Raw genomic sequence first — 54987 nt, 5'->3', positions numbered from 1 at the left:
GCCTCGAGCCCCAAGTTCGTCAGCACGAAGCCCACCACGGGCTGGCGGACCGTGTTGGTGTCGATGCTGCCGTTGGCACCGATCGTCGCGACGGCCACCGTGGCATCGGCACCGGCCGTCCATCCCTTGCTGCTGCGGAACTTGTCGAGCGCGGCCTGCGTGGTGAACAGGTAGATCACGGCCTTCGACTGCGCGCCCGCCTGGAAGCCGATCGAGCCCGAGGTGGTGCTGTAGTAGGACTGCGTGCGGCCGTTCACGCGCAAGGCGCCGCGGCCGTATTCGGCGCCCACGCCCATGCTCGCGCCGACCACGGCCGGGAACACCAGCACGCCGCTCGATTTGGCGACGAGTTCGCGCGAACCGCGCACCGAGTCGTAGAGCTTGGACAGCGAGGCATCGACCTGTGCGTCGATCGATGCGCGCGAGGACGCGCTGCTGGCCTGGTTCTCGGGACGCGTGGTCGTGCAACCGACGAAGGCAATGCTGCTCGCGGCCACTGCACAGGCGACGGCCACCGTACGAAGCGAAGAGATGGGCATGGCGAACTCCTTTGCTGAAACATGACGCAAACCGTGCCCGCGACGATGCGGGCCTGGCCATGCTACGGCGCGCATATCGCTCCATGGCGCGTTGTGGAAGACCGCCTACGCCAACTCAAGCCGATGCAGAAGGCACGTTCGAGCGGGCCAGCGCCACCGCGTCGGCGCCCGCGGGGAAGCGCAGTTGCCCCGTCTCGTCGTTCGCGGCGCGCCACACGGTCTCGGCCACGTCGGATGCCGTGGTCACTTCCGAGATGCCCGCGAAGGACGCGAAGACCTGCTGCGCATAGGCCCCATAGGCCGGCGGGATCAAGCCCTCCATGCGCGACTGGCCGTTGCTCGTGAAGTTCGTGCTCGGCGCATAGCCTGGCTGCACCAGCTTCACGCGCACGCCGAAGGCCGCGAGTTCGTGCGCCAGCGAGCCCGTGAAGCCTTCGATGGCCGTCTTGCTGGCCGTGTAGACCGCGACCAGCGGCATCGGTGCCAGCGTGGCGCTCGAAGTCACGTTCACCACCACGCCGGCGCGGCGCGCGCGGAACTGCGGCAACACCGCCTGCGTCATCGCCATCACGCCGAAGGTGTTGGTCTCGAAGACTTCGCGCATGGTGCTCATCGGCGTCGCCTCGAAGGCACCGAGCAGTCCGATGCCCGCGTTGTTGACGAGCACGTCGATGGGTCCGCTCGCCTCGAGCGCGGCGGCGATGCTGTGCGGATTCGTGACGTCGAGGGCCACGATGCGCAGCCGCTCGTCGCGCGGCAGCAGGTCTTCGCGCGGCGTGCGCATGGTGGCGATCACGCGCCAGCCCTGCGACAGGAAATGGCGCGCGGTCTCGAGGCCGTAGCCGGACGAGCAGCCGGTGATGAGGACGGTTTTCATGGGTGTTTGCTGAGTGGTTGAGATGGAAGCGAACGATATCCAGAGAAAACCGGACCATCTACAATGAAAAGTCCACGATTCTTTTGCGAACGTCCAGCCATGAACGATCCGCTCTCAGAGGTCATCGCGCTGCTCAATCCGCGCGCCGTGTTCTCGAAGGGCATCAGCGGCGCTGGTCGCTGGGCCGTCCGCTATTCCGATTTCGGCCAGCCCAGCTTCTGCGCGGTGATCAGCGGAAGTTGCCGCCTCGCGGTCGAGGGCGAGGAAGCCATCGCCCTCGAAGCGGGCGACTTCGTACTCATGCCGGCGACGCCGGGCTTCACGCTGTCGAGCTTCGAGCCGGCCGCACCCGTTCACATCGATCCGAAGCTCGCGCCCGCACCCGAAGGCGAGATTCGCCACGGCACGCGCGATGGCCCACCGGACGTGCGCCTGCTCGGCGGCTATTTCGTATTCGATTCGCCCGATGCGGCCTTGCTGGTCTCGCTGCTGCCGACGCTGGTGCACGTGCGCGGCGTCGACCGGCTGTCGGTGCTGGTGCGTCTGGTCGGCGAGGAGTCGAGCGAGGAGCGCTCCGGGCGCGAGCTCGTGCTCACGCGCCTCGTCGAGGTGCTGCTGGTGGAAGCGCTGCGTTCGTCTTCCGGCGAGGATGCGCCACCCGGCCTGCTGCGCGGACTGGCCGACGCGAGGCTCGCATTGGCGCTGCGCCAACTGCACGCGGATCCCGCGCGACCATGGACCATGGCGCAACTCGCGCAGCAGGCCGCGCTGTCGCGCTCGGCCTTCTTCGATCGCTTCACGCGCGCCGTCGGACTGCCACCGATGGAATATCTGCTGGCCTGGCGCATGGCGCTCGCGAAAAACCTGCTCGAGCATCACGATCTCTCGATCGCCGAGGTTGCCCAACGCGTGGGCTACGGTTCGGCGAGCACCTTCAGCACGGCCTTCAGCCGGCATGTGGGACTGCCACCTGGGCGCTACGCACGGCGTGCGTAATCTCCTCGCGCGGGGCCGCATGCGCGTGCCTGCTACAATGCGCCTTCGCTCGGACCACCTGAGCGTTGCCTGGCCAGGCAAGCTGAATCTCACACCAGCGCGTCGAAGTCACTACGACGAGAAAAACAACAATGACTTCCGCAAAGGAATCTTTGCCGTAGCGTGGACCGCGTAAGAGTTCACGACCATATTTCCAAAGCCCGCCTCGTGCGGGCTTTGTTCGTTTTGGGCCACCGTTCGCGCACGATGACCGGCCCAACAAGGAATCGAAACCCGAAAAGACAAACGGGCTACGCGATCGCTCGCGTAGCCCGTTGCTTTGTGTGGCGGAGTGGACGGGACTCGAACCCGCGACCCCCGGCGTGACAGGCCGGTATTCTAACCAACTGAACTACCACTCCTGGTAGACAACGTTCACTCCTTGCGGAGCCGAGTGTTGACGACTCGTGCCTGCTTCACTTGCATGAAACTGGCGACCCTACGGGGATTCGAACCCCGGTAGCCACCGTGAAAGGGTGGTGTCCTAGGCCTCTAGACGATAGGGTCAAAACCTTAGGAACCGTGCTGCGATCAGCACTTCTTCTCTTCTCGACACTTTTGATGGTGGAGGTAAACGGGATCGAACCGATGACCTCTTGCATGCCATGCAAGCGCTCTCCCAGCTGAGCTATACCCCCTCTTTGACATTCCGGTGCTTCTTTTCAGAATCACCTTGTGTCGGTGTCGAGCCTCAAATTATAGACCGATTTTTAGGCCACTTTCAAACGCTCGATGATTTTTTCTTTAGAAAAAATCGCGAGGACCGCATCGAGCGATGGCGTCTGTGGCGTCCCCATCACGAGAACACGCACCGGCATCGCCAGAGCAGGCATCTTGAGCGAATGCGCAGCCAAGGTTTCCTTGATGGCCGCGGCGATCGTCGCCTTGTCCCACGTCGGAAGGGTGGAGAGTTTATCCGCAAGTGTGGCCACCGCAGGCTTCACCGCATCGGTGATGTGTTGCGCACGATCCGCTTCGCTCGCGTGGACGTCTGCATAGAAGGCCGCGGCCCAGTCGGCCAGTGCGACGGTGGTCTCGCAGCGGTCCTTGAACAGCGCGCAGATGGCGACGAGCCGATCGTCGGCCTCGATGCCGCGCTTCTTCAGTTGCGCGGCCACCAGCGGCGCGAGCGCGTCGTCGCTCTTGGCCTTGATGTACTGCGCGTTGACCCATGCGAGCTTGGCCGCGTCCCATTGCGCCGGGCTCTTCGACAGGTGCGAGCCGTCGAACCAGCTGACCATCTGCTCGCGCGTGAACAGCTCGTCGTCGCCGTGGCTCCAGCCGAGACGCGCGAGGTAGTTGAGCATCGCCTCGGGCAGGTAGCCGTTGTCTTCGTAAGCGGTCACGCTCACGGCGCCGCGGCGCTTCGAGAGCTTCTGGCCGTCGTCGCCGAGGATCACGGGCACGTGGCCGAACTGCGGCAGCGGTGCGCCGAGCGCGTGGAAGATGTTGATCTGCCACGGCGTGTTGTTGATGTGCTCGTCGCCGCGGAACACGTGCGTGATGTTCATGTCCCAGTCGTCGACCACCACGGCGAAGTTGTAGGTGGGCACACCGTCGGGCCGCAGGATGATGAGGTCGTCGATCTCGCGGTTGTTGATGGTGATCTCGCCCTTGACGAGGTCGTTCCAGGTCACGTCGCCTTCGGGCGGATTGCAGAAGCGCACCACCGGCGGCACGCCTTCGGGAATGGGCGGCAGCACCTTGCCGGGCTCGGGCCGCCAGCGGCGGTCGTACAGGGTCTTCTCGCCGCGCGCCTTCTGCGCCTCGCGCATCTCGTCGAGTTCGGCGGGCGTGGCGTAGCAGTGGTAGGCCGTGCCGGCTTCGAGCATCTGCGCGATCACGGCCTGGTAGCGCTCGAGACGCTGCATCTGGTAGATCGGGCCCTCGTCGTAGTCGAGGCCGAGCCAGTGCATCGACGCGAGGATCTGGTCGGTCGAATCCTGCGTGGAGCGCGCGACGTCGGTGTCCTCGATGCGCAGCACGAACTCGCCGCCATGGTGGCGCGCATAGGCCCACGAATAGAGCGCGGTGCGCGCGGTGCCCAGGTGCAGGAAGCCGGTGGGAGACGGAGCGATGCGGGTGCGGACTTTGCCGGTCATGGAGGCGGGATTCAGAAATTCAGGGTGGAAAGGCCGCGCGACAGGTCGGCCTTGATGTCGTCGACGTGCTCGAGGCCGACCGCGAGGCGGATCAGGCCCTGGCCGATGCCGGCCGCCTGGCGCTGCGCTTCGGACAGGCGACCGTGCGAGGTGGTGGCCGGGTGCGAGATGATGGTCTTCACGTCGCCGAGGTTGGTGGCGATGCTCACGACCTCGGTGCTGTTGATGACGTGGAAGGCGTTGGCGCGCGCGGTCTCGGGATCGCCGCCCTTCACGATGAAGGACACGACCGCCCCGCCCTGCCCCGCCTGCTGGCGCATCGCCAGCTCATGCTGCGGATGCGAGGCGAGCCCCGGGTAGTACACGCGCTCGATGCCCGGCTGGGCCTCGAGCCATTGCGCGACGGCCAGCGCGTTCGCGCAGTGCGCCTGCATGCGCACGTTGAGCGTCTCGAGCCCCTTGAGCACGACCCAGGCATTGAACGGCGACAGCACCATGCCCGCGGTGCGAACCACCGGGCCGAACACGTCGACGATCAGCTTCGAGGGACCGCAGATCGCGCCCGCCATCACGCGGCCCTGGCCATCGAGATGCTTGGTGCCCGAATGGATGATCAGGTCGGCGCCGAGCTCGGCGGGCCGCTGCAGCGCGGGCGAGCAGAAGCAGTTGTCGACCGCGAGCAGCGCGCCCGCCTCGTGCGCCACGTCGGCCAGCGCACGGATGTCGCAGACCTCGGTCAGCGGATTGGTCGGCGTCTCGGCGAACAGCAGCCGGGTGGTGGGACGCACCGCGGCGCGCCACTCGGCCACGTCGGTCTGCGAGACGAAGGTGGTCTCGACGCCGAACTTGCCGAACTCGCGCCCGATCAGGTTGATGGTCGAGCCGAACATCGAGCGCGAGCACACGACGTGGTCGCCGGCCTTGAGCAGGCCCATGCACATCATGAGGATCGCGCCCATGCCGCTGGACGCGGCGATCGCGGCCTCGGTGCCTTCCATCGCGGCGAGCCGGCGCTCGAAGCTGCTGACGGTGGGGTTCGAGGTGCGCGCGTAGGTGAAGCCTTCCTCGGTGCCGGCGAAGCGGCGGGCCGAGGTCTCGGCGTCGGGCTGCACGAAGCCGCTGGTGAGGTAGAGCGCTTCGGAGTGCTCGCCATGCACGCTGCGTTCGAGCGCGGTGCGCAGGGCCAGCGTATCGCGGTGCAGGCCGGGAGGCAGGGGTCGATCGGTCACGGAAACTTTCGGGCGCGAGGCCAACGAGGAATGTCGGAAGAAGATCAGCTCAGGTTGGGCAGCGCGAGGCGCGAGGAATCCTCTTCGGTCTCCTCGATGCGCGGGCGGTTGCCGTTCATGCGCGAGATGGCTTCGGTGTCGATGTCGCCGGTGACGTAGACGCCGTCGAAGCACGAGGCATCGAAGCCGTCGAGCTTGCCGTTGAGCGAGCCGATGGCGCGCTTCATCGCATCGACGTCCTGGTAGATCAGCGCGTCGCAGCCGATCAGCTCGCGGATCTCTTCCACGGTGCGGTCGTGCGCCACCAGCTCGTCCTTGGTCGGCATGTCGATGCCATAGACGTTGGGATAGCGCACCGGCGGCGCGGCGCTCGCGAGGTAGACCTTGCGCGCGCCGGCATCGCGCGCCATCTGCACGATCTCGCGGCTGGTGGTGCCGCGCACGATCGAGTCGTCGACCAGCAGCACGTTGCGGCCCTTGAACTCGCTCGCGATCACGTTGAGCTTCTGGCGCACCGACTTCTTGCGCACGCCCTGCCCCGGCATGATGAAGGTACGGCCCACGTAGCGGTTCTTGACGAAGCCCTCGCGGTACGGAATGCCCAGCAGGTGCGCGAGCTGCGTGGCGCTCGGGCGGCTCGATTCGGGGATCGGGATGATCACGTCGATCTGGTTCGGCGGCACGGTCGAGACCACGCGCTTGGCCAGCGTCTCGCCGAGGTTCAGGCGCGCCTGGTAGACCGAGATGCCGTCGAGCACCGAGTCGGGACGCGCCAGGTACACGAACTCGAAGATGCAGGGATTGAGCGTGGGCGCCTCGGCGCACTGCATCGAATGGAGCTGGCCCTGCATGTCGACGAACACCGCCTCGCCCGGCAGCACGTTGCGCTCGAAGGTGTGGCCCGAGCCCTCGAGCGCCACCGATTCGCTGGCCACCATCACGGTGCCGTCGGCACTGCGGCCGATGCACAGCGGGCGGATGCCGTAGGGATCGCGGAAGGCCAGCAGGCCGTGGCCCGCGATCAGCGACACCACGGCGTACGAGCCGCGCAGGCGCTTGTGCATGCTGCGCACCGCGGCGAACACCTCGGCCGGATTCAGCGGCACGCCGTGCGATGCCTGCTCGAGCTCGTTGGCGAGCACGTTGAGCAGCACCTCGGAATCGCTCTCGGTGTTGGTGTGGCGGTGGTCGGTCGAGAACAGCTCGGCGCGCAGTGCGTGGGCGTTGGTCAGGTTGCCGTTGTGCACCAGCACGATGCCGAAGGGCGCGTTGACGTAGAAGGGCTGCGCCTCTTCCTCGCTGTAGGCGTTGCCCGCGGTCGGATAGCGCACCTGGCCCAGGCCGACGCTGCCGGGCAGCGCGCGCATGTTGCGGGTGCGGAACACGTCGCGCACCATGCCCTTGGCCTTGTGCATGAAGAACTTGCGTTCCTGCAGCGTGACGATGCCGGCCGCATCCTGGCCGCGGTGCTGCAGCAGCAGCAGCGCGTCATAGAGCAGCTGGTTGACGGGTGCGTTGCTGACAACGCCGACGATTCCACACATGAAGCGATCCTCTCAGGGCAGGTAGCTTGCCAATTTTTCGGGCAATGCAGGCTTCAGGCTCTGCAATGCCGCGTCGAGAACAACGGCGCTGCGCGATTCGTGCCACCAGGCACTGTCGCTCAACGCCAGCAAATGAACAACCACTGCCAGCACCAGCAGCGCTACCGCGCCCCGGGCCGCGCCGAAGGCACCGCCCAGGATCCGGTCGACCGGACGCAATCCCACGGCGGCGATCAGCTTGCGCGTCAGCGAGGCCACCAGGCCCACGCCGAACGCGACCGCCACGAACAGCAGCACGAAGGCCAGCGGATAGCGCCAGGACGCCTGCGGATCGCCGGCCGGCAACCAGGCCGCCACATCGGACGCGAACCACTGCGCCACCACGAAAGCCACTACCCAGCCGACCAGCGAAATCACTTCGAACACCAGCCCGCGCACGAGGCCGAACAGCATCGACACCACGATGAGCGCGACGGCGATCCAGTCGAGCAAGGCCACGGCGGCTACGGGCGGTGGCGAATTACAAGGTGAGGATCGCGGCCGACAAAGACAAGGCCTTCACCCGCTCGGCGGCCTTGTCGGCCTCGGCGCGCGAGCCGAAGGGACCGACCCGCACGCGCGTGCGTTCGCCGTCGGCCGTCTTCGCCACGTTCACATAGGTCTTGAGGCCGGCCTTCTCGAGCTTCTGCCGCACCTCGCGGGCCTTGTCGGCATCGGCGAAGGCACCGACCTGCACCACGAAGCGGCCGTTGTCGTCCGACGCGGCGGCGGGCTTGGGCGTGGCGGGCGCGGCGGCGACGGGCCTGCCTTCGAGCAGCGCGCGGGCACGGGCGCCGTCGTCGACCGCGGCGGGCTTGGGCGCGGGCTTCGGTTCCGGCTTGGCCTCGGGCTTGGGTTCGGGCTTCGGCTTGGCCTCGGGTTTGGGTTCGGGCTTGGGCTCCGGTTTCGGCTCGGGCTTGGGTTCGGCCGGCTTGGCGGGCGCGGGGGCGGGCGCCCGCGCGGCAATTACCGGCTTGCCCGAGGCATCGATCTCGGTGCCGTCGGCGGTCTCGGTGATGATGCCGCCGCTCGACGCGGCCGGGGGACGCGACGGCGTCGCGGCGGCCACGCGGGTGTCGCCGTTGTCGCTGCCGCTGGTGGCAGCGGGCGCGGGCGCCTGGGGCACCGGCAGCGGCTTGACCTTGTTGCGGTCGGGAATCTCGATCGGGATGTCGACCGACACCGGGCGCGGCTGGGTGTCGAACAGCAGCGGGAAACCGATCACGCCCAGCAGCACCAGCACCGCGGCGCCCAGCAGGCGGTGGCGGGCGCGACGGCGCATGGATTCGACACTTTCCGCCGGCACCGCAGCCGGTGCGCTGCGTCCTTCGTTGCCTTGTGGGCCGCGCGCGCGGAACTTGAAAAACGCCATGAAGTTCGGTCCCTGAAGGAGTGCTGCGAGTGATGCGGGAAGCTGCGGAATCCGGCGAGATCGACCTGCGAATCGGCCGCCGGGCGACAAGGTTTAGGACAGGTGTTTGGCTTGCAGCCGGGGGGTGCCATGCTCGAGCACGCCGCCCACGGTGAAGAACGATCCGAAGACCACGATTCTATCAGCGGGGTCCGCGCGCTCGATGGCCGCCTGGAGCGCCTGCATGGGGCCGGCGAAGACCTCGCCGGCGGCGTCCTTGCGCGTGTTCTGCGCCTGCCATGCGGCCAGCAGGTCGGCCGCCTTGGCGGCGCGCGCGGTCGGCAGGTCGGTGAAGTACCAGCGATCGATCAGCGGCCCGATGCGCGCGAGGATCGGCGCCAGGTCCTTGTCCGCCATCACGCCGAACACGGCATGGGTGGTCGGGTAGAAGCCCATCGCGTCGAGGTTCTCGGTCAGCGCGGCCACGGCGTGCGCGTTGTGCGCCACGTCGAACACCAGCACCGGCTGGCCCGGCACGATCTGGAAGCGCCCCGGCAGCTCGACCATCGCGAGGCCGCTGCGGATCGCCTGTGCCGTCACCGGCAGCTGCTGGCGCAGTGATTCGAGCGCCGCCAGCACGCCGGCCGCGTTGACCAGCTGGTTGGCGCCGCGCAGCGCCGGATAGGCCAGCCCGCTGTAGCGCCGGCCGCGGCCGCTCCAGCCCCACTGCTGCTTGTCGCCCGAGACGTTGAAGTCGCGCCCGAAGCGCCAGAGGTCGGCGCCGATGGCCTCGGCATGGTCGACCACGCTCTGCGGCGGCATCGGGTCGCTCACGATGGCCGGCTTGCCGGCGCGCAGGATGCCCGCTTTCTCGAAGCCGATGCTCTCGCGGTCGGGGCCGAGGAATTCCATGTGGTCGAGGTCGATGCTGGTGATCACCGAGCAGTCGGCATCGATGATGTTGACGGCGTCGAGCCGCCCGCCCAGGCCCACCTCGAGGATCGCCACGTCGGGCTTCTCCTCGATCATGCAGCGCAGGATGCCGAGCGTCGTGAACTCGAAATAGGTCAGCGGCAGGTCACCCCGGGCCTTTTCCACGGCTTCGAAGTTTGCTACCAATTTGGAAGCATCGACCGATTGGCCCGACAGGCGCAGCCGCTCCTCGAAGTGCACCAGGTGGGGCGAGGTGAAGACCGCCGTGCGATAGCCGGCGTGCATCAGGATCGACTCCAGCATGGCGCAGGTCGAGCCCTTGCCGTTGGTGCCGGCCACCGTGATCACGGGGCAGCCGAAGCGCAGCGCCATGCGCTGGGCCATCTCGCGCGCGCGCTCGAGTCCGAGCTCGATGTTCTTGGGATGCAGGCGCTCGGCGCGCTCGAGCCAGTCGTTCAGGGTTTCCATGGAGGCCGGGATTGTCGCCCACCCGCCGCTCGCGCATCATCGGCGCCATGACAACCCCTTCGACCACTCTGTACGGCATTCCGAACTGCGACACCGTCAAGCGCGCCCGCGCCTGGCTAGCCGACCACGACATCGCCTACGCCTTCCACGATTTCAAGAAACAGGGCGTGCCCGAGGCCGAACTCGACCGCTGGCTGGCCGCGCTGGGCTGGGAGACGCTGGTCAACCGCCGCGGCACCACCTGGCGCAAGCTCGACGACGCCACGCGCGAATCGGTGGTCGACGCCGCCTCGGCGCGCGCCGTGCTGCTCGCCAATCCCAGCCTGATCAAGCGGCCGGTGGTGGACTGGCGCCAAAAAGCGCGCCAGGCCGACATCACGGCGGGTTTCGACGCCGAACAATGGGCCAAGTCGCTGTAAGCGCCTGTGAAAAACCGTGCTGTGAACGCCGTGTAAATGCCGGAACCCGCCTGGCGGGCCGGCGTCGAACCCGGACCGGGCGCGGCCGGGCAACCCTCGCAGCGCACCGCGTCCGATCCGCAGGAGTCTCCAACATGAATACCCAGACCATCCGTACCGTCCTCGGCCTCTCGCTGGCCGGCGTCCTCGCCGCCAGCGCGGGCCTGGTCCACGCCCAGTCGGGCCAGACCGTGCAGGCGCGCGTGCTCTCGGCCACGCCGGTGCGCGACGGCGCCGGCACCAGCTACAACGTCACCTACGAGTACAACGGCCGCCGCTACACCACGCGCACCGACTACCAGCCGGGCGCCACCATCCCCGTCGAGGCCAACGCCTATGGCGTGACCACCGCGCCGGTGACGCCGCAGAACCGGCTCACGCCCTACCCGGTCGAAAGCGACAACCGCGGCTATGCCCAGCAGCAGGGCCAGCAATACAGCACGGGCTCGCCCTGGGACGACGTCGTGCCTGAGCCGGGCGTGGTGGTATCGGGCACGCAGCCGGCCCCGGTCTATGCCCAGCCCGCCTACCCGGCCGCGGTCTATCCGGCGCCGGTCTACGTGCAGCCGGCCTATGCCTATCCGCAGCCCTACGTCTACCCGCCGGTCGGCATCTCGCTGAACCTCGGCTACTCGCGCGGCTGGGGCGGCGGCTACCGGGGCTACGGCGGTTACCGCGGCGGCTACGGCGGCTGGCGCGGTGGCGGCTACCACGGCTGGCACCACTGAGCCGGCCGGCCGGCCAGGCGCCGTCGGCCAAGCCCCTAAAATCGAGGACTTCTCCAACCCCTGAGGGGTGCGCCGCCCGCGCGGTGCCGTCCTCGACCAGCCGAACGCCCCCGGCGCCGGCGCCATTCCATGACGATTACCGACACCCTGAACAGCGCCGCTGTGGCCACCAAGGCCAATGTCTACTTCGACGGCAAGTGCGTGAGCCACAGCCTCACGCTGGCCGACGGCACGAAGAAATCGGTCGGCGTGATCCTGCCGTCCACCCTGACCTTCAACACCGGCGCCCCCGAGATCATGGAAGGCACCGCCGGCAGCTGCGAATACCAGCTCGCGGGCAGCACCGAGTGGATCGCCTCCGGCCCCGGCCAGAAGTTCGACGTTCCGGGCAACTCCAGCTTCCAGATCCGCGTGAGCGGCGAGCCCTACAGCTACATCTGCCACTTCGGCTGAACCGCACGGAGCCACCCAGCATGTCGACCATCCTCCAAAACGTCCCCGCCGGCCAGAAGGTCGGCATCGCCTTCTCGGGCGGCCTCGATACCAGCGCGGCGCTGCACTGGATGCGCAACAAGGGCGCGATCCCCTACGCCTACACCGCCAACCTCGGCCAGCCCGACGAGCCCGACTACGACGAGATCCCGCGCAAGGCGATGCTCTACGGCGCCGAGAACGCACGCCTGATCGACTGCCGCGCGCAGCTCGCCAACGAAGGCCTGGCCGCGCTGCAGGCCGGCGCCTTCCACGTCACGACGGCCGGCGTCACCTACTTCAACACCACGCCGCTGGGCCGCGCGGTCACCGGCACGATGCTGGTGTCGGCCATGAAGGAAGACGACGTCCACATCTGGGGCGACGGCAGCACCTACAAGGGCAACGACATCGAGCGCTTCTACCGCTACGGCCTGCTGACCAACCCGGGCCTGAAGATCTACAAGCCCTGGCTCGACCAGGTCTTCATCGACGAGCTCGGCGGCCGCGCCGAAATGTCGGCCTTCATGCAGCAGGCCGGCTTCGCCTACAAGATGTCGGCCGAGAAGGCCTACTCGACCGACTCCAACATGCTCGGCGCCACGCATGAAGCCAAGGACCTCGAGCACCTCAACAGCGGCATCCAGATCGTGCAGCCGATCATGGGCGTGGCCTTCTGGAAGGACGAGGTCGAAGTCAAGCGCGAAACCGTCTCGGTGCGCTTCGAGGAAGGCGTGCCGGTCGCACTCAACGGCGTGAGCTACCCCAACCTGGTCGAGCTGATCCTCGAAGCCAACCGCATCGGCGGACGCCACGGCCTGGGCATGAGCGACCAGATCGAGAACCGCATCATCGAGGCCAAGAGCCGCGGCATCTACGAGGCCCCCGGCCTCGCGCTGCTGTTCATCGCCTACGAGCGCCTGGTGACCGGCATCCACAACGAGGACACCATCGAGCAGTACCGCGACCACGGCCGCCGCCTGGGCCGCCTGCTCTACCAGGGCCGCTGGTTCGACCCGCAGGCCATCATGCTGCGCGAAACCGCCCAGCGCTGGGTGGCGCGCGCGATCACCGGCGAGGTCACGGTCGAGCTGCGCCGCGGCAACGACTACTCGATCCTCAACACCGAGTCGCCGAACCTCACCTACAAGCCCGAACGCCTGAGCATGGAGAAGGTCGAGGGCGCGTTCACGCCGCTGGACCGCATCGGCCAGCTGACCATGCGCAACCTCGACATCGTCGACACGCGCGAGAAGCTCGGCATCTACACCAAGACCGGCCTGCTGGCCTCGAGCCAGGGCGCGGCGCTGCCGAAGCTCGCGAACGACGACAGCGGCAAGTAAGCCCATCCGCCCATCCGGCTTCGAATGAAAAAAGCAGGCCTCGCGCCTGCTTTTTTTTGGGGTGCGACCGGCGCGAGGCGCTCAGTCCCCACCGCCTCCGCCACCGCAGCCACCACCGCAGCCGCCGCCATCCGCACCGCCGCCGGAAGAATCACCACCGCCGCCATCGCCGCCGCTCGATTCGCTGCCGCCGAAGCCGCCCGCGTCACCGCCGCAGCCGCCGCTCGAGGAACCGCCTTCGCCGAAGCTCGTGCCGCAGTGGGCATCGGAGCCGGCCTGCCGGTCGATGTCGCGGCAGTCGGGCACGTAGTTGAAGCCGCCCTCGATGCCGAACTTGGCGTCGAGCGCGAACAGCAAGGGCAGCCGCGCCGGCTTGCGCGGATCGATGCTCTCCTCCTTGCAGGCCCAGTACCAGCTGCGGCGCAGGCCGTCGTTGCGCTTGGGATCGCGCCCCAGCACCTCGGCCGGCGTGTGGTGCAAGAGGCCGCCGAAGGCCGCCTGGCACCAGTGCTGGTAGCCCTGGGTATGGAGGATGAACTCGTGCCAGGCGGTGTCGGCCACCTTCGAGGGCATGCCGACGAACTTGCGCCCGCTGCGCAGGTGCGCCATGAAGAACTGCCGCAGGCCGCGCAGCACCAGCTCGGCATCGCGCCGGCTCAGCTGCGGATGGGCCGCGATCAGCTTGTGGACCAGGAAGGGCGGCAGCCGCGCCTCGCGAACGAACTGGCGGCGCAGGCTGGTTTCGAACCAGCCCATCACCACCACCAGCAGGCCCGCGCCAATCAGCCCGAGCACCATGCTCCACCAGCGCCCGCTCGAGAACGCCAGCGCGGCAATTGCCGCCAGGATCACCAGCCGCCGCAGCCACACCAGCGCGAAGATGCGCCGGCGGTAGTTCAGGGGCAGGAAGTCGAGGTCCATGTCCCCGGGTGTTCAGACCACCACCGGCTCGGGCTCGAGCCGGATGCCGAAGCGCTCGTACACGCTGGTCTGGATCGCCTTGGCCAGCGTCATCACCTCGCCGCCGGTCACCGGGTTCTCGCTGCCGCCGCGGTTGACCAGCACCAGCGCCTGCTTCTCGTAGACGCCGGCATTGCCCACCGACTTGCCCTTCCAGCCGCAGGCGTCGATCAGCCAGCCGGCCGCGAGCTTGATGCTGCCGTCGTCCATCGGGTAATGCACGATCTTCGGCTCGCGCGCGATGATGTCGGCGCACTGCTCGGGCGTGACGGTCGGGTTCTTGAAGAAGCTGCCCGCGTTGCCCAGCACCCGCCAATCGGGCAGCTTGGCGCGGCGGATGGCGCAGATCCAGTCGAAGATGTCGTTCGCATCGGGCGTGAAGTTGCCGGTCTCCTCCATCCTGCGTTCCAGGTCGAGGTAGCCCGCCACCGCCTTCCAGGGCTTGGGCAGCCGGAAGCGCACGCGCGTGATGAGCGCGCGGCCCGCCAGGCCGAAGTCGTTGGCGCCGCCGGCGCCGCGCACGTGCTTGAACACCGAGTCGCGATAGCCGAAGGCGCACTGGGCCGCGTCGAGCGTGAAGCTGCGGCCGGTTTCCAGGTCGAAGGCATCGAGCGAATCGAAGCGGTCCTGCAGCTCGACGCCGTAGGCGCCGATGTTCTGCACCGGCGAGCCGCCCACCGTGCCCGGGATCATCGCGAGGTTCTCGAGCCCCGGGTAGCCCTGCGCCAGCGTCCACTGCACGGTGTCGTGCCAGACCTCGCCGGCGCCGGCCTCCACGATCCAGGCGCGCGGGGTCTCCTCGACCAGCCGGCGGCCCCGGATCTCCACCTTCAGGACCAGCGGCTTCACGTCGCCGGTCAACACGATATTGCTGCCGCCGCCCAGCACGAAACGCGGCGCGTCGCGCCATTCGGTGTCGGCATGCAGCGCGGCCAGGTCGGCCTCGCTCGCGATGCGCACCAGGTGCTGCGCGCGCGCGACGATGCCGAAGCTGTTGTACGGCTGCAGCGGGACGTTGTGCTCCACGATCATGGGAGAATTGTCGCATCCAGCTACCGTGACACCTGAGGAGAGCCCATGCCGTCTTTCGACACCGTCTGCGAACCCAATCTGCCCGAGGTCAAGAACGCCGTCGAGAACACCGCCAAGGAAATCGCCACCCGTTTCGACTTCAAGGGCACCGCGGCCGCGGTCGAGCTCAAGGACAAGGAAATCACCATGACCGGCGATGCCGAGTTCCAGCTCGTGCAGGTCGAGGACATCCTGCGCAGCAAGCTCACCAAGCGCAGCGTCGACGTGCGTTTCCTCGACAAGGGCGACGTGCAGAAGATCGGCGGCGACAAGGTCAAGCAGGTCATCAAGATCAAGAACGGCATCGAGGGCGACATCGCCAAGAAGATCCAGCGCCTGATCAAGGACAGCAAGCTCAAGGTGCAGGCCGCGATCCAGGGCGACGCGGTGCGCGTCACCGGTGCCAAGCGCGACGACCTGCAGGCCGCCATGGCGCTGATCAAGAAGGACGTGCCCGATACCCCACTGTCCTTCAACAACTTCCGCGACTGAGCCCCGGCCCATGAAGGCATTCGCCGTCGCCGCGTTCGTCCTGGCCGCGGTGGCGGCGCCGTCGGCCCAGGCGGCCGACTCGGTCATGCTGACCGGCACCATCGGCAGCCGCGCGATCCTGATCGTCAACGGCAGCGCGCCCAAGACGGTGGCGGTGGGCGAGAGCTTCCAGGGCGTGAAGCTGGTTTCGCTGCAGTCCGAGCAGGCGGTGGTCGAGTCCGAGGGCAAGCGCGTCACGCTGCGCATGGACACGCCCGTGAGCATCGGCGGTGGCGGCCCCTCGGGCGGCAGCGGCAACCGCATCGTGCTGCCGGCCGACAGCCGCGGCCATTTCATGACCCAGGGCCTGATCAACGATCGCCCGGTCACCTTCATGCTCGACACCGGCGCGACCACGGTCGCCATGTCGGTGGCCGACGCGCAGCGCATCGGCCTCGACTACAGCAAGGGCCGGCCGGTGCAGGTCAACACCGCCAACGGCGTGGCACCCGGCTACCTGCTGCGGCTGCGCTCGGTGCGCGTGGGCGACGTCGAGGTCTACGACCTCGAGGCCATCGTCTCGCCGCAGTCCATGCCCTTCGTGCTGCTGGGCAACAGCTTCATCAACCGCTTCTCGATGCGGCGCGACGCCGACCAGATGGTGCTCGAGAAGCGCTACTGAAGCGAAGCGCGAATCAGGCCTGCGCGGCCGTCACCACGATCTCGATCTTGTAGCCGGTGTTGGCCATCTTGGCCTGCACCGTCGCGCGCGGCGGCGTGTTGCCGGCCGGGATCCAGGCGTCCCAGACCTCGTTCATCGCCGTGATGTCCGCGATGTCGGCCAGGAAGATCTGGGTCATGAGGATGCGCGACTTGTCGCTGCCGGCCTCGGCCAGCAGGCGGTCGACCATGGCCAGCACCTGCTGGGTCTGGCCGCGGATGTCCTGCGTGGTGTCGTCGGGCACCTGGCCCGCGAGGTAGATGGTGCCGTTGTGCACCGCGGTCTCGGAAAGACGCGGTCCGACGTGGAAGCGGGTGATGGTGCCCATGGTGATTCCTTCAGTCCTTTTTCTTTTTGGAGCCCAGTTTGGACTCGGTGCCGGCGGCGAGCCGGCGGATGTTCTCGCGATGCCGCCAGATCAGCAGCAGGCTCATGACGATGATGGCGACCAGCGCCGTGCGGCTCAGCGGCCACGCGATGCCGCCGCCGATCAGGTAGTAGGCCGGCGCGAAGAAGGCGGCGACCAGCGAGGAGAGCGAGGAGTAGCGGAAGAACACCGCGATGATCAGCCAGGTGGCGCCGGTCGCGAGCCCGAGCCAGGGCGCGATGCCCACCAGCACGCCGGCCGCCGTCGCCACGCCCTTGCCGCCCTGGAAGCCGAAGAACACCGGGTACAGGTGGCCGAGGAAGGCGGCCACGCCAGCCACCGCGGCCACGCCGTCGTCCAGGCCCCATTGGGCGCCCCAGTGACGGATCACGAACACCGGCACCCAGCCCTTGACCGCGTCCAGCAGCAGCGTGGCCAGCGCCGCGCCCTTGTTGCCCGAGCGCAGCACGTTGGTCGCGCCGGGGTTCTTGCTGCCGTAGCTGCGCGGGTCGGCCATGCCGAGCGCCCTGCTCACGATGACGGCGAAGGACAGCGAGCCGAGCAGGTACGACGCCACGATGGCGATCAGGGTAGGCAGGTGAAAGGTCAAGGCGGGTCTCCGCGGATCGGTGTTGTTCTTCGGGGGACGCATCGCCGCGCCGATGCGCCCCGGGCGGGACGCGCAGCGCCGACGATCGAATCGCAGGAGCCGGCTATTCTGCCAGCGCGCACTCCACCGGGGTCGCACCCAGCAGCTGCACGCACACCTGCGGGTCGATGCCGATCAAGTAACCGCGCCGCCCGCCGTTGAGCACGATGCGCGGCAGCGCGAGCACCGTCGCCTCCACGTACACCGGCATTTCGCGCCTGGTGCCGAAGGGCGAGGTGCCGCCCACCATGTAGCCGCTGTGGCGCTGCGCCACCTCGGGCTTGCAGGGCTCGACCGACTTGGCGCCGATCTGGCGCGCGAGGTTCTTGGTCGACACCGTGCGGTTGCCGTGCATCAGCACCACCAGCGGCCTGGCGTCCTGGTCCTGCATCACCAGCGTCTTGATCACCATGAACGGGTCGAGCCCCAGCATCTCGGCGCCGCGCTGGGCGCCGCCGTGCTCCATGTATTCGTAGGGGTGCTCGGTGAACGCGACCTTGTGGGCGCGCAAGAGCTGGGTGGCGGGCGTCTCGGAGACGTGGGCGTTCTTCCTGGCCATGGCGGGCGAGGCCGGCTCAGGCGGCCGGGTCGCGGATCTCCCAGCGGATCGCGTCGATCTGCGCCAGCAGTTCGGGCGACAGCGTCGTGCCCCAGGCATCGATGTCCTCGTCGAGCTGCTCGACCGTGCGCACGCCGATGATGGTGCTCGCCACCTGCCACTTGGTGTAGCAGAAGGCCAGCGCGAGCTTCACCGGCGTCAGGCCGTTGTCGCGCGCGAGCTGGTTGTAGCGGCGCGCGGCCTTGAGCGCGTCGGGCCGGCCCCAGCGCAGCTTGCGCACCGATTCGTAGCGCGTGATGCGTGCTTCCTGCGGTGCGTCCGGGCCGGTGATGCCGCTCTGGTCGTACTTGCCGGTCAGCAGGCCGTAGGCCAGCGGCGAATAGGCCAGCAGCGACACGCCGAGCCGGTGCATGGTTTCGTCCAGGCCGTTCTCGGCGCCGCGGCTCGCGAGGTTGTAGACGTTCTGCACCGTCGCCACGCGCGGCAGCCCGTGCTCCTCGGCCAGGCGCACGAACTCGTGCACGCCGTAGGGCGTCTCGTTCGACAGGCCGATGGCGCGGATCTTCCCCGCCTTCACCAGCCCGGCCAGCGCCTCGAGCTGTTCGCGGATCGGGGTCTGCGAGACCTCCTTGGCCGGGTCGTAGTAGATGTTGCCGAAGGCCGGCACGTGGCGCTCGGGCCAGTGGATCTGGTAGAGGTCGATCACGTCGGTCTGCAGGCGCTTGAGGCTCGCGTCGCACGAGGCCACGATGTCCGCGCCCGTCATGCCCACGCCTTCGCGCACCCAGGGCGTGTTGCGCAGCGGGCCCGCGACCTTGCTCGCCAGCGTCAGCTTCCGGCGCGCGCCGGGGTTGGCCGCGAACCAGTTGCCGATGATGGTCTCGGTCGCGCCGTAGGTCTCCTGGCGCGTGGGCACCGAGTACATCTCGGCCGTGTCGATGAAGTCGACGCCGCGCTCGAGCGAGCGCGCCAGGATGGCATGGGCCGTGGGCTCGTCGACCTGCTCGCCGAAGGTCATGGTGCCGAGGCAGATGGGCGTGACGTGAAGGTCGCTCCGACCGAGTCTGATTTTTTGCATGCGCGGAAATGTACCGCCGGGCTTCGCGGCGCGCTGGCGGCGGCGCCAAACCCGAGCGGCGCGGCCGTCACGCCGCTGTCGTCTGGCGGACTGTGCGCATCGACCCGGCTCCTTATCATCGGAGCCATGTACCACGCCCTCCGTCCCTCGCGCAGCGAATTCGTGCCCGTGCGCAACCTCCGCTACCACGTGCGCCTCTGGGGCCAGCCCTCGGCCGAGCGGCCGCCGCTGGTGCTGGTGCACGGCTGGATGGACGTGGCCGCCTCCTGGCAGTTCGTGGTCGACGCGCTGGCCGAGGAACGCTTCATCGTCGCGCCCGACTGGCGCGGCTTCGGCCTCACCGACGGCGGCGGGGTCGACAACTACTGGCTGCCCGACTACCTGGCCGACCTCGAATGGCTGCTCGACCACTACGCGGGCGAAGGCGAATCGGCGCGCCCGGTCGACCTCGTGGGCCACAGCATGGGCGGCAACGTCGTCATGCACTACGCGGGCGTGCGGCCCGAGCGCATCCGCCGGCTGGTCAACCTCGAGGGCTTCGGCATGCCCGCGCGCCAGCCCGAGGAAGCGCCCGCGCGCTACGGCCAATGGATCGACGAACTCAAGCGGCTGCACCGCGGCGAACTCGAGCTCGCCGGCTACTCGGCCGTCGACGGCGTGGCGCGCCGGCTCATGAAGACCAACCCGCGGCTGTCGCAGGACAAGGCCGACTGGCTCGCGAGCCACTGGTCGGCCAGCCGCGCGCAGCCCGACGGCAGCGCGCGCTGGCAGATCCTCGGCGAGGCCGCGCACAAGGTCGTCAACGCCAACATCTTCCGCGTCGACGAGGTGCGCGCGCTCTATGCGCGCATTGCCGCGCCCACGCTGATGATCGAAGCGGCCGACGATAGCCTCCAGGGCTGGTGGAAGAACCGCTACACGCTCGAGGAATTCCACCAGCGGCTGGCCTCGGTGCCCTCGGTGCGCATCGAGCAGCTGGCCGATGCCGGCCACATGCTGCACCACGACCAGCCGCAGCGGGTGGCGAAGCTGATCGAGGATTTCCTTACCTAGTCAGGCCTGCTGCACGGCGCGCCGCAACGCCGCGCGCGCCAGCAGCCGCGTCGAATCGAGCGTCGGCAGCGCCGAGTTCGCATCGCCGATGATCAGCGGGATCTCGGTGCAACCCAGCACCACCGCGTCGCAGCCCTCCTCTACCTTCATGCGCTCGATCACGCGCTGGAAGCTCGCCACGCCCTCGGGGCTGAAGATGCCGTTGACCAGCTCGTCCATGATCACGCGCCCGGTCTCGTCGCGCTCCCGTGCGTTCGGCCGGCGGTACTCGAGGCCGCGCGCCGCGAACCTGGACGGATAGACCTCGCTGTCGACCAGCCAGCGCGTGCCCGTGATGCCGATGCGCCGGAAGCCGCGCCGCACGGCCTCGTCGGCCGCCACCTCGGCGATGTGCAGCCAGGGCAACGGCGAACGCGGCGCCACGTACTCGAAGGCCAGGTGGATCGTGTTGTCGGGGCAGATCAGGAAGTCGGCACCCGCGGCCTGCAGCTTGCGCGCCGAAGCGAGCATCAGCTCGCCCACGCCGGCCACGTCGCCCGCATCGAGGCAGTGCACGTAGTCCGCGAGCGAGGGCGTGTGCATCGACACCTCGGGATGCGCATGGGGCCCGAGCAGCGCGGCACCCTCCACGCAGATGGTCTTGTAGCAAAGGGCCGCTCCTTCGGCGGAGCAGCCCACGATTCCGATGTGTTGGGTCATGCCTGCGATCCTATGACCGCTGTCCGCATATGCAAGCTTGCGAATATTCGTTCGCGCGCGCGGCAGCGGCTCCTAGAGTGCCCGGTTCAGTTCTGGAGCCTCTCTCTCATGCGCCCTTTCCCCCTTTCCCGCCGCCTGGCCCTGGCCGGCGGCCTCGCCCTCACGCTGGGCCTCGCGGTCGCGGCTCAGGCCGCCGACCTGCGCGTCGGCTTCATGCCGGGCCCGTACCGCGACGCCTTCACCAAGGGCATCGAGCCCCAGCTCGCCAAGCTCGGCTACACCGTCAAGTACGTCGAATTCAGCCAGGGCGTGCAGCCCAACGACGCCGTCGAGCGCGGCCAGATCGACGCCAACATCTTCCAGCACACGCTCTACCTCAACGCCACCAACCAGCAGCAGAACTTCGACCTGGTGCCGATCGTCCACGTGCCGACGCCGCCGATGGGTCTCTATTCGCAGCGCCACAAGTCGCTGGCCAGCGTGCCCGACGGCGCCACCGTCACGCTGCCGGCCGACCCGGTGAACGCGGCGCGCGCGCTCAACATCCTCGCGGCCATCGGCTGGGTACAGCTCAAGGCAGGCGTGAACCCGCTGAGCGTGTCCGAGCGCGACATCGCGAGCAATCCCAAGCGCCTGAAGCTGGTGCCGCTCGATGCCGCCCAGGCACCGCGCTCGCTGGCCGACGCCGACCTCGCGGCCGTGCAGGGCAACTTCGCCGTCGCCTCGGGCCTCAAGCTCACCGAGGCGCTCAAGCTCGAGGACATGACCCTGCCCTACGTCAACGTGGTGGCGGTCAAGCGCGGCAACGAGAACGCGAAGTTCGCGAAGGACATCGTCGCGGCCTACCAGTCGGCCGAGTTCCAGCGCGTCTTCCTCGCCAATCCCGTGTGGGCCGGCTACCGGCTGCCCGACTACTTCTCGAAATGATCGCCCCATGAGCGGCTCCACCACCCGCGGCGCGCCTCCCCGGCGGCTGCACCTGAACGTCAACATCCTGCACTCGGGCTTCGTGCCCTCGGCCTGGCGCCTGCCCGAGGCCGACCCCTGGGCCTTCGCCGACATCCAGCACTACATCCGCACCGCGCGAATCGCGGAAGCGGGCAAGCTCGACGCGATCTTCCTGGCCGACAACGCGGCCATCGTCGACCAGATCCACTTCCGCCCGATCACCGCGCTCGAGCCCACCATCCTGCTGGCCTGCGTGGCCGCGGCCACCACTCACATCGGGCTGATCGCCACCGCCTCGACCAGCTACAACGAGCCCTACAACATCGCGCGCCGCTTCTCCACGCTCGACCACGTGAGCAACGGCCGCGCGGGCTGGAACATGGTGACCACGGCCGACCTGCCCTCGGCGCGCAACTTCGGCCTCGAGGCCACGCCCGACCATGCGAAGCGCTACGCGCGCGCCTCGGAGTTCGCCGACATCGTGAAGGCGCTGTGGGACAGCTGGGAAGACGGCGCCTTTGTCGGCGACAAGGCCACGGGCAGCTTCGTCGACGCCACCAGGGTGCACCCCATCGCGCACCGCGGCGAGCACTTCGCGGTGCAGGGCCCGCTGAACCTACCGCGCGCGCCGCAGGGCCATCCGGTGCTGGTACAGGCCGGCGCCTCGGCCGACGGGCGCGAGCTCGCCTCGCGCCATGCCGAGGCCGTGTTCTCGGCCTCGCAGTCCTTCGAGGAATCGCTGGCCTATGCGCGCGCCCTCAAGACCCGCGCGGCCGAGCTGGGCCGCGGCCCCGACGCGGTGAAGGTGCTCGCGGGCCTCACCACCATCGTCGGCGGCACCGAGGCCGAGGCGCTGCGCCGCCGCGACGAGCTGGTCGACCTGATCCCCTGGGACTACAGCCTCACGCGCATCGCGGGCACGCTGGGCATCACGCCCGATCGCCTGAAGCTCGACGAGCGCCTGCCCGAGAACCTGCCGCTGCCCGGCAATGGCAACGGTAACCACACCTTCTTCAATGCGGTGGTGGCGGCCGGCCGCACCCATGGCTACACGGTGCGCCAGCTGATCCGCGAGCTCGCGGGCGGCGGCGGCCACCGCGTGATCGTGGGCACGCCCGAGCAGATCGCCGACGACATCGAGCACTGGTTCAAGGGCGGCGCGGCCGACGGCTTCAACCTCATGCCCGATGCGCTGCCGCACGGGCTCGAGCATTTCGTCGACGGGGTGGTGCCGATCCTGCAGAAGCGCGGGCTGTTCCGCACCGATTACGAGGGGCGTACCTTGCGCGATCACCTGGGGCTGGCGCGGCCCGAAGGACGGACGGCGCAGCGCCTGGCGGCTTAGAAAGAAGAAGGAGAAACGCCGCCCAGGGGAGCGGCGGCGGGCCTCAACCCTCGTCGGCGTCGTTCCCCGTCAGCGACAGCACCTCTTCGACGAAGGCCTCGAACGCCGGCAGCGCCGCATGCGGCAGCGCATCGTCCGCGCCCTCGCCGTCGTCGAAGAACACCCGGGCCCGCCCCACCGGCAGCGCGACCCATTCGCCGGCCTCGAGCAGCAGGCCCAGATAGCCCTCGCCCTCGGGCACGTAGAACAACCCGGCCTGCCCGAGCACGCGAACCTCCTCGCCCGCGAGGGGCGCGGGGGCGTCCTCGCGCCCCCATCGCACGCCCTGCGCGGCCAGCCGGTCGGTGATCCAGCCGTCGCACACATGGGTGTCGCTCCAGCTCGCTTGCGCATCGAACACGGCCAGCACGGGCATGGGAAGGTCCCTCTCAGAAAAGTAGTTGGTTTATTGCAGGAAGCTGGGCTTCGCGTAGCCCTGGAACTTGGTATCGACCACCGTCTTGAACTCCTTCGAGTGGTAGGCCTCCACGAGGTCCTTGGCCCAGGCGGTGTTCTTGTCCGCGGTCTTCACGGCCACGACATTCAGGTAGTAGTCGGGCGTCTTCTCGAGCACCACCGCTTCGGTGAGCTTCAGGCCCGAGGAGATCGCGAAGTTGCCGTTGATGATCGCGTACTCGGTGTCGCCGAGCGAGCGCGGCAATTGTGCAGCCTCGAGCGGAATGAACTTCAGCTTCCTGGGGTTGTCGGCCACGTCCTTCTCGGAAGCGCGCAGCGGATCCACGCCCTGCTTGATCGTGATCAGCTTGTTCTGCTCCAGCAGCACCAGCGCGCGCGCCAGGTTGCTCGGATCGTTCGGCAGCGTCACGCGGTCGCCGTCCTTCAGGTCGGCCAGCGTCTTGCGCTTGGTCGAGTACACGCCCAGTGGCGCGATCGGGCCCTGCACCAGCTCGGCCAGGTCCAGCTTCTGGTCGGCCGCGAATTTCTTCAGGTAGACCTGGTGCTGGAAGAAGTTGGCGTCGAGCGAACCCTGGGCCAGCGCCAGGTTGGGCTGTACGTAATCGTTGAATTCGACCAGCTTCACCTTGTAGCCCTTCTTCTCGAGGATCGGCACGATGCCTTGCTTGAGCTGGTCGATGTTCGAGCCGGCGGTGCCGCCGATCGTGAGGTTCTTCTTGGCGTCCTGCGCCTGCGCCGGCAGCGAGAGGCCGCCGAGCGACAGCGCGGCGAGGGACAGGGCGAGGACGGAACGGCGCAGCAGTGCGGTGGTCATGACGGAAGGCTTTGCAGGAAAGAAAGAGAAAAGGGAACGGGAGAAGAAACGAATCAACGCTTGTCGAGCCTGCGCGCCGCGGTGTTGCCGACGAATTGCAGGATCTGTACCAGCACCACGAGCAGCGCCACGGTGAGCACCATCACGTCGGTCTGGAAGCGGTAGTAGCCGTAGCGGATGGCCAGGTCGCCGATGCCGCCGCCGCCCACCACGCCGGCGATCGCCGAGTAGGAGAGGAAGCTCACCGCCAGCACCGTGAGCGCCAGCACCAGGCCCGAGCGGGCCTCGACCACCAGCACGCGCCAGACGATCTGCAGCTCCGAGGCGCCCATCGCATGGGCCGCCTCGATCACGCCGCGCGGCACCTCGCGCAGGCACTGGTCGACCAGCCGCGCGAAATAGGGAATGGCCGCGAAGGACAGCGGCACCGCCGCGGCCAGCGGCCCGATCGAGGTGCCCGCGATGATGCGCGTGAACGGCACCAGCGCCACCAGCAGGATGATGAACGGGAAGGAGCGCACCGTGTTCACGAGCCAGTTCAGGATCAGGAACGCGGGCCGGTTGGCGAGCGACTGGCCCGGGCCGAGCAGGAACAGCAGGATGCCCAGCGGCCCGCCGATCAGCACCGCGGCCGACAGGCCGATGGCCAGCATCATGAAGGTCTGGCCGGTGGCGACCCAGAGCTCGGGAAGGATGGGGGCGATGTTCTCAAACATAGGCCACCTCCAGCGCGCCGCGCTGCGTGGACACCGAGGCGCTGGCCGAAGCAGCCTCGCGCGCTTCGCGAGCATCGCGTTCGCGGCGCCGCACCAGCTCGTCGATCTCGCGGCCCAGCGCGGTCTTGCGCGCCTCGCTCGGCGCGGCATCGACCTCGAACTGCTCGACCAGCCGGCCCTTCTCGAGGATCGCCACGTTGCGGCACAGCACCTCGACCACCGACAGCTCGTGCGTCACGATCACGATGGTCACGCCGATCTTCTGGTTGATGTCGCGCAAGGTCTCGAGCAGCGAGCGCGTGGTCTCGCTGTCGAGCGCCGAGGTCGGTTCGTCGCACAGCAGCACCTGCGGGCGCGGCGCCAGCGCGCGGGCGATCGCCACGCGCTGCTTCTGGCCGCCCGAGAGCTGGGCCGGGTAGGTGTCGATCTTTTCCGACAGGCCCACCAGCGCCAGGCATTCGCGCACGCGGGCGTCGATCTCGGCGCGCGAGTGGCGGCCGTGGATCTTCAGCGGGAAGGCCACGTTGTCGAACACCGTGGCGTTCTGCAGCAGGTTGAACTGCTGGAAGATCATGCCGATGTTCTGGCGCGTGTCGCGCAGCTCGCGGCGCGACAGCGTCGTCAGGTCGCGCCCGCCGACCAGCACGCGGCCCGCGTCGGGCCGCTCGAGCAGGTTGATCAGGCGCAGAAGGGTCGACTTGCCGGCGCCGCTCTTGCCGATCAGGCCGAACACGTCGCCCTGCTGGATGTCGAGCGACAGCGATTGCACGGCGTCGAAGACCTCGCCGCTGGGCAGCGCGAAGGACTTCTGCACCGACTGGAGGCGGATGACCGGTTCCGCGCTGCCGCGGGCCGGGTCGGACGATGGGTTGCTCATGTCTGGGGAACCAAGGAACGGATGCGCGCGGCCGCCAACAGGAACACCGGCCACGGATTCGCAAAAAGGTGGCGAGTATGAAAAGAAAGGCATCGAAAGGGAACGAACAAATCGGGCGATGCTTATTCCCGAAATCACATAAGAAGGCGCCAACCTTCAACCACATACACCATAAAGCGAGCAGGGGCTCCGCCGCCGCGGCCTCCTTGCCGCCACCCTGGCGGCTTCCCTCCTCGGCGGCATCGCCGGCGGCGCCCAGGCCCAGGACAACAAGAACACCGTCAAGGTCGGCATCTCGGTCGGCAACGCCGAGCAGATCTTCGAGGTGGTGAAGAAGGTCGCCGCCAAGGACGGCCTCACGGTCCAGGTCGTGGTCTTCAACGACTACCAACTGCCCAATGCCGCGCTCGCGGCCGGCGACCTCGACGCCAACGCCTTCCAGCACCAGCCCTTCCTCGACAACCAGATCAAGGCGCGCGGCTTCGACCTCGTGCCCGTGGGCCTGACCATCACCGCGCCGCTGGGCTTCTATTCGAAGAAGCTCAAGAGCATCGACCAGCTGTCCGAGGGCGCCGCGGTCGGCATCCAGAACGACCCGTCGAACGGCAACCGCGCGCTGTTGCTGCTGCAGCAGGCCGGCCTGATCACGCTCAAACCCGAGGCCGTGAAGAACAACACCGCCACCCCGCTCGACGTGGTGACCAACCCCAAGAAGCTCAAGCTGGTGTCGCTCGACGCCGCGCAGCTGCCGCGCTCGCTCGACGACCTCGCGATCGCCGCCATCAACAACGACTACGCCGAGAAGGCCGGCCTCTCGTTCAACAAGGACGCCGTCATCAAGGAATCGCCCAAAGGCCCCTACGCCAACCTGATCGCCGTGCGCCGCGCCGACAAGGACAAGCCCTGGGCCAAACGCCTCGTGGCGGCCTACCAGTCGCCCGAGGTCAGGAGCTTCATCGAGACGCAGTTCAAGGGCGCGCTGGTTCCCGCGTTCTGACGCCGCCGCCCCACGCGCCCTCCCGGCCCCCCTGCGCGCGCCGCGCCCAGGGGGCTTTTCGCCTTTGGCGGCACTGGAATGGCACTGCCCATGGGGTCATCCGCCACCCGTGAGAAAATGGCGGGTTCCCTGGAGGGCACGCCTCTCCTCCCCTCGCCAACCCACACAGTCAGGACCACCCCATGGACGCAGAACAAATCAACCAGATCGGCGCAACGCTTGCGGACCTGAGCGCCCGGACCGTGGATCTCCGGAGGTATCTTTGACTACGATGCCAAAGCCGAACGTCTGAGGACGGTCAACGCATCGCTCGAAGATCCCAACGTCTGGAACGACCCCAAGAAGGCCCAGGAGCTGGGCAAGGAAAAGAAGTCGCTCGACGACGTCGTCGTCACGCTCGACCGCCTCACCAGCGGCCTCGCGGACAACACCGAGCTCTACGAGATGTCGAAGGAGGAAGGCGACGTCGACGGCCTGCAGGCCATCGCCGATGACGCCGCCACGCTCGAAACCGACATCAAGCAGCTCGAGTTCCGCCGGATGTTCAACAACCCGGCCGACCCGCTGAACGCCTTCGTCGACATCCAGGCCGGCGCCGGCGGCACCGAGGCCTGCGACTGGGCCAGCATGCTGCTGCGCCAGTACACCAAGTACGCCGAGCGCAAGGGCTTCAAGATCCAGCTCGAGGACGAGACCCCGGGCGACACCGCCGGCATCAAGAGCGCGACCATCAAGGTCGAGGGCGACTACGCCTTCGGCCTGCTGCGCACCGAGACCGGCGTGCACCGCCTCGTGCGCAAGTCGCCGTTCGACTCCTCGGGCGGGCGCCACACCAGCTTCGCGAGCATCTTCGTCTACCCCGAGATCGACGACTCCATCGAGATCGAGATCAACCCGGCGGACGTGCGCACCGACACCTTCCGTGCCAGCGGCGCGGGCGGCCAGCACATCAACAAGACCGACTCGGCCGTGCGCCTCACGCACATCCCGACCGGCATCGTGGTGCAGTGCCAGGACGGCCGCAGCCAGCACAGCAACCGCGACGTGGCGTGGAAGCGCCTGCGTTCGCGCCTGTACGACCACGAGATGCGCAAGCGCATGGAAGAGCAGCAGAAGCTCGAGGACAGCAAGACCGACGTGGGCTGGGGCCACCAGATCCGCAGCTACGTGCTGGACAACAGCCGCATCAAGGACCTGCGCACCAACGTCGAGATCTCGGCCACCCAGAAGGTGCTCGACGGCGACCTCGACGTGTTCATCGAAGCCTCGCTCAAGCAGGGCGTCTGATCCCGCCTCCTCCTTTTCGTCACCACCGCAACCACCCGCGCAGCCCCGCATGAACCTCAACGGCAAGGTCGAAGCCCTGATCTTCGACATGGACGGCACCATGATCGACTCCATGCCCTGGCATGCGCGCTCGTGGGTCGAGTTCGTGGCGCGCCACGGCCTGGTGCTCGACGTGAGCGACATCCTCGCGCGCACCACGGGCCGCACCGGCGCCGAGTGCATGCGCGAGCTGTTCGAGCGCGAGCTGTCCGATGACGAGTGCCAGGCGCTGGTGCACGAGAAGGAAGAGATCTACCGCGCGATGTTCAGCGACAACTTCACCGAAGTCGCCGGCTTCACCGCCTTCGCCAGGGCCGCCGTCGCGCGCGGCCTGAAGGTGGCCGTGGGCACCGCGGGCGACCGCCACAACATCGAGTTCGCCATGTCGCGCCTGAAGATGGACCCGCTGCCGCTGGCCATCGTCGGCGGCGACGAAGGCTTCAGCGGCAAGCCCACGCCCGCCATCTTTCTCGAGGCCGCGCGCCGCATCGGCGTGGCGCCCGAACGCTGCATCGTGTTCGAGGACGCCCCCTTCGGCATCGAGGCCGCGCGCCGCGGTGGCATGCGCGCCGTGGCCGTGTGCAGCACCCACAGCGCCGCCGAGCTCGCCGGCCCCCACGTGATCGCCGCCGTGCGCGACTACAACGAACTCGCCCATTCGAATTTTCTGGAGACCCTCGATGCCGTTGCTGCCTGATTTCAGCGGTGCCCAAGCCGCACCGAACGCCATCCGCCGCGAAGACTACGCACCGCCGGCCTTCTGGATCGACACCGTCGACCTCACCTTCGACCTCGACCCGGCCAAGACCCGCGTGCTCAACCGCATGCGCCTGCGCCGCAACCCCGACGTGCCGGCGCAGCCGCTGCGCCTGGACGGCGACGAGCTCAACCTCGCGCGCGTGCTCGTCAACGGCCAGGGCGCCTCGTTCCGCATGGAAGGCGACCAGCTCGTGCTCGACGGCCTGCCCTCGGCCGAAGAAGGCTCGTTCGAGCTCGAGCTCTTCACCACCTGCTGCCCCATCAAGAACACCAAGCTGATGGGCCTGTTCGTGAGCGAGGACACCTTCTTCACGCAGTGCGAGGCCGAGGGCTTCCGCCGCATCACCTACTTCCTCGACCGGCCCGACGTGATGGCGATGTACACCGTCACCCTGCGCGCCGCCAAGGCCGCCTACCCGGTGCTGCTGTCGAACGGCAACCTGGTCGAGCACGGCGACCTGCCCGAGGGCCGCCACTTCGCCAAGTGGGTCGACCCCTTCAAGAAGCCCAGCTACCTGTTCGCGCTGGTCGCGGGCAAGCTGGTGGCGCGCGAGCAGCGCATCAAGGCGCGCAGCGGCAAGGAACACCTGCTGCAGGTGTACGTGCGCGCCGGCGACCTCGACAAGACCGAGCACGCGATGAACTCGCTGATCAACTCGGTGCTGTGGGACGAGGCCCGCTTCGGCCTGCCGCTGGACCTCGACCGCTTCATGATCGTGGCCACCAGCGACTTCAACATGGGCGCCATGGAGAACAAGGGCCTGAACATCTTCAACACGAAGTACGTTCTGGCCAACCAGGCCACGGCCACCGACGCCGACTACAGCAACATCGAGAGCGTGGTCGGCCACGAGTACTTCCACAACTGGTCGGGCGACCGCGTGACTTGCCGCGACTGGTTCCAGCTCTCGCTGAAGGAAGGCCTCACCGTCTTCCGCGACCAGGAGTTCAGCCAGGACCTGTGCGCCGACGCCTCGGCGCGCGCCGTCAAGCGCATCGAAGACGTGCGCGTGCTGCGCACCGCCCAGTTCCCCGAGGACGCCGGCCCCATGGCCCACCCGGTGCGGCCCGACAGCTACATCGAGATCAGCAACTTCTACACCGTCACCATCTACGAGAAGGGTGCCGAGGTCGTGCGCATGATGCAGACCCTGGTGGGCCGCAAGGGCTTCGAGAAGGGCATCACCCTCTACTTCGAGCGCCACGACGGCCAGGCCGTGACCTGCGACGACTTCGCCCAGGCCATCGCCGACGCCAACCCCGACTCCGAACTCGCGCGCCTGTTGCCCCAGTTCAAGCGCTGGTACAGCCAGGCCGGCACCCCGCGGCTGAAGGCCAGCGGCGTGTACGACAGCGCCAACCGCAGCTACACCCTCAGCGTGCTGCAGAGCTGCCCGCCCACCCCGGGCCAGCCCAACAAGGAACCGTTCGTCATCCCGCTCAACCTCGGCCTGCTCGACGCCAGCGGCCGCGAGCTGCCCGTGCAGCTCGAGGGCGAGGCCGAAGGCAGCGCCGGCACCCGCACCCTGGTGCTGTCGCGCGCCGGCGAACAGTTCACCTTCACCAACCTCGACGCCGAGCCCGTGCCCTCGATCCTGCGCGGCTTCAGCGCGCCGGTGATCCTCGACTTCGAGTACAGCGACGCCCAGCTGCTGACCCTGCTGGCCAACGACCCCGATCCCTTCAACCGCTGGGAAGCTGGCCAGCGCCTGGGCCTGCGCGCCGCGCTGCAGGGCATCGCCGCGCTGGCCACCGACACCACCCCGGTGCTCGGCGAGGCCTACCTCGAGGCCATGCGCAGCGTGCTGCGCCATCCGCAGCTCGACCCGGCCTTCAAGGAGCTGGTGCTCACCCTGCCGTCGGAAACCTACATCGCCGAGCAGCTCGACGTGGTCGATCCGCAGCGCGTGCACCTCGTGCGCGAAGCCATGCGCGCCCAGCTCGCCACCGCCCTGTTCAGCGACTGGCAGCAGGCCTACGAGGCGCACCACGACACCGGCGCCTACAGCCCCGATCCGCTGAGCTCGGGCCGCCGCGCCCTGGCCGGCATGGCGCTCAACTTCCTGTGCCTGGCCGCGCGCTCGTCGGGCGACACCGTCTGGCCCGGCAAGACCCTGCAGCGCTTCAAGGACGCGGGCAACATGACCGACCGCTTCAACGCGCTCAACGCCCTCGTCTCTTCGGGCCACACCCTGGCCGCGCAGGCGCTCGCACGCTTCCATGCGCTGTTCAAGAACGAGGCCCTGGTCATCGACAAGTGGTTCTCGCTGCAAGCCGGCGCCAGCGACCGCGGCGGCGACATCCTGCCGCTGGTGAAGCAGCTCATGAAGCACCCCGACTTCTCGCTGAAGAACCCCAACCGCGCGCGCAGCGTCATCTTCAGCTACTGCAGCGCCAACCCCGGCGCCTTCCACCGCCCCGACGCCGCCGGCTACGTGTTCTGGAGCGAGCGCGTCATCGAGCTCGACGCCCTCAACCCCCAGGTGGCCGCCCGCCTCGCGCGCGCCCTCGACCGCTGGAGCAAGCTCGCCGAGCCCTACCGCAGCGCCGCGCGCTAAGCAATCGCGCGCGTGGCCGCCAAGCCCGACCTGAGCAAGGACACCCACGAGGTCGTGACCCGCGCCCTGGCCGGCAGCTGATCCGCACACAAGCAACGCATCGAAGAGAAACCGAAGAACCCTCATGGCTCAACAGAAGATTTCCCTCACCCGCTACCTCGTCGAACAGCAGCGCGCCGACGGCCTCATCCCCGGCCAGCTGCGGCTGCTGCTCGAAGTGGTGGCCCGTGCCTGCAAGAGCATCAGCCAGGCCGTCAACAAGGGCGCCCTGGGCGGCGTGCTCGGCACCGCCGAGAGCGAGAACGTGCAGGGCGAGATCCAGAAGAAGCTGGACATCATCGCCAACGAGGTGCTGATCGAAGCCAACGAATGGGGCGGCCACCTCGCCGCCATGGCCAGCGAGGAGATGGACAGCATCTACGTCGTGCCCAACCGCTACCCGCAGGGCGAGTACCTGCTCATGTTCGACCCGCTCGACGGCAGCAGCAACATCGACGTCAACGTCAGCATCGGCACCATCTTCAGCGTGCTCAAGAAGCCCGAGGGCCACCCCGGCGTGCAGGAGGGCGACTTCCTCCAGGCCGGCACCCAGCAGGTGGCCGCCGGCTACTGCATCTACGGCCCGCAGACCACCCTCGTGCTGACCGTGGGCAACGGCGTCGCCATGTTCACCCTCGATCGCGAGCAGGGCAGCTTCGTGCTGACCCAGGAAGACATCCAGATTCCGCCCGACACCAAGGAATTCGCGATCAACATGAGCAACATGCGCCACTGGGACGAGCCCGTGAAGCGCTACATCGACGAATGCCTGGCCGGCAAGGAAGGCCCGCGCGGCAAGGACTTCAACATGCGCTGGATCGCCAGCATGGTGGCCGACGTGCACCGCATCCTGATGCGCGGCGGCGTGTTCATGTACCCCTGGGACAAGCGCGAGCCCGAGAAGGCCGGCAAGCTGCGCCTGATGTACGAGGCCAACCCCATGAGCTGGCTGGTGGAACAGGCCGGCGGCGCCGCCACCAACGGCAAGCAGCGCATCCTCGACCTGCAGCCCACCAAGCTGCACGAGCGCGTCAGCGTGATGTTGGGTTCGCGAAACGAAGTCGAGCGTTTGACCCAGTACCACGCTCAAAAGGACTGAAAACCTCGCTATAATTGAAGGCTTCGCCGGTGTAGCTCAGTCGGTAGAGCAGCTCATTCGTAATGAGAAGGTCGGGTGTTCGATTCATCTCTCCGGCACCAATCTGAAAAGCCCCGCTATTGAAAAGATAGCGGGGCTTTTTTCCTTGTGGCAGCCTCATGTCTCGTAGCTCGATTCATATGACGCGCGTGTTTCACACCTCTTTGCCCAAGGGCGGGCTCTTCGTCGGTGTCATCGCCGTCGCCCTGCATCTGCTCAGCGCTTCGTCGGCTTACGCCCAGCCCAAGGTCTACCGATGCGAGGCAAACGGCAAAGTCTCTTACTCAGACGCTCCCTGTGTAGGCGCCAAAGTCATCGATGCAACGCCGACCCAAGGCATGGACAAGATGGGCGGGAGCTCTCGCAAGGGCCGCGAAGTTCAGCAAGACGAGTTTCATCGTCAGTTCGACAGCGCCCTGCGCCCCTTACACGGACGCACACACGACGAGATGAACGTCGCTCGCCGCCGCGTGAACCTTCCGGCGAGTGATCAGGCGCAATGCAGCCATCTTGATCGCCTAATGCCTTCGCTCGAAGCCGATGCAAACCAGGCGAAGGCAGAAGCGAAGGCCAGAGCAGATGTAGAGCTCTACAAGGCGCGCAAGCGCTTCTTCGATTTGAAGTGCTAGCCCTGCACGGGCCAACGAGCACTCGCGTTATCGCTCGATGCTGCGCAGTTTTTCGATAAGCCCGTCGTTCTTCAACTTGGCGTGCTCACCATAGTGCACCTCGCGGTGGCAGGTCGGGCAAAGCGCCGCGACGAATCGAGGATGGTCAGGGCCGCCGTCTGAAACACGGGTAGTGTGGTGGGGTTCCAAGTAGTGATCCCCGCCCTTCCGTTTGAACGGTGCTGGCTGCTCGCAAAGTTCACAGTGCCCCGCAGCGCGCAGAAGCACATAGTCGCGAACCGCTCGGCTGCGCTCGTAGACAGTGCGATGGCTTGACTTGCCAACTTGAGAGCCATCTGCCTTTGCTGCGGCAACGGCTCGTTCTCTGGCCTCTTTCAACGAAGGGACTGTGGATAGCTGATCCACGTCTACAAGGTCACTGTGTTCCAACCTCGAAACCGGCACGAGTTTGAAGACGATCGCCTTGCGCTTCGCACCGTTGGTGTCCTCAGCATCTGTCCATGTGTGGCTGTCATAGACGAACTCACCCAGGTATTGCTGCCCTTTTCCTTTGCCCGGTGACTGAAACAGATGAAGCGCGCGAGCGTTCAACGAATGGTTGAGGATCGCGAGATTGCCCCGCTTCAACACCATGTCTGCCTGCTGGCCCTCGCCTGTGTATAGGAAGCTGCCGTCTGCCAGCGGTACGTCGGCATAGCCATGTCGATTTCCGCTCTCGCCGGTAAACAAAAAAATAACCGGGAAGTTTTTCGAGGGCGAGATGCCGCTTCGCTGGCTGCCTCCAAATGGTCCATGGAGGTCCGTTAGACGGTTATAGATTCTTCCAACCTCAAAGGAAGGCAGGACAGCACTTGGCTCAGGCACGGACTGATCTTTCTGCCGCGGGCGCTCGTGGATCGAATTCGTTAATGATTAGAAATATACTTTAACGATCATCCTCAAAACCCACCGAGCCAGAGCGGCCGTGAGCAAGTACGTGTCAGCGCCAGACACGCCTTGTGAAGCACAGGAAAGGTGAGACGTGAGCGACCTTCATGGCGAGCCACACCAGCCCCCGCTGGTTGATGTTCAACGTCTTGCAAAAGAACTCGAAGCATTCGCAGCAGCGCGCGATTGGACGCAGTTCCACTCACCCAAGAACCTCGTCATGGCTTTGACCGGCGAAGTCGGCGAGCTCAACGAGATCTTTCAATGGATGACCGAAAAGGCATCCATCAAGGCTGGGACCGATCCGCAGACCGCGCAGGCGGTACAGGATGAACTCGCCGACGTTCTGCTCTACCTCGTGCGCCTGTCCTCGGTCTTGGGCGTGGACCTGAATGCCGCCGTGCAGCAAAAGCTCGAAGCCAACGAACTCCGCTACCCCGCCGACAAAGTCCGCGGCAGCAGCAAGAAGGCCACCAAGGAACGCGGAGCGAGCTCGCAGTGATCGTCTACGAAGCCAGCAAAGGTCAGTTCCTCAGCGACAACGACGACAGGGACATCGAAGACGTCATCCTCGGCAAGTACCACAGCGTGACAGGCCGCAAGGTTCCCACGGCAGAGATGCGCGCGTGGAAAGAATCCTTGGGCTACATGTCGAAGGTTCTTCGCGACCCGTTGATCCCTGATGACGTGGGCGTCGCAGTCGAGCTTCACATCCCGCAGAGTTCCAAGCGCATCGACATCAGCCTCACGGGTCGCGACGCCGCTCAATCAAAGAAGGTCGTGATCGTCGAGCTGAAGCAATGGGAGAAGGTGCGGGCTTCCACCAAGGATGCCCTGGTCACCACCTATTTGGGCAAGGGCCAGCGCGAAGTAGTCCACCCTTCCTACCAAGCATGGTCGTACGCCTCCCTGCTCGAAGGCTTCAACGAAGCGGTGCACACGGGCGATATCGACGTCCAGGCCTGCGCATACCTGCACAACTACGAACGCGATGGCGTGATCGATTCCGATCACTACGCTGGCTACATCGAGAAGGCCCCGCTGTTCCTCAAGGGCGAGACCGAGCGCAGCCAACTGCGGACCTTCATCAAGCAGCACATCAAGTACGGCGATCCGAAAGTCCTGTATGAGCTGGTCAACGGAAGGATTCGACCGTCGAAGGCTTTGAGCGATAGCTTGGCGGGACTGCTCAAAGGAAACGCCGAGTTCATCCTGATCGACGATCAGAAGGAAGCGTACGAGCACATCTTGGCGGCCGGTCGCTCCGCATCTGCAACGCATCCCAAGGTAGTGATCGTCGAAGGAGGACCAGGGACCGGCAAAACGGTCTTGGCCATCAACGCACTGGTCGCGCTGACGAGCGCGGGGCTCAACTGCAAGTACGTCTCTAAGAACGCCGCACCCCGGCGGGTGTACGAGAGCAAGCTGGCAGGCACGATGCGGCGCACTCAGTACTCGAATCTATTCGTAGGCTCTGGCGGTTTCATCGATACGCCTGCCAATACCTTCGACGTCCTGATCGTGGACGAAGCTCACCGGCTGAACGAAAAGAGTGGCCTCTACGGCAACCTCGGCGAAAACCAAATCAAGGAATTGGTCGCTGCTTCCAAGTGCACTGTGTTCTTCATCGATGAGGACCAGCGTGTCGCGATGAGCGACATCGGCACCAAGGAAGCGATCCGCGGCTTCGGCGGCGGCAAAGGTGCCGAGTTGCTCGAACACGAACTAGCCTCTCAGTTCAGGTGCAGCGGATCGGACGGCTACATCGCTTGGCTCGACAACACGCTCGACGTTCGCGAAACCGCCAACAAGACGCTCACGGATACGAGCTTCGAATTCCGTGTCTTCGATACACCCGGCGCGCTCCACGCCGCCATCGAGCAAAAGAACTCGACGAATGCCGCCCGCGTGGTTGCCGGCTACTGCTGGCCTTGGACCAGCAAGAAGAGCCCGCAATCCTTCGACATCGTGATCGGCTCGGACTATCGCAGGCGCTGGAACTTGGATGTCGATGGCAGCTTGTGGATCGTCGCGCCCAACTCGATCAACGAAGTCGGCTGTATCCATACCTGCCAAGGCCTCGAAGTCGAGTACATCGGCGTGATCATCGGCCCCGATCTGATCGTGCGAGATGGCGAAGTCGTCACCGTGCCTGAAGCGCGGGACCGTCACGACAAGACGTTGCGCGGCTATAAGACACAGGTGAAGGCCACGCCCGAAAAGGCCAAGGCCTTGGCTGCTCTGATCATCAAGAACACCTACCGTACGCTCATGACGCGTGGCATGAAGGGCTGCTACATCTACTGCAGCGACGCTGAGACGACTGAATACTTTAGATCTCGAATTTCCGGACACTGACAGCGTTTGCTTGACCCGTATGGAAGCGGGCCACAAATGTCAATCACCCGGAGTGACGTTCACCTCCCCGCCTCTCCCTCCTACGATCCTCCCCAAGCAAAGGGGCCAAGAGGATCGAAATGCCACAGTACTGCGTCAACAAGACCGCACAACTCAATGGCGACCATGAGGTACACGCACAGGGGTGCATTTTTTGGCCGCATCCGGTGAACACGCTGTCGCTCGACTGGCACGAGGACTGCCGTTCGGCGATGCAGACGGCGCGGGCGTTCTATCGACAGGTCAATGGCTGCCGCTACTGCTCGCCGGCCTGCCACACGGGGCCGCGCGCGTCGAACGACGACATCGGGCCGATCAGCTATCGCGGCGCATCCAAGGAAGATGCGGGGCCGGAATTTCTCTCGGCCCACTCGCTGCGCTTGCGCGAGATCAAGCAGCGCCTGGGCTGCTGGACGCGCCCGGGCCGCGCAGCACCTGAGGCGCCACCTCCTGCAGCAAGTCTTCGGCGTCGCGCGTGAGGTCCGAGGCGATCCACATCATCATGTCGCGCCGCCTCGGGCCTATCTCCTCGAACCAGTCGCTGCCCATGCCGTAGCAACTGCTCAGCAGCGCATGCAGCTGAGACAACTTGTTCTCGAGTAGATCGAATGCATCCGGCGCGGTGGGCGGGATGAACGCGGAGGGCGCGGGGACGCCGGCCATAATCTCGTCAGCCATTTGGTGTGCTCTCTTTCCAAAGCTTTGCACGTCACTTGGTTAGACGGCCGGGGTGTTAGCGCACCTCGGCCGTCGTCTTTTGTGCCTCGCCTTCGCGCTTGCTATGGATGCTCGCGGAGGACGGGACCCCTTGGAATGTAGGGAGAGAACGAGGGCCAGGCTAGGCCCTTGGGGTGAACAATTGTGGACCCGGCGATTTGGTTGGCGCGGTCGTGACAAGCGCGCAACTCAGCGCGACATCAATGCCCGAAACCGCTCGAAGTAGTCCCCACTCCACCGCCCATAAACCTCCGCATCGAGGTTCTCGATCTTGTAGAAATCGTTCGCATCGAAGTGCGAGAACAGGCAGCGCAGGGTGCCCAGCATCACCCAGTGCGCGAGTCGGCGATGCGCCGGGTCGACCTCCTGCTGTTTCAGCACCAACGCGATGTCGGCAATGAGCGGCACGAGCAGCGCCTCGTCGAACATGCGGTCCTCGAAGAGCGCATGACAGAAGGTGCCCTCGACCTCGTCGTCGCGGTTGTCGCGCAGGTTCTGCACCGCCGCCTCGAGGGTTCGGCCCGGGTCCGCGTGCGCTTCAGCCCGGATACCGGTCATTGAAGCCGCTGCCAGTCGGGTATTTCGTGAAGAACGAGATCTCGCCATGCGTGCCTATCGAGAGATTGAAAACTCCCACGCCCATCTCGCGCAACCCGAGGTCATAGGCGTAGATCCTCTCCTCGACCTCGTCGACGAGCGAGAACACCATGTCCTCGACGATGCCCTCGTATTCGGCGACGAGCGCGAGCAGCTCCGCGGGGAAGTCGTTGCGCAGCAAGCGCCCGCGAAAGAAGAAGTCGATCTTCTCGTCCGGAATGAATTCGACGGTGGCGTACACCTCGCCGCCGCGGCGCGAAACGATGTGGTCGATCATGTTCATCCTGCGCATCCCTTGAATGCGCTGAGCAGCTTTCCCTTGTTCGCATTGAATCCATCCACGCCCTCGGGATGGATCAGCCTGGCGTGATTCTGTCCCAGCGCGCCCTTGGAAGGGTCGTGAATCACGTCGAAGCCCGTGGCGCGCAGGTCGGCCGCGCCGATCTCGCCCACGCTGGCCGCGGGGCGGTTGGGAAAGGCCTTGTTCCAGATGCCCATGGCCTCGTCGGCGCTGTTGGCGCGGATCACCGACACGCCCGGTGGATTGAGCTTGCCCTTGCCGATCGCATCGAGCTCGCGCGCGTTGAAATCGAAGTTGAAGGGGCCGTCGGTGCTCACGCGATACACCTTGGCGGCATCGGGCAGCGGCGAGCCCTTCTCCAGGGTGTTGAGGCCCCAGGGATCGATCCACGCGATGGGGTTCGGCGCATAGGCATGCAGATTCATGCCACCGGCCAGGCCGATCGGGTCGGGGCCGATGAAGCGGCCGATGTCGGGGTCGTAGTAGCGGAAGGTGTTGTAGTGCAGGCCGGTGTCGCGGTCGAGGTACTGCCCCTGCAGGCGCAGGTTCTGCTCGATGCGCGGCGAATCGTCGTCCCGTGGCGTTGCGGACAGCGCCGGCCGGCCATCGAGCGTGGCGAGTTCCCAGTGCTCGGAGACGGTCGCGCCCCAGGTCCGGTAGCTGGCACGCCAGCAGAGGCGGCCCTGCTCGTCGCTCAACTCCTCGGGCCGGCCCGCGGTGTCGGTGTGGAAATGGCGGATGCGCTCGCTGTGCGACGCACCGGTGCCAGGTTGCGACGCCTCCAGGCGCGCGAGCGGCACGTAGCTGCCGGGCTCGTAGACGTAGGCCACGGCCTGCCCGCCACGGCGCTCCTCGATGAGCCGCATGCCCTCCCAGACGAAACGCGTGTGCCCGAAGGCATCGCGCTTGGCCACGCGTCGCCCGAGTGCGTCGTAGTCGAAGCGGGTGGTCTGGCTGATCGCCTCGGGCGTGTGCGGGCGCCGCGTCGTGTGCACGGCAGCGAGGCGGTTCTCGTCGTCCCAGTCGAAGCGCTGCTCGGTGTGCCGCCCCGACTTCTTGCAGACCAGGCGGCCGTGGCCGTCATACACGTAGCGATGGGCACCGCTCACGCGCACGAGGTTGTCGCGCAGTTGCGGCGGCGCGAAGGTCGCGGCGGCGTCGAGCAGATTGCCCGCGGGGTCGTAGCCGAAGCGCTCGTGCCGGTCGCCGCGATCGGCGCGATCGGGCTGCTGCGCCGCGCCGACGATGCGCACGCGCTCCTCTACGCGTCCGGTCGCGTCATAGCGGTAGCCGGTCGCGCCTTCTATGGAATGACGACTGCCGCGCAGCTCGCCCACGGCATCGTGCCGGTACTCCTTCATCAGGCCATCGAGCACACGCGCATCGGCGGTGCCGACACTGTCCATCGCACGCCGCCAATCCTCGTCGGCGGTCGAGAAGGCGCCGGCCAGCGCGCCCGGCCGGCACCACGACGCGCTGCGCCGCCCGAGCGGATCGAGCGCGAAGCGCAGCGACAGCGCACCCTGGCTGCGCGCCACCTCGCGATGCAGGGCGTCGCGCTCGATGTCGCACACGACACGTCGCCGCGCGGGTTCGCCCGCGGACTCGTGCGAGAAGTCGATCCGGTGCAGGTGGCCCGAACCGTAGTGGAGGTAGTCGAGCACGCGTCGCCCGTCGTCCGCACCGCTGGCGCCGCCCGCGCCATCCAGCGCGGGCAGCACGGTGCGCGTGCGGTTGCCGAAGGCATCGTGCTCGTGATGCAGTGCGTGGCGTTCGCCGCTGCGCTCGTCGATGGCGATCTCGCTGACGATGCGGCCGAGGCGGTCGTAGGCCAGGCAGGTGCGATGCAGGGGACGCAGCGTGGCCGATGCGCCCTCGCCCTCCACCACCTCGAGCTTGAGCGCCTCGACCAGCCTGTCGAGCAGGTCGTAGCGGTAACGATAGCGATGGCTTGCGGTGCGTTTCTCGAGCAGGCGGCCCGCGGCGTCGCGAACCAGCTCGGTGCGAAGCGGCCGCGCGATCCGGCGCGGTTGCGCGGCGGGGTCGAGCGAGAGGTCTTCGTCGCCGATGCCGGGCCAGTGCGTCACCGCCACCACGCGACCGTTGGCGTCGTGTTCGGTCTGCACGCGCGTGCCATCCACGCGACGCTCCTCGACGATGCGGTCGGCCTGGTCGCGCACGAACTCGAAGGCGCGGCCGTTCTCGTTGACCAGGCGCTGCAGTCGCCCGGCGGCGTCGTAGTGCCAGGCGATCTGGCGGCCCTCCGCGTCGCGCCGCAGCATCGGCTCGCCGCGCGAACCGAGCACGAAGTGCGTGCGGCGGCTCAGCGCGTCGGTCGCGGCCACGAGGCGGCCCGCGGCGTCGCGCTCGAAGCCCTGGTGGCTGCCGTCGGGCCGCGACACCGACAGCAGCCGGCCCCTGGCATCGTGCGCGAGCAGGGTCCGCTGGCCGAGCGCGTCGGTCACGGCCGCGAGGTAGCCCCAGCCGTCGTAGTCGTAGCGCGTGGTGCTGCCCGAGCAGTCCGTGAAGGCCGCGAGCTGCGCCCGCTCGTTCCAGCGCAGCTTCTGGCTGCCGCCATGGGGGTCGGTGACGCGAACGGGCAGGCCGCGCCGGTCGTAGGCGTACTCGGTGACATGCCCCAGCGGATCGGTCTCGCGCACGAGGTTGCCTTCGTCGCTGTAGGCATAGGTCCAGGCGCTGCCATCCGGCAGGGTCTCGTGCCACGGCAGGCCGAAGTCGGTCCAGCCGGTGCGCCAGGTGCGTCCCAACGCATCGGTGCGGCTGCAGGGAAAACCTTGCGCGTCGTAGTCGCACCGCATGGTCGCGCCATCGGGCTCGGTGAGCGTAGCCAGCAGTCCCAGCTCGTCATAGCGCGCCTGCCAGCGCTGGCCTTGCGCGTTGGTGTGGGAAACGAGCTGGTGCGCGTCGTTCCACTGCCACAGCAGCACGCGCCCGAGGTTGTCGACGACGCGGGTTTCGCCGAAAGCCTGGCCTGCGCGCGGCGGCGCGTAGCTCGCCTCGTAGCGGCGGCCGTCGCTGGTCCAGTGCCGGCGCACGCGAGCCTCGGCATTCACGCCGGTCCACTCGTAGTGGCATTCGAGGCCCGCCGCATCGGCATGGAAGCGCATCAGGCCCTGCCCGTCATAGCCGAAGCGGCGTGTCGCGGCGCCGGCGCGGTCCCTCACCTCGGCCAGCCTGCCTTCGGCATCGTGGCGGTAGGCGACCAGCAGGCCGGGCGTCTCGCCGCGGGCACCCGCCGCCAGGTGCACCGCGCACAGCCGCGCGGCGCCCGTGCGCTCCTCGTGCTCGAGCACGATGCGGCGACCGGTGCCGTCGACGATCTCGGCGAGCCGGCCCGATGCATCGTGGCTCAATGCAATGAAGTTGCCGTTGCGGTCCTCGAGCCTTGCCAGCCTGAGCGTGCAACCCGTCGGCGCATCGGCCGGCGGCGCCTCGAAGATGTAGAACAGCCCGCCGGGCACGTGGATGAAATAGTGGCCGCTCTCGGTTCGGCACAGTTCGACGCCCTCGCACGGGTCATGGCGCCGCGAGCCGGCGGGAATGTCGGGAAGCGGCAACTCGCGACCCTGCCGGTCGACGAGCGTCAGCATCCGCTGCCCGTCATGCCCCTGCCCCAGGCGCAGCAGCATCGAGTACGGCAGGTTCCAGCCCTGCCCCAACGGTCCGTCGTGGCGCAGGTCGCGGCTGTTGTAGAAGCGCTGCCACGCGATCGGCAGCGGGCCCGGCAGGCTGAAATCGAGCTCGCCCTCGCCGCCGAGGAACTTGGCGCCCGTGGCCGCGTGCACCGGGTTGCCGAACGAGCTCACCAGGCCATGGATGCCCAGGCCGACACCGACCGCGCCCTCGATCAGGCAAGGCAATGCCTGGCGGCCCTGGCGCGCGAGCTTCGGCAGGCAGCGCAGGCCGCGATAGATCATGACCACGTTGAACACGGTCACCAGCACCTTCGAGATCAGCGGCACCTCGTCGGCCACCTCGCGCACGCGCGCGGTCGGCCCGCCGATGAAGACATTGGGCGAACCCTCGCTGACCTTGGCGCCGCACTCGGTATGGTCGTCCTTGCGCGAGGCCACGCCGCGGTTGATGAACACGGTCTCGGCGCCCTCGGCCAGCAGGATCTGCGGCGAGTCGCGCGAGCAGCTCACGGTGTCCATCGGAATGTCGGGCGAGGCCCGCGCCGCGCCCACGGCCTTGCTGTTGACGAACACGTCCGACGAGGCACTGGTGATGGCGCCGGTCACGGTGAGCGTCTCGGGCACCAGCGCATCGGCGATCGATTCGCCGAGGCTCGCGCCCACATAGCCGCCGGCCATGCGCGCGCCGACCACCACCGCGCCCGCCACCAGCGGCCCCGCGAGCCCGCCGGTGCCGACCACGGCCGCCACGGCCACGCCGGCCGCGAAGCCCACGGCAATGCCGCCGATCAACCCGCCGGCGAACTTGGCCCAGAAGCGCGCATGCGCGTTGGTGTGGGCAATGGGGTCGTGCAGGCGCGCTGCGGGTTGGCCGGACATGGTCGATGGCGAGGCACGCAGCCGCGGTGCCGCGTCAGTCCCTGGGCTGGAAGCTCGCGAGCGTGCGCTGCCACAGCGCGAGCTCGCTCTCGCCGAAGGGCTCGGGGCTGCTCGCGGTGAGGATCAGCACCGCGCGGCCGTCGGGCAGTTGAAAGGCGGCCTGCCGCTGGTGCAGCGCCTGGCCGTTCTGCCTGAAGCGGGTGGCGATCTCGATCGCGGCCAGGCTGCGCATTGCGGGGCCCACGCCGATGGGGTTGCGCGAGGTCTCCTGCAGCTGGCTCACCTGGCGCTTGAGATCGTTCATCTGACGCTCGACGAACTGCGCCAGGGTTTCGTGCGCGCGCAAGGCGTCGCGGCTGACGATGAAGGTGACGCCGCTGCCGTCGGGCATGGCGAGCACGTTCATCGAGCGGTCGATGCGGCCGTCGCCGGGGAGGTCGAAGTGGCCTTCTTGGATGTGATAGCGCATGGGCGTCCTGCAGTTCAGTGGGGCGCGAAGACGATGTAGGCCAGGCAGTCGCGGCGGCGTTCCTTGAAGCCGAACGACAGCCGTCCCCATGTCGTCTCGGCGCTGAGGGTGATCGCCTCCTCGGGCGAACGGCCGCGCGGCACGCCGGTGAGCGACAGCAGCTGATGGCGTGCCCTCACCTCCTCGAGCGGGACGCAGCGGCCCTGCAACTCGATGACGAGAAATCCGGGGTGCCCGGGTTCACGCCGGATCCTCAGGTCGACGCTCGATATCTCGACACCATCGCCGAGGCGGATCGGCCCGCCCTCGAAGAAGCGGAACGGTTCGTCATCGGCCGACGAGGCTTCCGCCAAGTGCACCGGCAGAAGGCTCGCCACGGCCGGCGCCGAGAACGGAATCTGCGCGGACAAGGCATCGACCATGCTCCACAACGACAACGCAGACGACGGACCGTTCATCGCCGCGCTCACTTCGGGCCCTTCGGATTGCTTTGAGACATGGCCTTCAGGGCCTGGGGGTAGCCCTTGGCGTAGTAGTCGTAGTAGGACTCCTGGGTCGTCGAAGTCTTCCCGGTTCCGTAGATCGTGCCCATGGTCCTGATCGCCGATTCGGTGTCGCCCGTTTTCAAGGCGTTGTCGTAGGCGCCGTTGTAGATGGCCATGTGAATGGGATTGGTCGTCGCCTTGATGTCGTCCGCGCCCATCGCCAGCAGTTCGCGTTGCACCGTGATCTCGTTCATCTGTGCCGCGCCCTCCGACATCAGCATGCTGTCGATGTAGCTCTCCTTCGATTGAAGATCGATTTTTCCCGGATACAGCGCATGCCCGAGCTCGTGGGCGAGGTGCTCGTGGAACATCGCCGGGTTCGTCTTGACGTCGCTGTCGAGCGTGATCCGTTTGGTCTGCAGATTGGTGTGCGAGCCCTTGCCGTTCGGCCCATAGACGATCTTCCAGTTCGCATCCTTCAGCCTCTTCATCTGCTCGGCGAGAACCTTGGACTTGATGGACGAACCGGAGGTGGCCGCGCTCTGCGGTGTCGCCGGCGCGGCCGCCGCGGGCAAGGTGGGCGCCTGTTCCTCTTCGGTGGCCTCGGGCGGCGCCGCGCCCACCGGCGCCTCGCAGTTCAGGAAGATCTTCCCGCCCCGCTGATCCAGATCCTCCGTGAAGTTCACCAGCCCCTTCACGCCGCTGATCCGAATCGTCCCGTCCTCGAGCAGCACGATCGACGACTTGCCGCAGATCAGCGAGATGCTGGTCTTGCCCATCACGAACACGTCCTGGTCCACCGCCTGCACCAGCACCGACTTGCGGCCCACGAGGTTGGCGTTGCTCTCGGTCGAGGTCACCGAGGCATCGGTCTTGGCCACGAGGTTGATCGCGCCCTCGCTCGCATGCGAGACGATGTCGCCGCCCGAGACCACGTTGACCTGCCCGCCCTTGGCGATCTGCGTCAGCATGCCGCCCGCCACCAGTTGCGTGAGCTGCGCGCCGGTGGTGAGCGTCATGGCCGACTGCGAGCGCATCGACACGCTCTGGCCCGAGCTCACGACGATGGGCTTGGGGCTGATCATGGTCTGGCCCTCGGGGCTCACGATCGAGACCACGGGCTTGTCGATCCTGCGCGAGAGGTCGAGCATGCGCTGCGCATCGGCCATGGCGGGGTCGGCATCGCCCGAGACGCCGGCCTCGTCGGAAGCATCGCCCCCAGCCAGCGCGCTCACGGCCTGCGCCGCGCCGGCCAGCGACTGCACGCCCTGCGCCAACCCCATGAGCTGCTGGCCCTTGCCCTTGGCCATGGCGCCGACCAGCGCCTTGGTGGCGGCGATGGCCTGCCCGGCCGACTGCATCAGCGCGCCGCTCTGCGCGAGCGCGGCGCCCATGTGTTCGTGTCCGTCGGGGTTGTCGCGCGACACGCGCTGCGTGAAGTCCTGCGTGTAGGTGGTCAGCAGCAGGCCCTTGTCGGCGCGGATCGAACCCCACTCGTTGGTGCGCAGCTCGAAGCCGTAGCTGCGCTGCACCTCCGAGCCCTGGTTCATCAGGTAGCCCATGTGCAGGTGGGTGGCACCATGGTCGGTCGAGAGCTCGATGTGCTCGCTGCCGCGCTTGTCCTCGAAGCGCAGCATGTGCTTGCCGCCGCCGCCCTTGCTCCAGTGCGTCTGGATGCCCGACTGCGTCTTGTGGCGCGGCAGTTCCCAGGCCGGCATCTGCGCGGCGTTGTAGACGCAGCCGGTCACGATCGGATGGTCGGGGTCGCCGTTGAGGAAGTCGACGATCACCTCCTGCCCGATGCGCGGGATCTGCATGCTGCCGTAGCCGCCGCCGGCCCAGGTCTGCGAGACGCGGATCCAGCACGAGGCGTTCTCGTCGCGCTGGCCATAACGGTCCCAGTGGAACTGCACCTTGATGCGGCCGTACTCGTCGGTGTAAATCTCCTCGCCCGCGGGGCCCACCACCACCGCGGTCTGCGGGCCGGTGGTGCGCGGGCGCGGCGTGAGGCGCGGCACGCGGTAGGGCGCGCTGTCGGGCACCACCGCGAAGGCCTGGCGGTAGCTGGTGCTGCTGGTCGATTCGCCGTAGGCGGCGCCGGCGGCCGCCACGCGCAGCGCGTTCTCCTGGAAGTCGTGGCTCGCGGCCTCGATCAGGTAGCGGCGGTTGTCCTCGGCGTTCGGATGGCGCGCGAGGTCGAACAGGTAGCCGGGCGCGATGTGGCGCAGGTTGCCTTCGGCCTCGATCGATTCGCGCCGGCCGGTCTGCTGTTCGAGCCGCAGCCGCGCGTAGTTCTCGCCGTCGCCGAGTTCGGTGTAGCCGCCGGGCCAGTCGTAGATCTCGTAGCTGTCGCGGCTGTGGCCCGCGGGCTGGCGGCGCAGCGTGTCGATCTCGGCGTGCGGCTTCCTGAAGTCGTAGTCGTCGGTCGCGAAATGGCCCGAGGCGATGTCCTCGGCGTGGTGCCAGCTGTCGATGAAGTCCTGCTCGAGGATCTGCGCCGCGAGCACGCCCGCGTGGTAGGGCACCTTCACCGGGCCGGCGGGCAGCGGCGCATGCGAGCCCGCTCCGTCGCACAGCACGAGCTGATGGCTGCCTTTTGCATGCGCGAAGAAGTAGTAGATGCCCTCGGACTCCATGAGCCGGCTCACGAAGTCGAAGTCGGTCTCGCCGTACTGCACGCAGTAGTCCCAGCCGCGGTAGCTGCCGCTCAGGCGCGCGTCGATGCCGAAGCCGTAAGGCGCGAGCACCTCCTGCACGATGTCGGGCACGGACTTGAACTGGAAGATCTTGAAATCCGAGCGCCGCGTGGCATACCAGAGCCAGGGGCGCAGCACGGCTTCGTAGACGTGCATGTCGCCGTCGTCCTTGCCCACGCGCGCGAAGCGCGTGACCTGCCCGCTGATGAAGCGCTGCCCCGCGCCGCCGAGCTCGGTCGCGAGGTTGACCTCGATCGTCATGTCCTCGCCGAGCATCTGCCTGGCCGAGATGCCAGGCAGCTCGCTGACCAGCCGCACGCGCGATTCGAACAGCGTGGAGATCCGCTCCTGCCCCGTCATCGAACGGAACTTGAGGCGCTCGCCCAGGGCACTGTGGGCGATGAAGCTGCGGGTCATGGGGGCGGGGACCTTGCGACGAAGCGAATGCAACGCACAGGCGCACGCGGGCCGGCGCACCTCGCGCGCCGGCCCGCACGCGCGGTGCTCAGGCTTCCCTGTTTTCCTTGATGTTCCAGCCGAGCTGGGTTTCGGCGCCCTTGCCGCCCTTGTCGGTCTGTTCCCAATACTGCTGCTTGACCTTGGCGGCCTGGAACGCGTACTGCACGAACACCGCGTCGCTGCCCTGCTCGGCCGTGTACTGCACCGAGGTGACCAGCACCTCCTCGAGCGTCACGCGCGTGTATTCGATCTGGCTGCCGCCGGCCTTGCAGACCGAGACCTCGACCTTGCTCAGGTGCTTGCCGCTGGCGCAGTTCTTCATGACGGACGGCGCCGCCTTGTCGATGCGCGCGAGCACCTGCAGGTCGTTGAAGCTGGCCTTGCCCACGCCACCGCCGCCACCGCTGACCATGTTGCCGGGCTGGGTCGCGCCCCATGCGAAGGACTTGATGTCCGTCCAGTCCTTGTGGTTCGCGTCCTTCGATTCGCCATTCGCGCCTTCGACGCGCATGAACATGTCTACCGCCATGAGCTGCTCCCGTGTTGCGTTGAAACCGCCCGAACGGTAGGTGAAGCGCGGCGCGCTCGCCAGTGCAGAAGGTCATGGCGAAAAAAGCACTACCTGGCCCGAAGCTTAGGAACAATCGGTTCCTTGGCGGCCCCGGCACGCGAGTGCCGAAACAAGACGACACAAAAAAGCCCGTCATCTCTCGATGACGGGCCTTGCCTGGCAGGCGCCACCTATCGTTGCGGCGCTTCCGCGAGCCATCGCGCGACCAGCGCCGGCACCTGCTCGGTCGCCTTGCCGCGCATGAAGTCGAAGCCGCGCGGCACCTCCTCCATCTCGAGCGACACCAGCACCTTCTCGGCACTGTGGTGCGCATAGCGCGCGAGCGAGGCGGCCGGCTGCACCGCGAGCGAAGTGCCCACCACCAGCACGCGCGCGGCGCTGGCGACGTGCATCAGCGCCTCGTCGAAGTGCTGCACCGATTCGCCGAACCACACGATGTCGGGCCGCAGCTGCGTGCCGTCCTCGCACAGCTGGCCCATCTCGATCGCCGCGCCGTCGATGCGGTAGCGATGACGCCGCTCCGAGGTGCCGCGCGCATAGGCGAGCTCGCCGTGGATGTGCAGCACCTGCGTGGAGCCCGCGCGCTCGTGCAGCGCATCGACGTTCTGCGTGACGATGACCACCTCGTAGGCCGGCTCGAGCGAAGCGATGGCCGCGTGCGCCGCGTTGGGCTGGGCGGCCCAGGCCTTCTGGCGGCGCTCGTTGTAGAAGGCCTGCACGGTCTCGGGATGGCGCTGCCAGCCCTCGGGACTCGCGAGCTCCTGCCACGGATGGTTGTTCCACAGGCCCTTGGCATCGCGGAAGGTGGGCAGGCCGCTTTCGGCGCTCACGCCCGAGCCCGAGAGCACGACGATCTTGCGGGGTTGAACGGTGGTTGTCATGAAGAGGACTCCGAAGGGAACAAGAAACCCGGGGCGGCGTCGAACGCACACCCCGACCGACCCCGCCATGCGGGATTCTTTCGAGCGGCGACCGAGCGCCGCGAGAATGCCAGAAGCCCGCCGCGGCCTTTCACGCGACCGCGCGCACGCACCCGACCACGAGCCATGAACAGCACCACCACCTCCAACCGACCGCTGCAGCGCGTCTACCTTCTCGCCGTCGCCCTCGTGGTGTTCCTCGGTTGCTGGGTCGCGCCGATCGACACGCCCGCGCGCGCGCAGGTCGAGGACGGACTCAAGCGCGCCCTGACCACCTTCGCCGCGGCACGCGCGCTCGGCGCGGTGGTCTCGGTGGCGCAGGGCACGCAGGTCGATGCCACCCCCGGCGGTATCGGCGTGAGCCTCGCGCCGGGCCAGGCGCTCAAGCCGCTCAACGAACTGATCGAACAGTTCGCGGCCATCATGCTGGCGGCCAGCGTGTCCTTCGGCATCCAGCTCGTGCTGCTCAAGATCGGCGCGCATGCCTGGATGTCGGTGCTGGTCTGCGCGATGGCGCTGGCGTGGATCGCCTGGCGCTGGCACAGCGGCCGTTCGCCGCGCTGGCTGCAGTCGCTGTTGATCGGGCTGCTGCTGGTGCGCTTCGCGGTGCCGCTGTCGGCCATGGCCAACGAGGCGCTGTACCGCGTCTTCATGGCCGACGAGTACCAGTCGGCCCTCGCGCTGATCGAGAAGTCGCCGGCCGCCGTGGTCGACACCGCGCAGGAGGCGCAGCCGAATGCGCAGGAGGGCTGGAAGGAACGCATCGAGCGCTGGCTGCCGAAGCTGCCGAATCTCAAGGCCACCTACGACCAGATCATCCGCTCGGCCTCGGACTGGGCCGAGCGCATCGTGAAGCTGATCGCGCTGTTCGCGCTGCAGACCGTGGTGCTGCCGATCGCGCTGCTGTGGATGGCGTGGCGGGTGGCGCGGGCGCTGGTGCGCGAGCCGGCCAGGCCTGCATGAATGGCCCCACGTGCACGACTCGAACGTGCAACCCCCTGCTTCGTAGGCAGGTGCTCTGATCCATTGAGCTAACGCGGGATGGCGATGGTCTGGGTGGCAGGATTCGAACCTGCAGCCTCCTGCTTCCAGGGCAGGCCGTCTACCTGATTGACACTACACCCAGAGAAATTTGGTGCCTCGGGGGAGACTCGAACTCCCAGAATTCCGCTTCTAAGGCGGACACGTCTACCAATTGCGTCACCGAGGCTGAATGTGTTTTCTCTTGCTTGCCGAGGCGAGGGGCCGCGCCCAAGCGGCCCCGCCTCGTCGTTTCGAATTTTGAAGGAGCGTGCATGAGGCTTAGGGCTTCATGCGCCGCAGCACGATCGCTGCATGGGTCAAGGGTTCGGTGATGAGGCGCCAAAGCAAAAAAGGCCCGGAACCTTTCGGTGTCCGGGCCTCTTGGTGAAGAGCGCTTGGGAGGTCGTCGCCTAAGCGCGCCCTCCACCCGGATGCAGCCTGTGGTTCTCGTTCAGCCATGCAGCGACCGTGACGGCCAGCAGAGCGCGCACGAGCGGCCGGACCGGCATGGGTCGGAGGCTGTCGATGCAAATGCGGGCTGCGGTGGTCACGATGGGTCCTGTGGTGCTGTGTGTGGAATCGAAAATGCGCAGTCTGCTGCGCGAAGGAGTCGGACTGTAAATAGTCTTTACGCCGCCGTCAACATGCCGGCTGAAAAAATTTTGAAGTAAGGTTGCCCGCATGGCCGCACCCCATCCCACCACCTCCCATCCGCACTACGACCGCCTGATCGCCACCGCGCGCGGCCTGCCGCCGCTGCGCGTGGCGGTGGTGCATCCGGCCAATGCCGTGTCGCTCGAGGCAGCGCTCGCCTCGGCCGCGCTGGGGCTGATCGCGCCCACGCTGGTGGGCCCGCGCGCGAAGATCGAAGCGGCAGCGCACGAGATCGGCATCGACCTCTCGGGCATTGCCATCGTCGATGCGCCGCACAGCCATGCCGCGGCCGACGCGGCCGTGGCGATGGCCCTGCGCGGCGAGGTCGATGCATTGATGAAGGGCAGCCTGCACACCGACGAACTCATGGGCGCGGTGGTGCGCCGCGAAGGCGGCCTGCGCACCTCGCGCCGCATCAGCCATTGCTTCGTGATGGACGTGCCCGGCCATGCGCAGCCGCTGGTGATTTCCGATGCCGCGATCAACATCGCGCCCACGCTCGAGGAGAAGGTCGACATCGTGCAGAACGCGATCGACCTCGCGCATGCGCTGCTGATGCCGGCCGTGCGCGTGGCCATCCTCTCGGCGACCGAAACGGTCAATGCCAAGGTGCCCTCCACGCTCGACGCGGCCGTGCTCTGCAAGATGGCCGACCGCGGCCAGATCACGGGCGCGCAGCTCGACGGCCCGCTCGCGATGGACAACGCGATCGATGCCGAGGCCGCGCGCATCAAGGGCATCGTCTCGCCCGTGGCGGGCCGCGCCAACGTGCTGATCGTGCCCGACCTCGATGCCGGCAACATGCTCGCGAAGAGCCTGACCTTCCTCGGCGGCGCCTATGCGGCCGGCATCGTGCTCGGCACCAAGGTACCGGTGATCCTCACGAGCCGCGCCGATTCGGAAGCGGCACGGCTGGCCTCCTGCGCCGTCGCGTCGATGCTCGCGAAGGCGGGACGCGACCGGCTCATCAAGGCCGTGGGGTAGCCTTCGCCGATGACCATCGCACGCGAAACGCCCGACCAGCCCGAGGTGATCGCCCTGATCGCCGAGCTCGATGCCTACCAGGACAAGCTCTATCCACCCGAAAGCCGGCACCTGCTCGACCTCGCATCGTTGAAGCAGCCCCATGTGCTGTTCTTCGTCGCGCGCGATGAGGCGGGTCAGGCCATGGGTTGCGGCGCGGTGGTGCTCGGCGCCGCGCAGGGCGAGATCAAGCGCATGTACGTCGCGCCCGACTACCGCGGCAAGGGCATCGCGCGCCAGTTGCTGCAGGCACTGGAGTCCGCATCCATCGACGCGGGCTGCAAGCTGCTTCTGCTCGAAACGGGTCCGTTCCAGCCCGAGGCCCTCGCCCTCTATGCCTCGCTTGGCTACGAGCGGCGCGGCCCCTTCGGCGGCTACACCGACGACCCGCTCAGCGTCTTCATGCAGAAGACGCTTTACGCGTAGTTCAGCAGGATCTTCGCGAAGGCCTCGGGCGCGAGCCGCGGAATGTCGTGCGCGCAGTCGAGGCGGTGCGTGATCCACTCGGGGTCCTGCCGCAGCGCTTCGTACAGCGCGATGAACGGGCTGCCTTCCCAGCCGAAGGCGGCCACGTAGGCCTTGCAGCGTACCTGGCGCCAGTCGCCCGTCAACGCGATCGCCTGCAGGAAGGTGGCCATGGGATGGGCACGGCAGCGCTTGTCCAGGTGCCCCGGCGCCGCGCAGCTCAGGCCATCGGCCGCCACGCCTGCGATGAAGCGGTCGCGATAGGACTGACTGGTGAGCGACCATACCGAGTCGCCATGCGCGGGCACATAGGCATCGGCATAGACCAGCGCGCCGACGCGCGACGGCGCCCGGTCCGCCGCGCCCGTGATGACCATGCCCGCATACGAATGGCCGACGAGCACGGCGGGCGCATCGCCTTCGTGCAACACCTGCACCACCTCCTCGACATGGCTGTCGAGGTTGGCGCCGCGCGCGGGCTCGTCGCCCAGCCCCGACAGCATGAGCGCGCGCACCTCGTGCCCTTCGCCCGCCAGCAGTTGGCCGACGGCCTCGAAGGCCCAGCCTCCGTGCCAGCCGCCCGGCACCAGAACGAATTTCGCCATTCGACGTGTCCTCCATCGCAGCATGCGTTCGACAGGCTCTCATTGTCGCGTCGCGGCCCCGACCGCACAATGAAGCCGGCTCGCCGTCCACGCCCTCCAGGAGACACACGATGAAGATCCGAGAACTCGCCAGCGGCCTGCAGTTTCCCGAAGGACCGATCGCCCTGCGCGACGGCTCGGTGCTGCTGGTGGAGATCGCGCGCGGCACGCTCACGCGCGTGCGGCCCGATGGCCTGGTGCAGGTGGTGGCCGACCTCGGCGGCGGCCCGAACGGTGCCGCGATCGGCCCCGACGGCGCGGTCTACGTCTGCAACAACGGCGGCTTCAAGTGGCACACCGAGGCCGATGGCAGCGTGCGGCCCGTGGGCCAGGCCGAGGACTACTCGGGCGGGCGCATCGAGCGCGTGAACCTCGCGACCGGCCGCGCGGAGCGGATCTACGACACGGTCGAGGGCGGCGCGCTGTGCGGGCCCAACGACATCGTGTTCGACGCGCATGGCGGCTTCTACTTCACCGACCTCGGCAAGGTGCGCGAGCGCGACATGGACCGCGGCGGCCTGTTCTACGGCCATGCCGACGGCGCCGCCGCGCAGGCGATCGCGCGGCCCGTGATGACGCCCAACGGCATCGCGCTGTCGCCCGATGGCCAGACGCTCTACTACGCCGAAACCGAGGGCGCGCGCGTCTGGGCCTTCGACATCGTGGCGCCGGGCCGCGTGCGCAAGGATGGCTGGCCCTCGCCGCATGGCGGGCGCATGCTCTGCGCCTCGCCGGGCGGGCACTACCAGCGCTTCGATTCGATGGCGGTCGATGCGCTCGGCAATCTCTGCGTGGCGACGCTGCTGCATGGCGGCATCAGCATCGTGGCACCCGACGGCGGCCAGGTCGAGCACCTGTCGCTGCCCGACCGCTACACCACCAACATCTGCTTCGGCGGCCCCGGCCTGCGCACCGCCTTCGTCACGCTGTCGGGCAGCGGGCGGCTGATCGCGATCGACGACTGGCCCACGCCCGGGCTGGCGTTGAACCACGAGGCCTGAACTCCGCGCGCGGCGCGCGCCGCGCAAGCACATTCCCGCCGCTCGCGCTTGTACCGAGTTGCTGTTGTCGCGCCCGCGTCAGCACAGCATCTCGGTACAAGCGTGCGCGCACCTGCGTTCCTACGATGCCGGCTCACTCAACAACCAGGTGCGGAGACATGAAACGTCAGGACAGAGGTACGGGGATCAGGTGGCTGGCGGCCCTCGCTTTGAGCGCGGGCCTCGTGGCATGCGGCGGTGGTGGTGGCGGCGGTGGCGGTGGCTTCATACCGCTGCCGCCGGCATCGGGCGGCGGCGGCAATCCACCGCCGCCCGCGGTGGACGCGAACGCCTACGCCGATCCGATCCGGACCGCATCGGGCAAGGTCTCGGGCGAAACGGTCGGCGACGGCGACACGCGGGTGCACCAGTACAAGGGCATCCCCTACGGCGCGCCGCCGGTCGGCAACCTGCGCTGGAAGCCGCCGCAGCCGCCGGCCTCGTGGGACGGCGTCTATGCCGCCACCAGCTACAGCAAGATGGCGCCGCAGCCCTTCCCCGCGTCGCCCGTCTACGACGCCGTGCCCGAGTCGGGCATGGGCGAGGACGTGCTGCGCCTGAACATCACCACGCCCGCGAAGAAGAAGGGCGAGAAGCTGCCGGTGATGGTGCTGTTCCATGGCGGCGGCCTCACCACCGGCTCGGTGAACCGCGCGAGCGACAACCTGCCGAACCTGCCCAACCACGGCGTGGTGTCGGTCACGGTGCAGCACCGCATCGGCGCGCTCGGCTACATGGCGCATCCGGCGCTCACGGCCGAGTCGGCCAACAAGTCCTCGGGCAACTACGGCCAGCTCGACCTGGTCGCGGCGCTCAAGTGGGTGCAGGCGAACATCGAGGGCTTCGGCGGCGATCCGGGCAACGTCACCATCTGGGGCCACTCGGGCGGCGGCATGAAGACCAACTGGCTCGTGGCCTCGCCGCTGGCCAAGGGGCTGTTCCACCGCGCCATCGCCGAAGCCGGCTGGACCACCGCCGGCACGCCGCTCGCGCAGACCGAGCAGTACGGCGTGAAGCTGATGGCCAAGGTGGGCGCGGCCACCATCGACGAGCTGCGCAAGAAGCCGTGGCAGGACATCGTCGCGGCCTCGTTCGCGAGCGGCAGCGGCTACACCACGGCCTTCACGGTCGACGACTGGTCGCTGCCCGACACCATCGGCAACCTGATCCTCGACAACAAGCACAGCGACGTGCCCTTCATGGTGGGCAACGGCGGCGCCGAGATCACGGCGGCCAACCCGCTGCGCGGCAACTTCCTCAAGCAGATGGTGAAGGTGCAGAAGTCGCCGATCTACACCTACATCTTCACGCACGTGCCGGTGAACTGGGCCAACGCGGGCGTGGCGGCCTACCACGGTCTCGAGGTGTCCTACCAGTACGGCTCGCTCGCCACGGTCGGGCGCATCTACGGCACCTCGCTGCTGCCCGCGAGCCCCGACATCCCGCCCGATCCGGGCGTGAGCGATCGCGACTACAAGCTCAGCGACGAGGTGATGAGCATGTGGACCCGCTTCGCGACCACGGGCGATCCCAACGTCGCCAAGGTCGGCGTCACCTGGCCGAAGTACGACGATGCCGACCAGTACCTCGACATCGGCATTCCCTCGATCGTGAAGACCGGCTTCTCGACCGTGACGACGAAGCAGATGCCGCGCTGAACGCGCCGCCATGAAGAAGAAAGCCGCCGCGGGTTTCGCCCCGCAGCGGCTTTTTTGGT

At 67.5% G+C, this 54987-nt stretch carries 52 protein-coding genes, 7 tRNA genes and 1 pseudogene (1 of these 60 cut by a window edge); 24 read left to right on the top strand and 36 right to left on the bottom strand.

Annotation, left to right across the window (positions count from 1 at the left end; genetic code table 11):
• Positions 1–539, bottom strand: the 5' portion of a protein-coding gene (locus ACEN9J_RS29505) for a YSC84-related protein (protein WP_413762769.1). 46 nt of this gene lie to the left of the window's left edge; the window shows 539 of its 585 coding nt (coding positions 1–539); the start codon lies at positions 537–539; its stop codon lies off the left edge, out of view.
• A 115-nt stretch (positions 540–654) separates the two neighbouring features.
• A complete protein-coding gene (locus ACEN9J_RS29500) occupies positions 655–1416 on the bottom strand; it encodes an SDR family oxidoreductase (RefSeq protein WP_413762768.1) in 762 nt (253 codons plus the stop codon).
• A gap of 99 nt (positions 1417–1515) precedes the next feature.
• Between ACEN9J_RS29500 and ACEN9J_RS29495 the strand changes: the two genes are divergently transcribed.
• The gene (locus ACEN9J_RS29495) at positions 1516–2412 is read left to right on the top strand and encodes an AraC family transcriptional regulator (RefSeq protein ID WP_413762767.1); all 897 of its coding nucleotides are present in this window, start codon (positions 1516–1518) and stop codon (positions 2410–2412) included.
• Between the two features lie 324 nt (positions 2413–2736).
• Here ACEN9J_RS29495 and ACEN9J_RS29490 read toward each other — a convergent pair.
• From ACEN9J_RS29490 to folC, 9 genes are all read right to left on the bottom strand, one after another.
• Positions 2737–2813, bottom strand: a tRNA-Asp gene (locus tag ACEN9J_RS29490).
• A gap of 69 nt (positions 2814–2882) precedes the next feature.
• A tRNA-Glu gene (locus tag ACEN9J_RS29485) sits at positions 2883–2958 on the bottom strand.
• Positions 2959–3013: 55 nt separating this feature from the next.
• Positions 3014–3089 (bottom strand) — tRNA-Ala (locus tag ACEN9J_RS29480).
• Positions 3090–3161: 72 nt separating this feature from the next.
• Positions 3162–4553 carry a glutamate--tRNA ligase gene (gene gltX, locus ACEN9J_RS29475; RefSeq protein ID WP_057596102.1) on the bottom strand — a complete coding sequence of 464 codons (1392 nt, stop codon included), beginning with the start codon at positions 4551–4553 and terminating at the stop codon, positions 3162–3164.
• A gap of 11 nt (positions 4554–4564) precedes the next feature.
• A complete protein-coding gene (locus ACEN9J_RS29470; protein WP_082321975.1) occupies positions 4565–5782 on the bottom strand; it encodes an O-succinylhomoserine sulfhydrylase in 1218 nt (405 codons plus the stop codon).
• A 44-nt stretch (positions 5783–5826) separates the two neighbouring features.
• Positions 5827–7326: an amidophosphoribosyltransferase gene (purF, locus tag ACEN9J_RS29465; RefSeq protein ID WP_057596104.1), complete on the bottom strand. Its 1500-nt coding sequence runs from the start codon at positions 7324–7326 to the stop codon at positions 5827–5829.
• A gap of 12 nt (positions 7327–7338) precedes the next feature.
• Positions 7339–7824 (bottom strand): CvpA family protein, encoded by a 486-nt coding sequence (locus ACEN9J_RS29460; protein ID WP_057596105.1) that lies wholly within the window; start codon positions 7822–7824, stop codon positions 7339–7341.
• Positions 7825–7846: 22 nt separating this feature from the next.
• A complete protein-coding gene (locus tag ACEN9J_RS29455) occupies positions 7847–8737 on the bottom strand; it encodes an SPOR domain-containing protein (RefSeq protein WP_413762766.1) in 891 nt (296 codons plus the stop codon).
• A gap of 93 nt (positions 8738–8830) precedes the next feature.
• Positions 8831–10129 (bottom strand): bifunctional tetrahydrofolate synthase/dihydrofolate synthase, encoded by a 1299-nt coding sequence (gene folC / locus ACEN9J_RS29450; protein ID WP_413764636.1) that lies wholly within the window; start codon positions 10127–10129, stop codon positions 8831–8833.
• A 35-nt stretch (positions 10130–10164) separates the two neighbouring features.
• Here folC and ACEN9J_RS29445 point away from each other — a divergent pair, with 35 nt between their 5' ends.
• From ACEN9J_RS29445 to argG, 4 genes are all read left to right on the top strand, one after another.
• The gene (locus ACEN9J_RS29445) at positions 10165–10536 is read left to right on the top strand and encodes an ArsC family reductase (RefSeq protein ID WP_172705823.1); all 372 of its coding nucleotides are present in this window, start codon (positions 10165–10167) and stop codon (positions 10534–10536) included.
• Between the two features lie 134 nt (positions 10537–10670).
• A complete protein-coding gene (locus ACEN9J_RS29440; protein WP_057594886.1) occupies positions 10671–11303 on the top strand; it encodes a hypothetical protein in 633 nt (210 codons plus the stop codon).
• A gap of 129 nt (positions 11304–11432) precedes the next feature.
• Complete coding sequence (locus ACEN9J_RS29435; protein WP_057594888.1) at positions 11433–11756, top strand: pyrimidine/purine nucleoside phosphorylase; 324 nt, start codon at positions 11433–11435, stop codon at positions 11754–11756.
• A gap of 20 nt (positions 11757–11776) precedes the next feature.
• Complete coding sequence (gene argG / locus ACEN9J_RS29430) at positions 11777–13117, top strand: argininosuccinate synthase (RefSeq protein ID WP_057594890.1); 1341 nt, start codon at positions 11777–11779, stop codon at positions 13115–13117.
• An 81-nt stretch (positions 13118–13198) separates the two neighbouring features.
• Here argG and ACEN9J_RS29425 read toward each other — a convergent pair whose 3' ends face one another.
• Both ACEN9J_RS29425 and murB read right to left on the bottom strand, forming a co-directional pair.
• Positions 13199–14038, bottom strand: coding sequence for a glycine-rich domain-containing protein (locus ACEN9J_RS29425; protein WP_261216666.1), 840 nt, complete (start codon positions 14036–14038; stop codon positions 13199–13201).
• 12 nt (positions 14039–14050) lie between these two features.
• Entirely contained in the window at positions 14051–15109 is a 1059-nt protein-coding gene (gene murB, locus ACEN9J_RS29420; RefSeq protein WP_413762765.1) for a UDP-N-acetylmuramate dehydrogenase, read from the bottom strand.
• Between the two features lie 45 nt (positions 15110–15154).
• Between murB and ACEN9J_RS29415 the strand changes: the two genes are divergently transcribed.
• Both ACEN9J_RS29415 and ACEN9J_RS29410 read left to right on the top strand, forming a co-directional pair.
• Complete coding sequence (locus tag ACEN9J_RS29415; RefSeq protein ID WP_057594893.1) at positions 15155–15640, top strand: YajQ family cyclic di-GMP-binding protein; 486 nt, start codon at positions 15155–15157, stop codon at positions 15638–15640.
• Between the two features lie 10 nt (positions 15641–15650).
• Positions 15651–16301, top strand: coding sequence for a TIGR02281 family clan AA aspartic protease (locus ACEN9J_RS29410; protein WP_057594895.1), 651 nt, complete (start codon positions 15651–15653; stop codon positions 16299–16301).
• Positions 16302–16314: 13 nt separating this feature from the next.
• Here the strand turns inward: ACEN9J_RS29410 and ACEN9J_RS29405 are convergent, their stop codons facing one another.
• The 4 genes from ACEN9J_RS29405 to ACEN9J_RS29390 all read right to left on the bottom strand — a co-directional run bounded on the left by ACEN9J_RS29405 (position 16315) and on the right by ACEN9J_RS29390 (position 18993).
• On the bottom strand, positions 16315–16668 hold the full coding sequence (locus ACEN9J_RS29405; RefSeq protein ID WP_057594897.1) for a RidA family protein: 354 nt from the start codon (positions 16666–16668) through the stop codon (positions 16315–16317).
• Positions 16669–16678: 10 nt separating this feature from the next.
• Positions 16679–17317: a glycerol-3-phosphate 1-O-acyltransferase PlsY gene (gene plsY / locus ACEN9J_RS29400; RefSeq protein WP_057594898.1), complete on the bottom strand. Its 639-nt coding sequence runs from the start codon at positions 17315–17317 to the stop codon at positions 16679–16681.
• A 103-nt stretch (positions 17318–17420) separates the two neighbouring features.
• Complete coding sequence (locus ACEN9J_RS29395; RefSeq protein ID WP_261216682.1) at positions 17421–17915, bottom strand: aminoacyl-tRNA deacylase; 495 nt, start codon at positions 17913–17915, stop codon at positions 17421–17423.
• Between the two features lie 16 nt (positions 17916–17931).
• Positions 17932–18993 (bottom strand): aldo/keto reductase, encoded by a 1062-nt coding sequence (locus ACEN9J_RS29390; protein WP_413762764.1) that lies wholly within the window; start codon positions 18991–18993, stop codon positions 17932–17934.
• Positions 18994–19119: 126 nt separating this feature from the next.
• On the opposite strand from ACEN9J_RS29390, the gene ACEN9J_RS29385 reads away from it, so the two are divergent.
• On the top strand, positions 19120–20046 hold the full coding sequence (locus ACEN9J_RS29385; RefSeq protein ID WP_296731119.1) for an alpha/beta fold hydrolase: 927 nt from the start codon (positions 19120–19122) through the stop codon (positions 20044–20046).
• On the opposite strand, the gene ACEN9J_RS29380 is transcribed toward ACEN9J_RS29385, so the two are convergent.
• Positions 20047–20745, bottom strand: a complete 699-nt coding sequence (locus ACEN9J_RS29380; protein ID WP_413762763.1) for an aspartate/glutamate racemase family protein — start codon at positions 20743–20745, stop codon at positions 20047–20049.
• Positions 20746–20853: 108 nt separating this feature from the next.
• On the opposite strand from ACEN9J_RS29380, the gene ACEN9J_RS29375 reads away from it, so the two are divergent.
• Complete coding sequence (locus tag ACEN9J_RS29375; protein WP_413762762.1) at positions 20854–21672, top strand: MetQ/NlpA family ABC transporter substrate-binding protein; 819 nt, start codon at positions 20854–20856, stop codon at positions 21670–21672.
• 7 nt (positions 21673–21679) lie between these two features.
• Positions 21680–23038 (top strand): LLM class flavin-dependent oxidoreductase, encoded by a 1359-nt coding sequence (locus tag ACEN9J_RS29370; RefSeq protein WP_413762761.1) that lies wholly within the window; start codon positions 21680–21682, stop codon positions 23036–23038.
• A gap of 43 nt (positions 23039–23081) precedes the next feature.
• On the opposite strand, the gene ACEN9J_RS29365 is transcribed toward ACEN9J_RS29370, so the two are convergent.
• Genes ACEN9J_RS29365 through ACEN9J_RS29350 form a run of 4 tightly spaced genes read right to left on the bottom strand, consistent with a single transcriptional unit; the run spans position 23082 to position 25901 of the window.
• Entirely contained in the window at positions 23082–23453 is a 372-nt protein-coding gene (locus tag ACEN9J_RS29365; RefSeq protein WP_413762760.1) for a hypothetical protein, read from the bottom strand.
• A 30-nt stretch (positions 23454–23483) separates the two neighbouring features.
• Positions 23484–24308 carry a MetQ/NlpA family ABC transporter substrate-binding protein gene (locus tag ACEN9J_RS29360; protein WP_057594908.1) on the bottom strand — a complete coding sequence of 275 codons (825 nt, stop codon included), beginning with the start codon at positions 24306–24308 and terminating at the stop codon, positions 23484–23486.
• 53 nt (positions 24309–24361) lie between these two features.
• The gene (locus tag ACEN9J_RS29355; RefSeq protein WP_093340247.1) at positions 24362–25024 is read right to left on the bottom strand and encodes a methionine ABC transporter permease; all 663 of its coding nucleotides are present in this window, start codon (positions 25022–25024) and stop codon (positions 24362–24364) included.
• Positions 25017–25901, bottom strand: a complete 885-nt coding sequence (locus tag ACEN9J_RS29350) for a methionine ABC transporter ATP-binding protein (RefSeq protein WP_413762759.1) — start codon at positions 25899–25901, stop codon at positions 25017–25019. The genes ACEN9J_RS29355 and ACEN9J_RS29350 overlap by 8 nt, the downstream gene beginning before the upstream one ends.
• A 217-nt stretch (positions 25902–26118) precedes the next feature.
• On the opposite strand from ACEN9J_RS29350, the gene ACEN9J_RS29345 reads away from it, so the two are divergent.
• The 7 genes and pseudogenes from ACEN9J_RS29345 to ACEN9J_RS29315 all read left to right on the top strand — a co-directional run bounded on the left by ACEN9J_RS29345 (position 26119) and on the right by ACEN9J_RS29315 (position 33347).
• A complete protein-coding gene (locus ACEN9J_RS29345; RefSeq protein WP_413764634.1) occupies positions 26119–26898 on the top strand; it encodes a MetQ/NlpA family ABC transporter substrate-binding protein in 780 nt (259 codons plus the stop codon).
• A gap of 182 nt (positions 26899–27080) precedes the next feature.
• Positions 27081–28185, top strand: a protein-coding gene (gene prfB, locus ACEN9J_RS29340; protein WP_172705610.1) for a peptide chain release factor 2 whose coding sequence is annotated in 2 segments (ribosomal slippage) — positions 27081–27161 and positions 27163–28185 — 1104 coding nt in all. Because the reading frame shifts where the segments join, the coding sequence is not laid out codon by codon here.
• Between the two features lie 49 nt (positions 28186–28234).
• Positions 28235–28921, top strand: coding sequence for an HAD family hydrolase (locus ACEN9J_RS29335; RefSeq protein WP_057594913.1), 687 nt, complete (start codon positions 28235–28237; stop codon positions 28919–28921).
• A pseudogene (pepN, locus tag ACEN9J_RS29330) lies at positions 28905–31622 on the top strand (aminopeptidase N). Before ACEN9J_RS29335 ends, pepN begins: the two are co-directional and overlap by 17 nt.
• A gap of 43 nt (positions 31623–31665) precedes the next feature.
• Positions 31666–32679: a class 1 fructose-bisphosphatase gene (locus tag ACEN9J_RS29325; RefSeq protein WP_057594915.1), complete on the top strand. Its 1014-nt coding sequence runs from the start codon at positions 31666–31668 to the stop codon at positions 32677–32679.
• A 25-nt stretch (positions 32680–32704) separates the two neighbouring features.
• Positions 32705–32780: transfer RNA gene (locus ACEN9J_RS29320), tRNA-Thr, on the top strand.
• 78 nt (positions 32781–32858) lie between these two features.
• Complete coding sequence (locus ACEN9J_RS29315; protein ID WP_413762758.1) at positions 32859–33347, top strand: DUF4124 domain-containing protein; 489 nt, start codon at positions 32859–32861, stop codon at positions 33345–33347.
• A 27-nt stretch (positions 33348–33374) separates the two neighbouring features.
• Here the strand turns inward: ACEN9J_RS29315 and ACEN9J_RS29310 are convergent, their stop codons facing one another.
• Positions 33375–34211: an HNH endonuclease gene (locus tag ACEN9J_RS29310; protein WP_413762757.1), complete on the bottom strand. Its 837-nt coding sequence runs from the start codon at positions 34209–34211 to the stop codon at positions 33375–33377.
• 157 nt (positions 34212–34368) lie between these two features.
• Here ACEN9J_RS29310 and ACEN9J_RS29305 point away from each other — a divergent pair, with 157 nt between their 5' ends.
• Positions 34369–34776 (top strand): nucleotide pyrophosphohydrolase, encoded by a 408-nt coding sequence (locus ACEN9J_RS29305; protein ID WP_413762756.1) that lies wholly within the window; start codon positions 34369–34371, stop codon positions 34774–34776.
• Positions 34773–36632 (top strand): DNA/RNA helicase domain-containing protein, encoded by a 1860-nt coding sequence (locus ACEN9J_RS29300; protein ID WP_413762755.1) that lies wholly within the window; start codon positions 34773–34775, stop codon positions 36630–36632. The genes ACEN9J_RS29305 and ACEN9J_RS29300 overlap by 4 nt, the downstream gene beginning before the upstream one ends.
• A gap of 429 nt (positions 36633–37061) precedes the next feature.
• Here ACEN9J_RS29300 and ACEN9J_RS29295 read toward each other — a convergent pair whose 3' ends face one another.
• The 9 genes from ACEN9J_RS29295 to ACEN9J_RS29255 all read right to left on the bottom strand — a co-directional run bounded on the left by ACEN9J_RS29295 (position 37062) and on the right by ACEN9J_RS29255 (position 48382).
• Positions 37062–37349, bottom strand: coding sequence for a hypothetical protein (locus ACEN9J_RS29295; protein WP_413762754.1), 288 nt, complete (start codon positions 37347–37349; stop codon positions 37062–37064).
• A gap of 228 nt (positions 37350–37577) precedes the next feature.
• On the bottom strand, positions 37578–37946 hold the full coding sequence (locus ACEN9J_RS29290) for a hypothetical protein (RefSeq protein WP_413762753.1): 369 nt from the start codon (positions 37944–37946) through the stop codon (positions 37578–37580).
• Positions 37927–38268 carry a hypothetical protein gene (locus tag ACEN9J_RS29285; protein ID WP_413762752.1) on the bottom strand — a complete coding sequence of 114 codons (342 nt, stop codon included), beginning with the start codon at positions 38266–38268 and terminating at the stop codon, positions 37927–37929. The genes ACEN9J_RS29290 and ACEN9J_RS29285 overlap by 20 nt, the downstream gene beginning before the upstream one ends.
• Positions 38265–42821: an RHS repeat-associated core domain-containing protein gene (locus tag ACEN9J_RS29280; RefSeq protein ID WP_413762751.1), complete on the bottom strand. Its 4557-nt coding sequence runs from the start codon at positions 42819–42821 to the stop codon at positions 38265–38267. The genes ACEN9J_RS29285 and ACEN9J_RS29280 overlap by 4 nt, the downstream gene beginning before the upstream one ends.
• Positions 42822–42855: 34 nt before the next feature.
• Positions 42856–43290, bottom strand: coding sequence for a DcrB-related protein (locus ACEN9J_RS29275; RefSeq protein WP_413762750.1), 435 nt, complete (start codon positions 43288–43290; stop codon positions 42856–42858).
• Positions 43291–43304: 14 nt separating this feature from the next.
• The gene (locus ACEN9J_RS29270; protein ID WP_413762749.1) at positions 43305–43748 is read right to left on the bottom strand and encodes a hypothetical protein; all 444 of its coding nucleotides are present in this window, start codon (positions 43746–43748) and stop codon (positions 43305–43307) included.
• Positions 43749–43756: 8 nt separating this feature from the next.
• A complete protein-coding gene (locus tag ACEN9J_RS29265) occupies positions 43757–46888 on the bottom strand; it encodes a type VI secretion system Vgr family protein (RefSeq protein ID WP_413762748.1) in 3132 nt (1043 codons plus the stop codon).
• Between the two features lie 88 nt (positions 46889–46976).
• Positions 46977–47459 (bottom strand): Hcp family type VI secretion system effector, encoded by a 483-nt coding sequence (locus ACEN9J_RS29260; RefSeq protein WP_261217952.1) that lies wholly within the window; start codon positions 47457–47459, stop codon positions 46977–46979.
• Positions 47460–47671: 212 nt separating this feature from the next.
• A complete protein-coding gene (locus tag ACEN9J_RS29255; RefSeq protein WP_261217932.1) occupies positions 47672–48382 on the bottom strand; it encodes an SIR2 family NAD-dependent protein deacylase in 711 nt (236 codons plus the stop codon).
• Positions 48383–48547: 165 nt separating this feature from the next.
• Here ACEN9J_RS29255 and ACEN9J_RS29250 point away from each other — a divergent pair, with 165 nt between their 5' ends.
• Positions 48548–49384 (top strand): hypothetical protein, encoded by an 837-nt coding sequence (locus ACEN9J_RS29250; protein ID WP_413762747.1) that lies wholly within the window; start codon positions 48548–48550, stop codon positions 49382–49384.
• A 1-nt stretch (position 49385) separates the two neighbouring features.
• Here the strand turns inward: ACEN9J_RS29250 and ACEN9J_RS29245 are convergent.
• From ACEN9J_RS29245 to ACEN9J_RS29235, 3 genes are all read right to left on the bottom strand, one after another.
• Positions 49386–49462: transfer RNA gene (locus ACEN9J_RS29245), tRNA-Arg, on the bottom strand.
• A gap of 7 nt (positions 49463–49469) precedes the next feature.
• A tRNA-Pro gene (locus ACEN9J_RS29240) sits at positions 49470–49547 on the bottom strand.
• A gap of 7 nt (positions 49548–49554) precedes the next feature.
• Positions 49555–49631, bottom strand: a tRNA-Leu gene (locus ACEN9J_RS29235).
• 494 nt (positions 49632–50125) lie between these two features.
• Here ACEN9J_RS29235 and ACEN9J_RS29230 point away from each other — a divergent pair.
• A complete protein-coding gene (locus ACEN9J_RS29230) occupies positions 50126–51082 on the top strand; it encodes a phosphate acetyltransferase (protein ID WP_057597032.1) in 957 nt (318 codons plus the stop codon).
• A gap of 9 nt (positions 51083–51091) precedes the next feature.
• The gene (locus ACEN9J_RS29225; RefSeq protein ID WP_057597033.1) at positions 51092–51547 is read left to right on the top strand and encodes a GNAT family N-acetyltransferase; all 456 of its coding nucleotides are present in this window, start codon (positions 51092–51094) and stop codon (positions 51545–51547) included.
• Here ACEN9J_RS29225 and ACEN9J_RS29220 read toward each other — a convergent pair.
• Positions 51538–52191, bottom strand: coding sequence for an alpha/beta fold hydrolase (locus ACEN9J_RS29220; protein ID WP_413762746.1), 654 nt, complete (start codon positions 52189–52191; stop codon positions 51538–51540). The two genes, ACEN9J_RS29225 and ACEN9J_RS29220, sit on opposite strands and share 10 nt — an antisense overlap.
• A 110-nt stretch (positions 52192–52301) precedes the next feature.
• Here ACEN9J_RS29220 and ACEN9J_RS29215 point away from each other — a divergent pair, with 110 nt between their 5' ends.
• Together ACEN9J_RS29215 and ACEN9J_RS29210 are read left to right on the top strand one after the other, a co-directional pair.
• On the top strand, positions 52302–53231 hold the full coding sequence (locus ACEN9J_RS29215) for an SMP-30/gluconolactonase/LRE family protein (RefSeq protein ID WP_413762745.1): 930 nt from the start codon (positions 52302–52304) through the stop codon (positions 53229–53231).
• Positions 53232–53440: 209 nt separating this feature from the next.
• The gene (locus tag ACEN9J_RS29210; RefSeq protein WP_413762744.1) at positions 53441–54928 is read left to right on the top strand and encodes a carboxylesterase/lipase family protein; all 1488 of its coding nucleotides are present in this window, start codon (positions 53441–53443) and stop codon (positions 54926–54928) included.
• Positions 54929–54987 lie beyond the last annotated feature (59 nt).

It is taken from the genome of Variovorax sp. Varisp41, from assembly GCF_047325085.1.
In the GTDB taxonomy this organism is placed as follows: Bacteria; Pseudomonadota; Gammaproteobacteria; order Burkholderiales; family Burkholderiaceae_C; genus Variovorax.
The sequence above is the reverse complement of the archived record's forward strand: the minus strand, read 5'-3'. Positions and strand labels throughout refer to the sequence as shown.

What these genes read in the sequence shown, in the direction of transcription:
- purF (WP_057596104.1), bottom strand. Translation starts at nt 7,326, where the DNA reads ATGTGTGGAATCGTCGGCGTTGTCAGCAACGCACCCGTCAACCAGCTG.
- ACEN9J_RS29285 (WP_413762752.1), bottom strand. Translation starts at nt 38,268, where the DNA reads ATGAACATGATCGACCACATCGTTTCGCGCCGCGGCGGCGAGGTGTAC.
- ACEN9J_RS29405 (WP_057594897.1), bottom strand. Translation starts at nt 16,668, where the DNA reads ATGGGCACCATCACCCGCTTCCACGTCGGACCGCGTCTTTCCGAGACC.
- ACEN9J_RS29325 (WP_057594915.1), top strand. Translation starts at nt 31,666, where the DNA reads ATGGCTCAACAGAAGATTTCCCTCACCCGCTACCTCGTCGAACAGCAG.
- ACEN9J_RS29415 (WP_057594893.1), top strand. Translation starts at nt 15,155, where the DNA reads ATGCCGTCTTTCGACACCGTCTGCGAACCCAATCTGCCCGAGGTCAAG.
- ACEN9J_RS29215 (WP_413762745.1), top strand. Translation starts at nt 52,302, where the DNA reads ATGAAGATCCGAGAACTCGCCAGCGGCCTGCAGTTTCCCGAAGGACCG.
- ACEN9J_RS29385 (WP_296731119.1), top strand. Translation starts at nt 19,120, where the DNA reads ATGTACCACGCCCTCCGTCCCTCGCGCAGCGAATTCGTGCCCGTGCGC.
- ACEN9J_RS29255 (WP_261217932.1), bottom strand. Translation starts at nt 48,382, where the DNA reads ATGACAACCACCGTTCAACCCCGCAAGATCGTCGTGCTCTCGGGCTCG.
- ACEN9J_RS29360 (WP_057594908.1), bottom strand. Translation starts at nt 24,308, where the DNA reads ATGACCACCGCACTGCTGCGCCGTTCCGTCCTCGCCCTGTCCCTCGCC.
- ACEN9J_RS29220 (WP_413762746.1), bottom strand. Translation starts at nt 52,191, where the DNA reads ATGGCGAAATTCGTTCTGGTGCCGGGCGGCTGGCACGGAGGCTGGGCC.
- ACEN9J_RS29445 (WP_172705823.1), top strand. Translation starts at nt 10,165, where the DNA reads ATGACAACCCCTTCGACCACTCTGTACGGCATTCCGAACTGCGACACC.
- ACEN9J_RS29230 (WP_057597032.1), top strand. Translation starts at nt 50,126, where the DNA reads ATGGCCGCACCCCATCCCACCACCTCCCATCCGCACTACGACCGCCTG.
- ACEN9J_RS29350 (WP_413762759.1), bottom strand. Translation starts at nt 25,901, where the DNA reads ATGAGCAACCCATCGTCCGACCCGGCCCGCGGCAGCGCGGAACCGGTC.
- ACEN9J_RS29280 (WP_413762751.1), bottom strand. Translation starts at nt 42,821, where the DNA reads ATGTCCGGCCAACCCGCAGCGCGCCTGCACGACCCCATTGCCCACACC.
- ACEN9J_RS29265 (WP_413762748.1), bottom strand. Translation starts at nt 46,888, where the DNA reads ATGACCCGCAGCTTCATCGCCCACAGTGCCCTGGGCGAGCGCCTCAAG.
- ACEN9J_RS29355 (WP_093340247.1), bottom strand. Translation starts at nt 25,024, where the DNA reads ATGTTTGAGAACATCGCCCCCATCCTTCCCGAGCTCTGGGTCGCCACC.
- gltX (WP_057596102.1), bottom strand. Translation starts at nt 4,553, where the DNA reads ATGACCGGCAAAGTCCGCACCCGCATCGCTCCGTCTCCCACCGGCTTC.
- ACEN9J_RS29380 (WP_413762763.1), bottom strand. Translation starts at nt 20,745, where the DNA reads ATGACCCAACACATCGGAATCGTGGGCTGCTCCGCCGAAGGAGCGGCC.
- ACEN9J_RS29250 (WP_413762747.1), top strand. Translation starts at nt 48,548, where the DNA reads ATGAACAGCACCACCACCTCCAACCGACCGCTGCAGCGCGTCTACCTT.
- ACEN9J_RS29225 (WP_057597033.1), top strand. Translation starts at nt 51,092, where the DNA reads ATGACCATCGCACGCGAAACGCCCGACCAGCCCGAGGTGATCGCCCTG.
- ACEN9J_RS29395 (WP_261216682.1), bottom strand. Translation starts at nt 17,915, where the DNA reads ATGGCCAGGAAGAACGCCCACGTCTCCGAGACGCCCGCCACCCAGCTC.
- ACEN9J_RS29315 (WP_413762758.1), top strand. Translation starts at nt 32,859, where the DNA reads ATGACGCGCGTGTTTCACACCTCTTTGCCCAAGGGCGGGCTCTTCGTC.
- ACEN9J_RS29370 (WP_413762761.1), top strand. Translation starts at nt 21,680, where the DNA reads ATGAGCGGCTCCACCACCCGCGGCGCGCCTCCCCGGCGGCTGCACCTG.
- ACEN9J_RS29375 (WP_413762762.1), top strand. Translation starts at nt 20,854, where the DNA reads ATGCGCCCTTTCCCCCTTTCCCGCCGCCTGGCCCTGGCCGGCGGCCTC.
- murB (WP_413762765.1), bottom strand. Translation starts at nt 15,109, where the DNA reads ATGATCGTGGAGCACAACGTCCCGCTGCAGCCGTACAACAGCTTCGGC.
- ACEN9J_RS29295 (WP_413762754.1), bottom strand. Translation starts at nt 37,349, where the DNA reads ATGGCTGACGAGATTATGGCCGGCGTCCCCGCGCCCTCCGCGTTCATC.
- ACEN9J_RS29410 (WP_057594895.1), top strand. Translation starts at nt 15,651, where the DNA reads ATGAAGGCATTCGCCGTCGCCGCGTTCGTCCTGGCCGCGGTGGCGGCG.
- ACEN9J_RS29365 (WP_413762760.1), bottom strand. Translation starts at nt 23,453, where the DNA reads ATGCCCGTGCTGGCCGTGTTCGATGCGCAAGCGAGCTGGAGCGACACC.
- ACEN9J_RS29455 (WP_413762766.1), bottom strand. Translation starts at nt 8,737, where the DNA reads ATGGCGTTTTTCAAGTTCCGCGCGCGCGGCCCACAAGGCAACGAAGGA.
- ACEN9J_RS29260 (WP_261217952.1), bottom strand. Translation starts at nt 47,459, where the DNA reads ATGGCGGTAGACATGTTCATGCGCGTCGAAGGCGCGAATGGCGAATCG.
- ACEN9J_RS29390 (WP_413762764.1), bottom strand. Translation starts at nt 18,993, where the DNA reads ATGCAAAAAATCAGACTCGGTCGGAGCGACCTTCACGTCACGCCCATC.
- ACEN9J_RS29335 (WP_057594913.1), top strand. Translation starts at nt 28,235, where the DNA reads ATGAACCTCAACGGCAAGGTCGAAGCCCTGATCTTCGACATGGACGGC.
- ACEN9J_RS29440 (WP_057594886.1), top strand. Translation starts at nt 10,671, where the DNA reads ATGAATACCCAGACCATCCGTACCGTCCTCGGCCTCTCGCTGGCCGGC.
- ACEN9J_RS29425 (WP_261216666.1), bottom strand. Translation starts at nt 14,038, where the DNA reads ATGGACCTCGACTTCCTGCCCCTGAACTACCGCCGGCGCATCTTCGCG.
- ACEN9J_RS29270 (WP_413762749.1), bottom strand. Translation starts at nt 43,748, where the DNA reads ATGAACGGTCCGTCGTCTGCGTTGTCGTTGTGGAGCATGGTCGATGCC.
- argG (WP_057594890.1), top strand. Translation starts at nt 11,777, where the DNA reads ATGTCGACCATCCTCCAAAACGTCCCCGCCGGCCAGAAGGTCGGCATC.
- ACEN9J_RS29290 (WP_413762753.1), bottom strand. Translation starts at nt 37,946, where the DNA reads ATGACCGGTATCCGGGCTGAAGCGCACGCGGACCCGGGCCGAACCCTC.
- ACEN9J_RS29495 (WP_413762767.1), top strand. Translation starts at nt 1,516, where the DNA reads ATGAACGATCCGCTCTCAGAGGTCATCGCGCTGCTCAATCCGCGCGCC.
- ACEN9J_RS29275 (WP_413762750.1), bottom strand. Translation starts at nt 43,290, where the DNA reads ATGCGCTATCACATCCAAGAAGGCCACTTCGACCTCCCCGGCGACGGC.
- ACEN9J_RS29500 (WP_413762768.1), bottom strand. Translation starts at nt 1,416, where the DNA reads ATGAAAACCGTCCTCATCACCGGCTGCTCGTCCGGCTACGGCCTCGAG.
- ACEN9J_RS29435 (WP_057594888.1), top strand. Translation starts at nt 11,433, where the DNA reads ATGACGATTACCGACACCCTGAACAGCGCCGCTGTGGCCACCAAGGCC.